Source organism: Nocardia kruczakiae NBRC 101016 (assembly GCF_001612965.1).
Classification (GTDB): Bacteria; Actinomycetota; Actinomycetes; order Mycobacteriales; family Mycobacteriaceae; genus Nocardia; species Nocardia kruczakiae.
In genome coordinates this window covers 1-56,336 of the sequence record NZ_BDBL01000032.1, presented here as the reverse complement: position 1 = coordinate 56,336, position 56,336 = coordinate 1, and the positions used below count along the sequence as shown (strand labels likewise).

Annotated in this window: 57 protein-coding genes and 1 pseudogene (1 of these 58 running past the window's edge); 31 read left to right on the top strand and 27 right to left on the bottom strand. The window is 69.0% G+C overall.

Annotated elements, in window-relative coordinates; genetic code table 11:
* The 3 genes in view from hpnE to hpnC are tightly spaced (at most 5 nt apart) and all read right to left on the bottom strand, a layout consistent with a single transcriptional unit that may run on beyond the window.
* A protein-coding gene (gene hpnE, locus NK1_RS22810) for a hydroxysqualene dehydroxylase HpnE (protein ID WP_063011812.1) crosses the window boundary here: on the bottom strand, window positions 1–767 show its 5' portion. 745 nt of this gene lie to the left of the window's left edge; 767 of the gene's 1,512 nt are visible here — the first part of the coding sequence; it begins with the start codon at window positions 765–767; its stop codon lies off the left edge, out of view.
* On the bottom strand, window positions 764–1,663 hold the full coding sequence (gene hpnD / locus NK1_RS22805; protein ID WP_063011810.1) for a presqualene diphosphate synthase HpnD: 900 nt from the start codon (window positions 1,661–1,663) through the stop codon (window positions 764–766). The genes hpnE and hpnD overlap by 4 nt, the downstream gene beginning before the upstream one ends.
* A 5-nt stretch (window positions 1,664–1,668) precedes the next feature.
* Window positions 1,669–2,523, bottom strand: coding sequence for a squalene synthase HpnC (hpnC, locus tag NK1_RS22800; protein WP_063011725.1), 855 nt, complete (start codon window positions 2,521–2,523; stop codon window positions 1,669–1,671).
* Window positions 2,524–2,627: 104 nt separating this feature from the next.
* Here hpnC and NK1_RS22795 point away from each other — a divergent pair, with 104 nt between their 5' ends.
* Window positions 2,628–3,845 (top strand): helix-turn-helix domain-containing protein, encoded by a 1,218-nt coding sequence (locus NK1_RS22795; protein WP_063906082.1) that lies wholly within the window; start codon window positions 2,628–2,630, stop codon window positions 3,843–3,845.
* Window positions 3,846–3,857: 12 nt separating this feature from the next.
* Here the strand turns inward: NK1_RS22795 and crcB (NK1_RS22790) are convergent, their stop codons facing one another.
* From crcB (NK1_RS22790) to NK1_RS22780, 3 genes are all read right to left on the bottom strand, one after another.
* Window positions 3,858–4,220 carry a fluoride efflux transporter CrcB gene (gene crcB, locus NK1_RS22790; RefSeq protein WP_063011723.1) on the bottom strand — a complete coding sequence of 121 codons (363 nt, stop codon included), beginning with the start codon at window positions 4,218–4,220 and terminating at the stop codon, window positions 3,858–3,860.
* Window positions 4,217–4,735 carry a fluoride efflux transporter CrcB gene (gene crcB, locus NK1_RS22785; protein WP_063011721.1) on the bottom strand — a complete coding sequence of 173 codons (519 nt, stop codon included), beginning with the start codon at window positions 4,733–4,735 and terminating at the stop codon, window positions 4,217–4,219. The genes crcB (NK1_RS22790) and crcB (NK1_RS22785) overlap by 4 nt, the downstream gene beginning before the upstream one ends.
* A 147-nt stretch (window positions 4,736–4,882) precedes the next feature.
* A complete protein-coding gene (locus tag NK1_RS22780; protein WP_063011719.1) occupies window positions 4,883–5,530 on the bottom strand; it encodes a phosphatase PAP2 family protein in 648 nt (215 codons plus the stop codon).
* 194 nt (window positions 5,531–5,724) lie between these two features.
* Here NK1_RS22780 and NK1_RS22775 point away from each other — a divergent pair, with 194 nt between their 5' ends.
* Window positions 5,725–6,459, top strand: a complete 735-nt coding sequence (locus NK1_RS22775) for a LysR substrate-binding domain-containing protein (protein ID WP_063906080.1) — start codon at window positions 5,725–5,727, stop codon at window positions 6,457–6,459.
* Window positions 6,460–6,506: 47 nt separating this feature from the next.
* Here the strand turns inward: NK1_RS22775 and NK1_RS22770 are convergent, their stop codons facing one another.
* Window positions 6,507–6,791, bottom strand: coding sequence for a DUF2631 domain-containing protein (locus NK1_RS22770; protein WP_086007267.1), 285 nt, complete (start codon window positions 6,789–6,791; stop codon window positions 6,507–6,509).
* Between the two features lie 162 nt (window positions 6,792–6,953).
* Here NK1_RS22770 and dxr point away from each other — a divergent pair, with 162 nt between their 5' ends.
* Window positions 6,954–8,093 carry a 1-deoxy-D-xylulose-5-phosphate reductoisomerase gene (dxr, locus tag NK1_RS22765; protein WP_063011808.1) on the top strand — a complete coding sequence of 380 codons (1,140 nt, stop codon included), beginning with the start codon at window positions 6,954–6,956 and terminating at the stop codon, window positions 8,091–8,093.
* A gap of 21 nt (window positions 8,094–8,114) precedes the next feature.
* A complete protein-coding gene (locus tag NK1_RS22760; RefSeq protein WP_063011717.1) occupies window positions 8,115–9,338 on the top strand; it encodes a M50 family metallopeptidase in 1,224 nt (407 codons plus the stop codon).
* Here NK1_RS22760 and NK1_RS36345 read toward each other — a convergent pair.
* The 4 genes and pseudogenes from NK1_RS36345 to nfi all read right to left on the bottom strand — a co-directional run.
* Window positions 9,336–9,509, bottom strand: a pseudogene (locus NK1_RS36345) (sodium-independent anion transporter); the annotation flags it as partial. The gene NK1_RS22760 and the pseudogene NK1_RS36345 overlap by 3 nt on opposite strands.
* Window positions 9,493–12,282: a cation-translocating P-type ATPase gene (locus NK1_RS22755; RefSeq protein WP_063011715.1), complete on the bottom strand. Its 2,790-nt coding sequence runs from the start codon at window positions 12,280–12,282 to the stop codon at window positions 9,493–9,495. The pseudogene NK1_RS36345 and the gene NK1_RS22755, both read right to left, overlap by 17 nt.
* Window positions 12,283–12,295: 13 nt before the next feature.
* The gene (locus NK1_RS22750) at window positions 12,296–12,556 is read right to left on the bottom strand and encodes a three-helix bundle dimerization domain-containing protein (protein WP_063011713.1); all 261 of its coding nucleotides are present in this window, start codon (window positions 12,554–12,556) and stop codon (window positions 12,296–12,298) included.
* 500 nt (window positions 12,557–13,056) lie between these two features.
* Window positions 13,057–13,830, bottom strand: a complete 774-nt coding sequence (gene nfi, locus NK1_RS22745) for a deoxyribonuclease V (RefSeq protein WP_245660748.1) — start codon at window positions 13,828–13,830, stop codon at window positions 13,057–13,059.
* A gap of 264 nt (window positions 13,831–14,094) precedes the next feature.
* Between nfi and ispG the strand changes: the two genes are divergently transcribed.
* The 3 genes from ispG (at window position 14,095) to NK1_RS22730 (ending at window position 18,098) form a co-directional block, all read left to right on the top strand.
* A complete protein-coding gene (gene ispG, locus NK1_RS22740; protein WP_439955959.1) occupies window positions 14,095–15,228 on the top strand; it encodes a flavodoxin-dependent (E)-4-hydroxy-3-methylbut-2-enyl-diphosphate synthase in 1,134 nt (377 codons plus the stop codon).
* A gap of 108 nt (window positions 15,229–15,336) precedes the next feature.
* Window positions 15,337–16,197 carry a GNAT family N-acetyltransferase gene (locus NK1_RS22735; protein ID WP_084461406.1) on the top strand — a complete coding sequence of 287 codons (861 nt, stop codon included), beginning with the start codon at window positions 15,337–15,339 and terminating at the stop codon, window positions 16,195–16,197.
* Between the two features lie 80 nt (window positions 16,198–16,277).
* Entirely contained in the window at window positions 16,278–18,098 is a 1,821-nt protein-coding gene (locus tag NK1_RS22730) for a penicillin-binding transpeptidase domain-containing protein (protein WP_084461404.1), read from the top strand.
* Window positions 18,099–18,165: 67 nt separating this feature from the next.
* On the opposite strand, the gene NK1_RS34670 is transcribed toward NK1_RS22730, so the two are convergent.
* Both NK1_RS34670 and NK1_RS22725 read right to left on the bottom strand, forming a co-directional pair.
* Window positions 18,166–18,321 carry a hypothetical protein gene (locus tag NK1_RS34670; protein ID WP_157104394.1) on the bottom strand — a complete coding sequence of 52 codons (156 nt, stop codon included), beginning with the start codon at window positions 18,319–18,321 and terminating at the stop codon, window positions 18,166–18,168.
* Between the two features lie 168 nt (window positions 18,322–18,489).
* Window positions 18,490–19,005 carry a peroxynitrite isomerase gene (locus tag NK1_RS22725; protein ID WP_439955958.1) on the bottom strand — a complete coding sequence of 172 codons (516 nt, stop codon included), beginning with the start codon at window positions 19,003–19,005 and terminating at the stop codon, window positions 18,490–18,492.
* 183 nt (window positions 19,006–19,188) lie between these two features.
* Between NK1_RS22725 and NK1_RS22720 the strand changes: the two genes are divergently transcribed.
* Window positions 19,189–20,022, top strand: coding sequence for an ABC transporter permease (locus NK1_RS22720; protein WP_084461400.1), 834 nt, complete (start codon window positions 19,189–19,191; stop codon window positions 20,020–20,022).
* A complete protein-coding gene (locus NK1_RS22715) occupies window positions 20,019–20,840 on the top strand; it encodes an ABC transporter permease (RefSeq protein WP_084461396.1) in 822 nt (273 codons plus the stop codon). Before NK1_RS22720 ends, NK1_RS22715 begins: the two co-directional genes overlap by 4 nt.
* Window positions 20,841–20,853: 13 nt before the next feature.
* Here NK1_RS22715 and NK1_RS22710 read toward each other — a convergent pair whose 3' ends face one another.
* Window positions 20,854–21,717: a helix-turn-helix domain-containing protein gene (locus NK1_RS22710; RefSeq protein WP_036503530.1), complete on the bottom strand. Its 864-nt coding sequence runs from the start codon at window positions 21,715–21,717 to the stop codon at window positions 20,854–20,856.
* A gap of 354 nt (window positions 21,718–22,071) precedes the next feature.
* Window positions 22,072–22,623: a peroxiredoxin-like family protein gene (locus NK1_RS22700; protein WP_063011709.1), complete on the bottom strand. Its 552-nt coding sequence runs from the start codon at window positions 22,621–22,623 to the stop codon at window positions 22,072–22,074.
* 76 nt (window positions 22,624–22,699) lie between these two features.
* Here NK1_RS22700 and NK1_RS22695 point away from each other — a divergent pair, with 76 nt between their 5' ends.
* The 5 genes from NK1_RS22695 to NK1_RS22675 all read left to right on the top strand — a co-directional run bounded on the left by NK1_RS22695 (window position 22,700) and on the right by NK1_RS22675 (window position 27,228).
* Complete coding sequence (locus tag NK1_RS22695) at window positions 22,700–23,314, top strand: TetR/AcrR family transcriptional regulator C-terminal domain-containing protein (RefSeq protein WP_063011706.1); 615 nt, start codon at window positions 22,700–22,702, stop codon at window positions 23,312–23,314.
* A 281-nt stretch (window positions 23,315–23,595) separates the two neighbouring features.
* Complete coding sequence (locus tag NK1_RS22690; RefSeq protein WP_084461418.1) at window positions 23,596–24,027, top strand: hypothetical protein; 432 nt, start codon at window positions 23,596–23,598, stop codon at window positions 24,025–24,027.
* 59 nt (window positions 24,028–24,086) lie between these two features.
* Window positions 24,087–24,950 carry a type I methionyl aminopeptidase gene (gene map / locus NK1_RS22685; RefSeq protein WP_063011704.1) on the top strand — a complete coding sequence of 288 codons (864 nt, stop codon included), beginning with the start codon at window positions 24,087–24,089 and terminating at the stop codon, window positions 24,948–24,950.
* A complete protein-coding gene (locus tag NK1_RS22680) occupies window positions 24,947–26,536 on the top strand; it encodes a cobyric acid synthase (RefSeq protein WP_063011702.1) in 1,590 nt (529 codons plus the stop codon). Before map ends, NK1_RS22680 begins: the two co-directional genes overlap by 4 nt.
* A 131-nt stretch (window positions 26,537–26,667) precedes the next feature.
* Window positions 26,668–27,228 (top strand): hypothetical protein, encoded by a 561-nt coding sequence (locus NK1_RS22675; RefSeq protein ID WP_063011700.1) that lies wholly within the window; start codon window positions 26,668–26,670, stop codon window positions 27,226–27,228.
* Between the two features lie 50 nt (window positions 27,229–27,278).
* On the opposite strand, the gene NK1_RS22670 is transcribed toward NK1_RS22675, so the two are convergent.
* Complete coding sequence (locus NK1_RS22670; RefSeq protein ID WP_063011698.1) at window positions 27,279–28,286, bottom strand: alpha/beta hydrolase; 1,008 nt, start codon at window positions 28,284–28,286, stop codon at window positions 27,279–27,281.
* 191 nt (window positions 28,287–28,477) lie between these two features.
* Here NK1_RS22670 and mqo point away from each other — a divergent pair, with 191 nt between their 5' ends.
* Both mqo and NK1_RS22660 read left to right on the top strand, forming a co-directional pair.
* On the top strand, window positions 28,478–29,995 hold the full coding sequence (mqo, locus tag NK1_RS22665) for a malate dehydrogenase (quinone) (protein ID WP_063011796.1): 1,518 nt from the start codon (window positions 28,478–28,480) through the stop codon (window positions 29,993–29,995).
* A 21-nt stretch (window positions 29,996–30,016) separates the two neighbouring features.
* Window positions 30,017–30,466, top strand: coding sequence for a GNAT family N-acetyltransferase (locus NK1_RS22660; RefSeq protein WP_063011696.1), 450 nt, complete (start codon window positions 30,017–30,019; stop codon window positions 30,464–30,466).
* 75 nt (window positions 30,467–30,541) lie between these two features.
* Here NK1_RS22660 and NK1_RS22655 read toward each other — a convergent pair whose 3' ends face one another.
* Entirely contained in the window at window positions 30,542–31,318 is a 777-nt protein-coding gene (locus tag NK1_RS22655; protein ID WP_063011694.1) for an EI24 domain-containing protein, read from the bottom strand.
* Window positions 31,319–31,386: 68 nt separating this feature from the next.
* Here NK1_RS22655 and purN point away from each other — a divergent pair, with 68 nt between their 5' ends.
* From purN to NK1_RS22630, 5 genes are all read left to right on the top strand, one after another.
* Window positions 31,387–31,983, top strand: coding sequence for a phosphoribosylglycinamide formyltransferase (gene purN, locus NK1_RS22650; RefSeq protein ID WP_063011692.1), 597 nt, complete (start codon window positions 31,387–31,389; stop codon window positions 31,981–31,983).
* A gap of 53 nt (window positions 31,984–32,036) precedes the next feature.
* Entirely contained in the window at window positions 32,037–34,094 is a 2,058-nt protein-coding gene (locus tag NK1_RS22645) for a magnesium chelatase subunit D family protein (RefSeq protein WP_084461389.1), read from the top strand.
* A 109-nt stretch (window positions 34,095–34,203) separates the two neighbouring features.
* Complete coding sequence (gene cobO / locus NK1_RS22640; protein ID WP_063011794.1) at window positions 34,204–34,818, top strand: cob(I)yrinic acid a,c-diamide adenosyltransferase; 615 nt, start codon at window positions 34,204–34,206, stop codon at window positions 34,816–34,818.
* Window positions 34,819–34,831: 13 nt separating this feature from the next.
* Window positions 34,832–36,430 (top strand): cobyrinic acid a,c-diamide synthase CobB, encoded by a 1,599-nt coding sequence (locus tag NK1_RS22635; protein WP_063011688.1) that lies wholly within the window; start codon window positions 34,832–34,834, stop codon window positions 36,428–36,430.
* A gap of 11 nt (window positions 36,431–36,441) precedes the next feature.
* On the top strand, window positions 36,442–36,816 hold the full coding sequence (locus tag NK1_RS22630; protein WP_063906088.1) for a cobalamin biosynthesis protein: 375 nt from the start codon (window positions 36,442–36,444) through the stop codon (window positions 36,814–36,816).
* A gap of 185 nt (window positions 36,817–37,001) precedes the next feature.
* Here NK1_RS22630 and NK1_RS22625 read toward each other — a convergent pair whose 3' ends face one another.
* From NK1_RS22625 to NK1_RS22615, 3 genes are all read right to left on the bottom strand, one after another.
* Window positions 37,002–37,511 carry a hypothetical protein gene (locus NK1_RS22625; RefSeq protein WP_063011686.1) on the bottom strand — a complete coding sequence of 170 codons (510 nt, stop codon included), beginning with the start codon at window positions 37,509–37,511 and terminating at the stop codon, window positions 37,002–37,004.
* 186 nt (window positions 37,512–37,697) lie between these two features.
* On the bottom strand, window positions 37,698–38,828 hold the full coding sequence (locus NK1_RS22620; protein WP_063011684.1) for an Rv3169 family protein: 1,131 nt from the start codon (window positions 38,826–38,828) through the stop codon (window positions 37,698–37,700).
* An 8-nt stretch (window positions 38,829–38,836) separates the two neighbouring features.
* Window positions 38,837–39,973 carry a phosphotransferase family protein gene (locus NK1_RS22615; RefSeq protein ID WP_063011683.1) on the bottom strand — a complete coding sequence of 379 codons (1,137 nt, stop codon included), beginning with the start codon at window positions 39,971–39,973 and terminating at the stop codon, window positions 38,837–38,839.
* Between the two features lie 389 nt (window positions 39,974–40,362).
* Between NK1_RS22615 and NK1_RS22610 the strand changes: the two genes are divergently transcribed.
* The gene (locus tag NK1_RS22610) at window positions 40,363–41,703 is read left to right on the top strand and encodes a DoxX family protein (protein ID WP_245660750.1); all 1,341 of its coding nucleotides are present in this window, start codon (window positions 40,363–40,365) and stop codon (window positions 41,701–41,703) included.
* Window positions 41,704–41,705: 2 nt separating this feature from the next.
* Here NK1_RS22610 and NK1_RS22605 read toward each other — a convergent pair whose 3' ends face one another.
* A complete protein-coding gene (locus NK1_RS22605) occupies window positions 41,706–42,674 on the bottom strand; it encodes a poly(ethylene terephthalate) hydrolase family protein (protein WP_063906079.1) in 969 nt (322 codons plus the stop codon).
* Window positions 42,675–42,761: 87 nt separating this feature from the next.
* Between NK1_RS22605 and NK1_RS22600 the strand changes: the two genes are divergently transcribed.
* The 4 genes from NK1_RS22600 (at window position 42,762) to NK1_RS22585 (ending at window position 46,853) form a co-directional block, all read left to right on the top strand.
* The gene (locus tag NK1_RS22600) at window positions 42,762–43,169 is read left to right on the top strand and encodes a PPOX class F420-dependent oxidoreductase (protein WP_063011788.1); all 408 of its coding nucleotides are present in this window, start codon (window positions 42,762–42,764) and stop codon (window positions 43,167–43,169) included.
* Window positions 43,170–43,324: 155 nt separating this feature from the next.
* Window positions 43,325–43,930 (top strand): LGFP repeat-containing protein, encoded by a 606-nt coding sequence (locus NK1_RS22595; protein WP_245660746.1) that lies wholly within the window; start codon window positions 43,325–43,327, stop codon window positions 43,928–43,930.
* A 70-nt stretch (window positions 43,931–44,000) separates the two neighbouring features.
* Window positions 44,001–45,260 (top strand): uroporphyrinogen-III C-methyltransferase, encoded by a 1,260-nt coding sequence (gene cobA / locus NK1_RS22590; protein ID WP_063011679.1) that lies wholly within the window; start codon window positions 44,001–44,003, stop codon window positions 45,258–45,260.
* Window positions 45,261–45,392: 132 nt separating this feature from the next.
* On the top strand, window positions 45,393–46,853 hold the full coding sequence (locus tag NK1_RS22585; protein ID WP_063011678.1) for an MFS transporter: 1,461 nt from the start codon (window positions 45,393–45,395) through the stop codon (window positions 46,851–46,853).
* Window positions 46,854–46,875: 22 nt separating this feature from the next.
* Here NK1_RS22585 and NK1_RS22580 read toward each other — a convergent pair whose 3' ends face one another.
* From NK1_RS22580 to yaaA, 3 genes are all read right to left on the bottom strand, one after another.
* Window positions 46,876–47,271, bottom strand: a complete 396-nt coding sequence (locus tag NK1_RS22580) for an ankyrin repeat domain-containing protein (protein ID WP_036503495.1) — start codon at window positions 47,269–47,271, stop codon at window positions 46,876–46,878.
* 67 nt (window positions 47,272–47,338) lie between these two features.
* A complete protein-coding gene (locus NK1_RS35415) occupies window positions 47,339–49,081 on the bottom strand; it encodes a three-helix bundle dimerization domain-containing protein (protein WP_218023157.1) in 1,743 nt (580 codons plus the stop codon).
* A 212-nt stretch (window positions 49,082–49,293) separates the two neighbouring features.
* Window positions 49,294–50,058, bottom strand: coding sequence for a peroxide stress protein YaaA (gene yaaA, locus NK1_RS22570; RefSeq protein ID WP_063011677.1), 765 nt, complete (start codon window positions 50,056–50,058; stop codon window positions 49,294–49,296).
* A 58-nt stretch (window positions 50,059–50,116) separates the two neighbouring features.
* Here yaaA and NK1_RS22565 point away from each other — a divergent pair, with 58 nt between their 5' ends.
* Window positions 50,117–51,874 carry a proline--tRNA ligase gene (locus NK1_RS22565; RefSeq protein ID WP_063011676.1) on the top strand — a complete coding sequence of 586 codons (1,758 nt, stop codon included), beginning with the start codon at window positions 50,117–50,119 and terminating at the stop codon, window positions 51,872–51,874.
* A gap of 67 nt (window positions 51,875–51,941) precedes the next feature.
* Here the strand turns inward: NK1_RS22565 and NK1_RS22560 are convergent, their stop codons facing one another.
* The 3 genes from NK1_RS22560 to NK1_RS22550 form a co-directional block, all read right to left on the bottom strand.
* Window positions 51,942–52,370, bottom strand: a complete 429-nt coding sequence (locus tag NK1_RS22560) for a hypothetical protein (RefSeq protein WP_063011675.1) — start codon at window positions 52,368–52,370, stop codon at window positions 51,942–51,944.
* Window positions 52,371–52,495: 125 nt separating this feature from the next.
* Complete coding sequence (locus NK1_RS22555; protein ID WP_063011673.1) at window positions 52,496–52,927, bottom strand: ferritin-like domain-containing protein; 432 nt, start codon at window positions 52,925–52,927, stop codon at window positions 52,496–52,498.
* On the bottom strand, window positions 52,924–53,463 hold the full coding sequence (locus NK1_RS22550) for a hypothetical protein (RefSeq protein ID WP_245660742.1): 540 nt from the start codon (window positions 53,461–53,463) through the stop codon (window positions 52,924–52,926). The genes NK1_RS22555 and NK1_RS22550 overlap by 4 nt, the downstream gene beginning before the upstream one ends.
* Window positions 53,464–53,853: 390 nt before the next feature.
* Between NK1_RS22550 and rimP the strand changes: the two genes are divergently transcribed.
* The 4 genes from rimP to NK1_RS22535 all read left to right on the top strand — a co-directional run.
* Entirely contained in the window at window positions 53,854–54,489 is a 636-nt protein-coding gene (gene rimP, locus NK1_RS22545; RefSeq protein WP_063011669.1) for a ribosome maturation factor RimP, read from the top strand.
* A complete protein-coding gene (nusA, locus tag NK1_RS22540; protein WP_036503481.1) occupies window positions 54,486–55,514 on the top strand; it encodes a transcription termination factor NusA in 1,029 nt (342 codons plus the stop codon). Before rimP ends, nusA begins: the two co-directional genes overlap by 4 nt.
* 63 nt (window positions 55,515–55,577) lie before the next feature.
* The gene (locus NK1_RS33945) at window positions 55,578–55,958 is read left to right on the top strand and encodes a YlxR family protein (protein WP_081879203.1); all 381 of its coding nucleotides are present in this window, start codon (window positions 55,578–55,580) and stop codon (window positions 55,956–55,958) included.
* Between the two features lie 120 nt (window positions 55,959–56,078).
* The coding region (locus NK1_RS22535; protein WP_245660741.1) for a translation initiation factor IF-2 N-terminal domain-containing protein at window positions 56,079–56,336 on the top strand (258 nt) is incomplete at its 3' end.

The window sequence follows — 56,336 nt, the reverse complement described above, 5'->3', positions numbered from 1 at the left end:
TCGGCGGCGTAGTCGCTCTCGCCGGTGCGCACCGACCACCCCGCCTCGGCCCGCCGGACGGCCGTGACCTTCTCGTGGATCACCGTCGCGCCCGCCGCGGTGAGTGCCGCCTGTCCGGCGTCGCCGTGCAACCGGCGCAACGGAATACGTGACCAGCCGATATCCGCCGCGTCCGAGTCGGTGAGCAGCCCGACCTGGAATACGGTGGCGGCCAATGCCAGCGATACGTCGTCGGCACGGGCATTGAGGGTGGCGATGCCGACCAGATCCCACAGACTGTCGACGGCGTCGCGATCCTGACCGTGCGCCCGCAACCAGTCGCCGAAACTCGTTGCGTCCGTGCGGGGATCGGTGGTGTCGACGGCTCGCAGCGCCAGCGCGGCCCGGACGAACCGCAGCCGCGCGCCCGGCGACAACCAGGGGTAACGCAGCAGCGCCCAACTCAGATGCAGCGGCGCCGGCAGCGGTAACCGCCGCAACCTGCCCACCCGGCCGGCGCCGGATACCGGGATGTCGAGTCGTGGTTGCAGCCGGACCGCATCGCGCATGCCGAGCCGATCCAGCAGCGCGAGATAGCGGTCGCAGCAGCGCAGGAAGACGTGCTGGCCGTTGTCGATCCACAGCTCACCACGGGGAAACGAATGCGTCAGCCCGCCCAGCCAGGGCCGGGATTCGAACAGCCGCACCGCGTATCCGGCGTCCGCGCAGCGCAGGGCCGCGGTGATCCCCGCGAGCCCGCCGCCCACCACGGCCACCCGCGCCGTCATCGCGGGCCCCACCCGAATGCCGTCATCGAATACTGCAGCAGCGCGCCGGAAGCGACGCGCGTCTTCTCTCGTCCGCTCAACGACAGCCGCCGGTCGTAGACGGCCACCGGATTGGCGCGGATGCGCTCGTTGAGCCGCCGGTAGATACCCGCCATCGCCGCACAGCAGGCGGCACTGCGGCCGTCCAGATGCGGAATCAGGCGCAACCCCAGGCAGTACCAGTTCTCGGCGCGCTCGGCGCCGGTGCGGATCAGCGCGGCCAGTCCGCCGTTGGGATCGGCGAGCGCTCCACCGGCGTCGAGTTCCAGTTGGACGCCGAAGCGCCGCAGTTCGTCCCGGGGCAGATAGACGCGGCCGTTGCCGAGATCCTCGCGGATATCGCGCAGAATGTTGGTCTGCTGCAACGCGATTCCGAGCTGATCGGCGTACAGCGGCGCGCACGGATCGCCGCCCGAGCCGAAGATCGACAGGCACAAGCGCCCCACCGCCCCGGCCACGCAGCGGCAGTAGTGGGTCAGCTCGTCGAAATCGGTGTAGGTGACGCCGTCGACATCGGCCTGCACGCCGTCGATCAGCTCGCCGAACGCGCCCAGTGGCACCGGATAGCGCCGAGCGGTGTCGGCGACGGCGAACAGCACCGGATCGTCGGTTCCGGCGCCGCCGGTGACCTTGTCCAATTCCTTGCGCAACAGGGTCAGCGCCTCGGTTTTGGCGGCCGGTTCGCCCTGCTCGTCGCCGATATCGTCGATGCGCCGTGCCAGCGCGTAGAGCGCGCACAGCGCCGAGCGCTTCTCCGGGGGCAGCAGCCGAATGCCGTAGTAGAAGTTCTTGGCCTCCGTGCGGGTGATCCGTTCGCAGGTGTCGTAGGCAGCCGCCGTGGTCGGCCCGGTCGCGATACTGGTCACTGCGGCACCACCGTGGCCTTGCCGAGCAGTGTGACCATCGAGGCCACGGTGTCGACGTGCCGGGGCCGCACCGGTTGGCTCCACACGTCGCCCTCGGCCACGCGCAGCGCGCGCGCCGTGGCGCAGCCGCCCGCGAGATATCCCGAGACCGCGAGCCGGGCCCATCCGGTGAGCCGGGCGACCAGCGGAGCGCCTTCGGCGAGCATCGATTCGCAGCGTTCGACCTGGGTGAGCACCACCGCCCGGCATGCCGGATCACCCGGACCGCCGGTGGCGAGCGCCGCTTCCGCCACCCCGGCCGCGGCCAGATCGTCCTGCGGCAGATAGATGCGCCCGGCCGCGTAGTCCTCGACCACGTCCTGGCAGTGCTCGAGCACCTGCAGGGCCGAACACACCCGGTCCGACAGCGCCACCGTGTCCGGGCTGGACTGGTCGAAGACCGCCAGCACCAAGCGGCCCACGGGATTCGCCGACAGCCGGCAGTAGCCGAGCAGATCCTCGAAGGTGGCGTAGCGGCCGACGCGCTGATCGAGCAGATTCGCCTCGATCAGTTCCTGGAACGCCTCCTGCGGCAGCTCGCACGCCGCCACGGTGGGAGCCAGCATCTGCAGCACCGGATTCTCGGGTGTGCGACCCTGGTAGAGGCCGGCGAGGTCGGCGCGCAGCGTCAGCAGGTGCGACACACGATCGCCGGGGGCCGCGTCGCCGACCTGGTCGATTAACCTGGTGGCTGCGTAGACCGCGTGCAGGTGCCGGCGTGGTTCGCGCGGCAACCACCGCAGCGCGACGGGAAAGTTCTCTTCCTTTTCACGGGCCCGCAGCCAGCGGGCCGGGGCTGTCGCTGCGTCCATGATTCGATGGTGAACGCAACACAGGGCTCAAATCTTCAACCGTTGAAGTGATTCCGGTTGGTGTTTTTTGTATCCGGAAGATAATCGAGTCGGAGAGGACTCGAATGAGCGATTCCCATAATGAAATTCCGATAACACCGGAGGCATTGGAGCAGCTTTCGGAGGAACTCGACGCTAGGATGCCCGATCTCCTGGACGAGGTCCGCGATCTGCTCGCCGCCGAGTGGCCCGACTACGCGCGCTATCTCGACGACCATCGCCCCGAGGTGGCCGAGGTCGGCGTCCTGTTCGTTCATCGGCTGCTGGACCTGGCCGAACACGGTCCGCGCACAGGCGATTCCGCTGGTGAGGGCGTTCCGCCACCGACGCAGCTGGTTTTCGAACAGGTCGGCCGCCAGCAGCTTCAGGACGGCGCGGACCTGTCGGATCTGCTCGGCGCGTACCAGGTCGGCGCCCGCGCGGCCTGGCATCACGTCGCGGAAACGGCGCTGAAACTCGACCTGGGGCCGGAGGTGCTCGCGGTGCTGGCGGAGGCCGTTTTCGCCTTCGTCGACGAATTCTCCGCGGCCTCCGCGCACGGTTATGTGCTCGAACAATCCGCATCCAGCGCGGCCCGGGAACGCCATCGCGAGGAATTGGCGGAAATGTTGCTTTCCGGGCGCTCCGACACCATCGGAATCCGGCTGGCCGCCGAGCGCGCGGGCTGGCAACTGCCTCCCGAGGTCGCCGTGGTGCTCGCCGATCCGGCCGATGCCCGCTCCTGCGGGGTGGTGGAACATCTCGGCGGTCACTGCCTGCCGATCCGGCGCGACGACGCGGTCGGGGCGATCGTGCCCAGTCCGATGCTCGGCGGGCGGATCACCCGGCTCGTCGCCGCGCTGCGGGGCTGCGACGCGGTGATCGGTCATCCGCTCACGCTGGACCTGCTGCCGACCGGTATGCGGATCGCCCGCACCGCGCTGCGGTTGCGCAAGGCCGGGGTGCTGTCCGGATCGCCGGTGGTGGTCGCCGACGAACTCGACACCATCATCGCCAATCGCGACGAATGGCTGCTGGAAACGCTGCGAGCCCAAGTGCTGCAACCACTTCGGGAGTTGCCCGACGGTAAGCGCGACCGGCTGGTCGAAACGCTGCGCAGCTGGCTGTGGCACATGGGCGACCGGCACGCGGTCGCCGACGATCTGCACATCCACCCGCAGACCGTGCGCTACCGCATGGACCGGCTGCACGATCTGCTCGGCGAGCGCCTGGATTCGCCGCGCGAGCGGGCCCGCATGTATCTGGCGCTGGTCTGGGACCAGCCGCACGGACGAGCCGGTTGAGTACGCGAGTTGTCAGCCGACGAGCGCGTGCGCGACGGCATAGCCGAGCAGTGCGGCGCCCAGTCCGGCGATCACGCTGATCACCACGTTCATCGCGGCGTAGAACACGGCGCGCTGTTCGAGCAGCCGGACCGTCTCGTAGCCGAAGGTGCTGTAGGTGGTGAGCGCCCCGCAGAATCCGGTGCCGGCGAACGCCAGCACCGCACTGCCGGCCGCGCCACCGGTGAGCGCGCCCAGAATGAGGCAGCCGACGATGTTGACCGTCAGCGTGCCCCACGGAAACAGGCTGTCGTGGCGTGCCTGCACGAACCGATCGGTGAGATAGCGGGCCGGAGCGCCGAGCACCGCGCCGGCGAAGACCAGGACGACGGTCATCGTGCCTCCCCTCGGATCACCTTGCGGAGCACCGTCATTCGCGTCACCGTCACCCCGGCGAGCACCGCGAGCAACGCGCTGAGCAGGGTCGCGGCCAGATAGACGAAGGCCGTCACGGCCGAACCGGGTTGCAGGAGATTGCGGATCTCGACGGCGTAGGTGGAGAAGGTGGTGAACCCGCCCAGAAATCCGACCCCGAGGAACGGCCGCACCAGTCGATGCGCCGACCACACCTCGGTGATCAGCACCATGAGCACGCCGATGGCCAGGCAGCCGAGCACATTCTCGGTGAAGGTGCCCCACGGGAACTGCCCGGGGCGGGTGGGCAGCAGCTGGGTCAGGCCGTAGCGGGCCAGACCGCCCAATCCGCCACCCAGCCCGATCACCGCCAGCACGGTGCCGTGTTCGCGCAGCAGTTCGCGGCGCCGGGACGGGACGTGCAGATCGATATCGGGATCGACCGGCCGGCCGGCGGATGCGCCGGGCCGGGGCTCCTCGCGGCGTAGTTCGGTCAACGACGGACTCCTACTCGAACACGAACATGGTGGTACCTCGAGTAGGGACTGTTGGCGATCGTCCGATCACGGTTGCTCCGGCCGCTGCGCCGAAGTGGCGAGCCCCACCGCCACGTCGGACAGGATAGCGAATCCGGCCGGCCTCGCTCACACCCGCGATACCGGCGTACTTCCGGCATCGGCGACCAGCGGCGCCAGCACGGAGGACCGCATACGCGTCACCACCGCGGTGGCTGGGCGGGCCAGCAGCAGACTGACGGCCGTGGCGACCGGAATGGCCAGGATCGCCGAGGCCACGACGTCGTGCGGGTAATGGCCGCCGACGTATACCCGGCTGAAGGCCAGGACGACCGCGAAGACCGCCGTGATCCAGCCCAGCCGCCGATTCAGCAGATACAGCGCCGCGACGGTCGCCGCGGCGGTGGTGGTGTGGCCGCTGGGGAACGAATAGTCGCTCGGCACCGGGCACGCCTCGATGATGTAGGCGGTGGGCACGCCCCGGCACGGGCGCGGTTCGGCGACGATCACCTTCACCACCTCGGCGACCAGATAGGCGATCACCACGCTCACCGGAGCCAGCAGCGCCAGCGCCATCGACCGGTCGTCGCGGCGGCGGGCCTGCCACCAGCCGATCACCATCAGCACCGCGAACACCGCCAGGCCGGCATCGGTCAACCACAGCATCGTGTCGTTGAGCCACCGGGTGTGGTCGGCGAAATCGGTGATGGTGGTGAACAGCGGCCGATCGAATCCGGGGCCGCCGGATGCCATCGGGGCCGGGGAGGGGGTCGTCAACGCATATCCGATCTGGTCTGCCCGGGACGCCGGGGGAGGATGGGAAACGTACCGCGATCATTTCTACCGTGTTCGCCCGGTGGGCACGGTTTCGACCACTGCCGTCGACCTCAGCGTCACCTCGATCAGGTATCCGGTCGCTGTGGTTCGCGGCGGATGCCGGACCGCCCCGCCCGGTGCCATACGCTGGCCGCATGACCGAGTCTGCTCCCACCGCGCTGCGCATCGGCTACGTCCCGGGCGTCACCGTCGCCAAGTGGGCGCGGGTGTGGGCCGAACGCTTCCCCGACGTCCCGCTCGACGTGATCGCGGTGCCGCAGGCCCAGCAGCGCGAGGCCCTGGCGCGCGGACGGGTCGACATGTGCTTCGTCCGGTTGCCGATCGAACGCGAAGGGCTGCACGCGATTCCGCTCTACCACGAGGTCGCCGTGGCGGTGGTGCCCAAGGATCATCCGATCGGGCTGTTCGACGAGGTGAGCCTGGCCGATCTGGACGGCGAGCGGATGCAGGACGCGAGTGATCTCGACGCCGTGGGCGATACCGTCGAGTTGGTGGCCGCGGTCGGCGGGGCGGCGGTGGTGCCGCAGTCGCTGGCGCGGCTGCATCATCGTCGTGACCTGATCTATCGTCCGCTCACCGATGTCGATCCGACGCAGATCGCGCTGTCCTGGCCGATCGAGGACGCGGTCGAACTCGCCGAGGAATTCATCGGTGTCGTGCGGGGCCGCACGGCACGCAGTTCCCGGACCACCGGTGAACGGGATCGGCGCGGTCGGCAGGAGTCCGGCACGCGCGCCGAAGGCGGTGCGGCACAGCGTGGTAGGGGCCGAAGTGAGGGTGGTGCGAAGCCGGCCGCGCGCCGGGGCGGCGCGGCGAAACCGGGGCGGGCGGGTAAGCCCGGCGGCCCCCGGAAACGACGCGGCCGCTGAGGCAGAACCTCAGCGGCCGGTCGAATCAGGCTGTGCGCGAAGCGGATTCAGCGCGGCTTGCGCTGGATGATCGAGTCGCGGATCAGCACGGCCGCCAGCGCGACGGCGAAGCCGATCAGGAAGATGTATCCGGTGTAACCGGTGCCGGAGGTGTGGCCCTGCTGGTTCTCGAACAGCATGGCCAGCAGGATCACGACGACGACCCATCCGGCGATACGGAAGGTGCGCCGCGATTCACCACTCCAGCCCCAGGCGGCGGAGGGAACCTCGGCGGGATCGACCTTGGTGACGACGCCGGCGCTCTTGGCGGGTTCCAGTTCCGTGGCGGCCACGTTCGCTCCCATCATTTCCGTGTGCGCTGCGGCTCGCGTGCGCAGGGTACGCCGTGAGGTCCGCAGGTCGTGAAGGTGTCTGTCGAGAATATGTTTGCATACGACCGGCCGTCGTAGCCAGCGGGGTGACGTCCGCGGCGATTCACCGTGGACAATGAGTGCGTGTCCGACATCGTGAAAGTTCTGCTGCTGGGCAGCACCGGCTCCATCGGCACCCAGGCATTGGAGGTCGTCGCCGCCAATCCGGACCGATTCCAGGTGGTCGGACTGGCCGCGCGCGGCGGCAATACCGAGCTGCTGGCCGAGCAGATCCGCGCCACCGGCACCGACAACGTGGCCGTCGCCGATCCGGCCGCGGCCGCGAAACTCGGTGTGGCCCTGGCCGGTCCGGACGCGGTGACCGAACTCGTGCGCCGCACCGACGCCGACGTGGTGCTCAACGCCCTGGTCGGCGCGCTGGGGCTGCGGCCGACGCTCGCGACCCTGGAATCGGGGCGGCGCCTGGCACTGGCCAACAAGGAATCGCTGGTCGCGGGTGGCAGTCTGGTCACGCGGGCCGCCACTCCCGGCCAGATCGTCCCGGTCGACTCCGAACACTCGGCGATGGCGCAATGCCTGCGCGGCGGCCGCGCCGACGAGGTCGCACGGCTGGTGCTCACCGCCTCCGGCGGCCCGTTCCGGGGCTGGACCGCGGAAATGCTGGAATCGGTACGCCCCGAGGAGGCCAAAGCTCATCCCACCTGGTCGATGGGTCTGATGAACACCCTCAATTCGGCCACGCTGGTGAACAAGGGCCTCGAACTGATCGAGGCGCACATGCTGTTCGGCATCGACTACGACAAGATCGACGTCACGGTGCATCCGCAGTCGATCGTGCACTCGATGGCGACCTTCACCGACGGCTCCACCCTCGCCCAGGCCAGCCCGCCGGATATGAAACTGCCGATCGCCCTGGCGCTGGGCTGGCCGGACCGGGTCCCCGGCACCCTCGCCCCGATCGACTTCGGCACGGCGTTCACCTGGGAATTCGAACCGGTCGACACCGAGGTCTTTCCCGCGGTCGAACTGGCTCGCGCGGCGGGTAAGGCCGGCGGCAGCGTGACCGCGGTCTACAACGCCGCCAACGAGATCGCGGTGCAGGCGTTCCTCGACGGTGCGCTCCGATTCCCGGATATCGTGCGCACGGTCGCGCGGGTGGTCGAGTCGGCCGACCGCTGGGCCGCGGAACCCAGTACCTTGGACGAGGTGCTCGCGGCGGATGCGTGGGCGCGACAGCGTGCGCGCACGCTCGTGAGCAACTGATTCAGGAGGGTTCCATACCGCATGGGCTTCGCGATCGGATTCGTGCTGTTCGCCCTCGGCATCACGGTATCGGTGGCGCTACACGAATGTGGCCACATGTGGGCGGCGCAGGCCACCGGCATGCAGGTGCGCCGCTATTTCGTCGGCTTCGGGCCGAAGGTGTTCTCGTTCCGCCGCGGTGAGACCGAATACGGTCTCAAGGCGCTGCCGCTGGGCGGTTTCTGCGATATCGCGGGCATGACCGCGCTGGACGAGGTACCACCCGAGGACCTGCATCGCGCGATGTACCGGCAGGCGACGTGGAAGCGGCTGGTGGTGATGTTCGGCGGCATCGCGATGAACTTCATTCTGGGCTTCCTGCTGATCATGCTGCTCGCGGTGGCCTGGGGGCTGCCGCGGCTGGATTCGCCGCCGGCCACCCAGATCTACCCGGCCGGTTGTGTGCCCGCGCAGAACCCCGACGGGTCGACGCAGAAGTGCACCGGTCCCGGCCCGGCCGAACGCGCCGGACTGCGGCGCGGCGACCTCGTGACCGCGATCGACGGCAAGCCCGTCAAGACCTGGGACGACTTCCGCTCGATCACCGAGAAGGCGAACGGCCCGGTCGTCTACACGGTGAAGCGCGGCGATCAGACGCTGCAGATTCCGGTGACCCCCGAGCGCGTGGCGACCTATCCGCTGAAGTCCACGGACAGTTCCGAGCGGGTCACCACGCCGGTGTACGTCAGCAAAGTCGGTGTGGCACAGGACTTCTACCTGCCCGTCAAACACAACGTCGTCTCCGCGGTGCCAGCCTCGGTGGCCTTCACCGGGGACATGTTCGGCCGCACCTTCGCCTCGCTGGCGCAGATGCCGAGCAAGGTGGTCAGCCTGTGGCACGCGGTCACCGGCGGTCAGCGCGATGCCGACACTCCGGTCAGCGTGTACGGTGCCAGCAAGATCGGCGGCGAAACCGCCGAACACGGGCTGTGGGGTGCGTTCGTGCTGGTGCTGGCCAGCCTGAACTTCTTCCTCGGCGCCTTCAACCTGCTGCCGCTGCTCCCGCTGGACGGCGGCCATATCGCGGTGGTGATCTTCGAGAAGCTGCGCAACCTGTGGCGCAACCGCAAGGGCCTGCCCAACGGCGCTCCGGTCGACTACATGAAACTGCTGCCCGCCACCTACATCGTGGTGGTGATCGGCGGTGCGTACATGATCCTCACGCTGGTCGCCGATATCGTGAACCCGATCAAGCTGTTCCCGTAGCGCGATCGCCGACGGCGGCGCCGCCGCGATCAACGGCGCCGGCGAGGAGTCCGGGCCGAGCACCAGAATTCGCGAGGGACCGACGAGGGCGTAGGCGAGCAGCACGACGATCGTGGCGCAGAGTGCGGCGTAGGTGGTAGCGCACGCCCGGGCCTCAGTGGGCCCGGGCCCGCAGCGGCGCCACCGCGACCGCGGCGTTCAACGGCTCCGGCGGTGTGCTGCGGCGAATGTGCCTGCGCCGCAACGCCTTCTCCGCCTCGACGGCGATCGGGATCAGCAGCGACCAGCCCAGACAGGCCAGCCACTGCCCACCCGTCAGTGACGTCGTCATCAGCAGGTCCTGCAGAAATCCCAGCTGCACGGCCAGGACGGTGACCACGACCGGTATCGACAGAATCTTCAGGGCACCGAGAATCGGTGCGGTGAAACCGGATTCTGGATCGCGGCGCATAGCCAGCCCGGCCAGGACCGACCCCAGCGACAACACCACGAAGGTCGTCGTCATCGGCACCGAGGCGGTGTCGGTGCTCATTCGGCCGGGAGCCACCAGCATGGCGGCGAGGGCGACCGCGAACTGCAGTACTCCGTAGATCAGCCACTGTGTGAACGCGGTCCGGTTGGCGACCGGCATCGCCGGGTCGCGGGGCGGTTTGTTCATCAGATTCGGTGGCGGGGGGTCGGTCATGATGACCGCGACCGGGAACAGCGTGATGAAGAAGTGCTGGAACAGCACCATCAGCGGGGTCAGCGCGACGCCGTGGTTGATGTCGAAGATACTGGCCACCAGGAACAGCAGTACCAGCGAGAACAGTTTCGACATCTGGTACCGGATATAGGACACGATCTTGTCGTAGATGCTGCGGCCCAGGCGAATCGCGGTGATCAGGGTCCCGAAGTTGTCGTCGGTGAGCACCATCTTGCCCGCCTGCTTGGTGACCTCGCTGCCCGAACCCATCGCGACGCCGATATCGGCCTTCTTCAGGGCGGCGGCATCGTTGACCGCGTCACCGGTCATCGCCACCACCGCGCCGCCACGTTGCATCACGTCGGCCAGTCGCAGTTTGTCCTGCGGGGTCACCCGGCCGAACACATGCAGCCTGGGCAGCGCTTCGGCCAGTTGCTCGTCGGTCATGGCTTGCAGTTCCGCGCCGCCGACCGCCCCCGGCCCCAGCCCGAGTTCGGCTCCGATCGCGGCGGCGGTGATCGCGTGGTCGCCGGTGATCATGCGGACGTCGATCCCTGCCTCGTGCGCGATGCGCACCGATTCGACCGCTTCGGGGCGCAACGGGTCGATGATGCCCGCCATGCCGACGAAGGTGAGATTCTCGACCATCGACATCGGGTCGGCCTGTGCGGCGTCCTCCTGGCCGTCGAGGATCCGGGCAGCGAAGGCCAGTACGCGAAGTCCCTTCTCCGACATGGTGCGCATCGCGTCGGTGATCTCGGCGCGCGCCTCGTCGACCGGCACCTCGGTGCGGCCCGGGCGGTAGGCCTCGGCGCAGCGGGCCAGAACCATGTCGGGTGCGCCCTTGACCAATTCGACGAAGCGAGTTCGATCGTCGACGCGCAGGTGGTGAAAGGTCGCCATGAATTTGTAGGCCGAGTCGAAGGGCACCGCGGCGACGCGCGGGTAGTCGCGGCGAGTGAGCGGAGCGTCGATGCCCAGTTTGGCTGCCAGTACCACCAGCGCCGCCTCGGTCGGATCGCCGACCACCTCACCGGTGTCGGACACGGTGGCGTCGCTGTCCAGGCACAGCCCGTAGGCGAGCAGGCTGAAATCCGGGGTGCCCGCACCGGCGGCCTCGGTGACGGTTCCGTTCTTGCTGTAGCCCTCTCCGGTCACGCCGTACCACCGGCAGTGGAAGAACAACGAGCGCACCGTCATCTGGTTCATGGTCAGGGTGCCGGTCTTGTCGGAGTTGATCGCGCTGGTCGCGCCCAGTGTCTCGACATCGGTGAGGTTCTTGACCACCGCTTTGGCGTCGGCGAGGCGGCGGGCGCCGTAGGCCAGCATCGCCTGGACGAACGTCGGCAGCCCGGTGGGAATCGCGGAGACGCCCATCGAAATGCCCAGCAGCAGTACCGCTGTCACATCCTGGCCGCGCAACGCGCCGATCAGCACGATGATCGCCACCGCCGTCCACGCGATCACGCCGAGCAGTTTCGTCAGCGAATCCAGCTCCCGCTGCAGCGGTGACCTCGACGGGGCGACCGCGGACAGCATGGACGCGATCCGGCCCATCTCGGTGTTCATTCCGGTTTCGGTGACCACCATAGTGGCGGTTCCCCGGGTGATCGACGTGTTCTGATAGACCATGTCGATGCGGTCGCCGAGCGGCACGTCCGCGGCGGCGAGGGTGCCGGGATCCTTGGCGACGGGGGCGCTTTCACCGGTGAGCGCCGCCTCCTGGGTTTCCAGGGTCGCGGAGGCGACGAGCCGGCCGTCGGCGGGGACGATATCGCCGGCTTCGAGCTGGACGATATCGCCGGGGACCAGCTCGAGCGCGTCGAGCTGGATCAGCGCGCCGTCGCGCAGCACCCGCGCCTGCGGCGACTGCATCTTGGCCAGTGCGTCCACGCTCGCGCGCGCCACGAGTTCCTGCCGTGTGCCGAGCACGACGTTGAGCACGACCAGCGCCGCCACCACGACGGCGGTCGGGATCTCGCCGATGACGACGCTGACCGCCACCACCGCGATCAACATCAGGTTCATCGGATCCCGGAGCTGTCGCAGCGCGACGGTCCACGGGGCCGGTGCGGGCTCGGCGGCTATTTCGTTGGGGCCGTAGCGTTTACGTCGTTCCTCGGCCGAGCCGGTGGTGAGTCCGGCGTGCCGGTCCGAGGACAGCGCGGCCACCACGGTGTCGGCGTCGCGGGCGTGCCAATCGGCCGGTTCGGAAGCCGGCGGACCCGGGCTCTGTGGCACCGCGCGTGTGGCCGCCATAACGCTCGTCTCCTCAGATGACCGTCACTGAGCGGGCGCCGCGCGCACGGGTGCGAGACGAGGGCGCCGCTGTTCCCGCCGGCCGGATGCTGATCGCTTGCCGCGCCGCCTTCTCGACGAGCAGAGGGACGAAGTCGTGTACTCGCGCTTCGGAGAAGCGCTTGTGGATGCCGCGCACGATGAGTTCTATGTCCCCGGGCGGGACGGACGGGTGGCTGGCGATCAGCCGCTCGATGACTTGTTCGACCTGAATCAATTCCTCATCGCCGGTCATCGGTCTATCGTCTGCCCGACGGAGATGGTCGTCAAGGCACGAATCGGGCGCGAAATTCGGCCGCGGCTTGCGTTTTCGTGGTTCGTCATATCCGTGGCCCGTGCCCATCCCGCAGTATGCCTTCTGAGCTGCGGTATTCGGCGCCGGAACGGAGTTCGTCGCGATCGGCTGCCGCCGAAGTGGATCGGAGTAAAGGGCTCGCATCCTGCCGCGATCGGCGAATCGTGATCGGATTCCGGCTCCTTCGATTGTGGGCGAAGAAACGGAAATTCAATCGCCCGCATCGGGTGCGATGGTAATCCGAGAGCGAATATTCGAAAAGGAGGTGACATTCTCCTCTGGCGCCCCCGGAGGTGATGGTACGGCGCGTCGGGTGGCGGTGGTGTTCGGCGAATCTCGCCGGTGCGCGCGGCGCGAATCGTCAATTAGCGATCGAGTTGCCGATGGCTGCATCGGCAGGCTGGTTCGATGCCGCCGCCGGGCGGTGCGCGGACGGTTCCCTAGCCGCGAGCGAGGGTGTCGCGCAACACGGTTCGGCACAGATGGTCGGCGCGGCGGGTGGTCTCCGGCTGCCGGTACTTCGGCGCGAGCGCGAGGACCTGTGCGCATGCGGTGTCGAGGGAGATGCGATGGCCCACCGACACGTACACCGGTTTGATCCCGGGCTGGGTGCGCAGCGCCCGCCCGACCACCTCGCCGTCCGCGGTGATGTCGGTGACCGAACCCCGCGCGGCATCGGGAACGTCGCATTCACCCCACACCGTCTTGGCGACGCCGATCGACGGCAGGCCGGTCAGCACCCCCAGGTGACACGCCAGCCCGAAGCGCCGCGGGTGGGCGATGCCCTGGCCGTCGCAGACCAGCAGGTCGGGCGTGGTCTCGAGGCGTTCCAGCGCGGCCAGGGTGGTCGGCAGTTCCCGGAACGCGAGCAGGCCCGGCACGTACGGAAACCGCGTCGTGCCGTGGGCGACGGCGGTGTCGACGGTCTCCATCGTGTCGATATCGAGGACCACGACGGCGGCGACGACCGCGCCGGACTCGTCGTAGGCCGAATCCAGGCCCGCGACGGTGCGAAATCGCGGCGGCCGCGGGTCTTGGGTGAGCACCGAATCGCGCAATCGTTGCTGCAGTGCCGCAGCCGCTTCCGGGTCGGCGGGCAGTTCCGGAGTCATCGCCAGGCGCACGGTCAGCGCCGCCCGACACGTGGTCGTGGGATGTACATCCGGTGAATCCTCCTGAACGCGACGGTGGGTGCCGGCCTTCGGCCGGTCCACGGTAACTACATCGTCATCCGAGCGAAAAGCCCCGGCTGACGGGCAATATCAGGGAGCTGGGGGCACCCCGGCCGGGCAGCGGTGCGGTCCTGGTCACAGTCGTTTCCGGCGGCCGAAGACCGTGAGCGCGCCGGCCATCGGCCGGGGTGTCGGTGCTCTCACAGGTCGCTCCCATACCGCCCGCACTAGACTCGGCAGCGAACGGGTGCACCAGACGCAGACGAAAGTAGGCAGCCGAACGTGAGCACAGCCATCACCCTGGGGATGCCGGCCGCACCGGCGGCGGTCCTGGCACCGCGGCGTAAGACGCGACAGCTGATGGTGGGCACGGTGGGAGTGGGCAGTGATCACCCCATCTCCGTCCAGTCGATGACCACGACCAAGACCCACGACGTGAACGCCACGCTGCAGCAGATCGCGGAGTTGACCGCATCGGGCTGTGACATCGTGCGAGTGGCCTGCCCGCGGCAGGAGGATGCCGACGCGCTGCCGATGATCGCGAAGAAGTCGCAGATCCCGGTGATCGCGGACATCCACTTCCAGCCGCGCTACATCTTCGCCGCGATCGATGCCGGCTGTGCCGCCGTGCGCGTCAATCCGGGCAACATCAAGGAGTTCGACGGCCGGGTCAAGGAGGTCGCCAAGGCCGCCGGTGCGGCCGGGATCCCGATCCGGATCGGGGTGAACGCCGGCTCCCTGGACAAGCGCATGCTCGAGAAGTACGGCAAGGCCACCCCCGAGGCGCTGGTGGAGTCGGCGCTGTGGGAGGCGAGCCTGTTCGAGGAGCACGGCTTCGGCGATATCAAGATCTCGGTCAAGCACAACGATCCGGTGGTGATGGTCGAGGCCTACCGGCAGCTGGCCGCGCAGTGCGACTACCCGCTGCACCTGGGCGTCACCGAGGCCGGACCGGCCTTCCAGGGCACGATCAAATCGGCGGTGGCTTTCGGCGCCCTGCTCAGCGAGGGCATCGGCGACACCATCCGGGTGTCGCTGTCCGCGCCGCCTGCCGAGGAGGTCAAGGTCGGTGGGCAGATCCTGCAGTCGCTGAATCTGCGGCCGCGCAAACTCGAGATCGTGTCCTGCCCCTCCTGCGGACGTGCGCAGGTCGATGTCTACACCCTCGCCAACGAGGTGACCGCGGGTCTGGAAGGTCTCGCGGTGCCGCTGCGGGTGGCGGTGATGGGTTGTGTGGTCAACGGTCCGGGTGAGGCGCGCGAGGCCGATCTGGGTGTCGCCTCCGGCAACGGCAAGGGCCAGATCTTCGTGAAGGGCGAGGTCGTCAAGACCGTGCCCGAACATCAGATCGTGGAGACGCTGATCGAAGAGGCCATGCGCATCGCCGACGAGATGGGTACCGACGCCGAAACCGGCGAGCCCGTCGTCACCGTCGGATGATCGCCGGACACGGATAGGGGAGTGGGCGTGTCGCGCGCCGGCCGCATTCTGTCCCTGGAGCCGAGCAAAGCCCCCGCACGCAGGCGACGTTCATGGCAGGCTGGGAGCGTGCGGAGTGTGCTGGAACCGTCGCGCCGGTCACGGATTTCCGGTGCTCGTCAGCTCGCGGATCGCGATCTGGCGCAGGTGCTGGAAGTGCTGGACACCGATCCGGTGGCCGGGTGCATGGTGGCCGCGCGCCTGCAGGAATACGGTCTGGACAATCGCGGCGGCGGAGAACTGTGGACGCGGGGCACCCCGGCGGATTCGCTGTGTTTCTCCGGCGCCAATCTGGTGCCGCTGCGCGGGACGACCGACGATATGCGGGCCTTCGCCGACCGCGCGGCCCGCTGGCCGCGCGTGTGCTCCTCGGTGGTGGGCCGCCAGGAATTGGCGTTGCCGCTGTGGGAGACGCTGGAGCAGCGATGGGGTCCGCCGCGCGAGATCCGCGCCGATCAGCCGCTGCTGGCCCTCGACGGCCGCGCCCAGGCCGTCCCCGATCCGAAGGTGCGCCGCGTGCGCGGTGACGAGCTGGAACGGTACCTGGTCGCCGCGGTCGCCATGTTCACCGAGGAGATCGGCGTCGATCCGCGGGCCGGTGACGGCGGTCGCGGATACCGGCGCCGCGTCGCGAGCCTCATCGAAGCCGGCCGCGCGTGGGCGCGCTTCGAGGACGGTGAGGTCGTCTACAAGGCCGAGGTGGGGGCCATGTCGCGGCGGACCGGCCAGATCCAGGGTGTCTGGGTGCATCCGCAGTGGCGCGGGCGCGGCCTGGGCACCGCCGGGACGGCCGCGGTCGCCGATGCGGTGGTCGCGGCGGGGCGGACCGCGAGCCTGTACGTGAACTCCTACAACGAGGCCGCTCGCCGCGCCTACGCCAAGGTCGGCTTCCATCAGGTCGCGACATTCGCGACGATCCTCGTGGACTGAACGCCCGGTTCCGTCGCGCACCGGGCAAAACCAGTGTGTCGCAACGTTTACCAGCGACCGGCTGGCTACCATCGGTGGCGATGTCGAAGTCGAGATGTGCGCCGCGCGCGTGGGCGCCCCGCGCGCTGGTGCTGAGTGCGGCCGCCGCCGTGGTGATGACGGCGGGCGCGTGTTCGTCCGGACCGCAGGGGCCGGTCGCCGCCGCCGACTCCTTCCTGGCGGCCTTCGCCCGGCAGGATCCGGCGGACGCCGCCGATCTGACCACGCAGCCCGAGAAGGCCTCGGCGGCACTGGCTTCGGCATGGCAGAACCTGCAGGCCCAGCACCTGACCGCGCACACCGGATCCGCGCGCGTCACCGGCGATACCGCCACCGTCGACTACACCTACGAGTGGACACTGCCGAAGGACCGCGTCTGGACCTACTCCGGGCAGTTGCAGATGGGCCGCAGCGGCGGGCAGTGGAAGGTGCGCTGGAGCGCGTCCGACATCCACCCGAAATTGGGTGACACCCAGAGTCTGCACCTGCGCACCACCCCGGCGCCGCGCGCCCGGGTCAACGAACGATCCGGCAGCGACGTCCTGGTTCCGGGTGTAGTGCACCGGATCTCGTTCACGGTGTCCGACGCCCCGGACCCGGGCTATGTCGCCGGTGCGCTGTCGGCCGCACTGAAGCAGTTCGACGACACCCTGACCACCGACGCGATCCTGGCCGCCGCCCGCAAACAGCACGGCCCCGCACTCGTCTTGGGCCTGAGCGACTGGGAATTCGATCAGGTCAGCGGACAGCTGCTGGGCCTGCCCGGGGTGACCACGGACCGGCAGTGGGACCTCATCCCGACCGACCGGCATTTCGCGCCCGATCTGATGACCCAGATCCGCAAGACCGTCATCGACGAGGTCGACGGCAAGGCCGGCTGGAGTGTGGTCACCGTGAATGCCGACGGTGTCGACACCGATGTGCTGAAAGAGGTTGCGCCGCAACCGGCGCCGTCGTTCTCGCTGAGTATCGACCGCACCGTGCAGAACGCCGCGCAGCGAGCCGTCGACCCGCGTCGCGAGCAGACCATGATGGTGGTGATCCAGCCCTCCACCGGAGCGATCCTCGCGGTGGCGCAGAACGAGGCCGCCGACACCGACGGCCCGGTCGCGACGACCGGGCTGTATCCGCCCGGCTCCACCTTCAAAACCGTCACCGCCGCCGCCGTGATGACCGCCGACATCGCGAACCCGGATACCGTCGTCCCGTGCCCGAGCCGAATCGTGGTGGGGGAGCGCACGATTCCGAACTACGACGAGTTCTCCCTCGGCGACGTGCCGATGTCGACGGCGTACGAGCGTTCCTGCAATACCGCCTTCGCGAAATTGGCCAGCGAACTGCCGGGGACGGCACTGACCGACGCGGCGGCGCGGATGGGCGTGGGCCCGGACTACACCGTGGCCGGGTTGCCGACCGTATCGGGTTCGGTGCCGCGCGCCGACGACGAGGTGGTCCGCACCGAGGACGGCATCGGCCAGGGAAAGGTGGTGGTCAGCCCGTTCGGCATGGCGCTGGTGGCGGCGACGGTCGCGCACGGGGCGGCGCCGACGCCGTATCTGATCTCCGGGCACGAGACGGCCGTGCACGGCGATCGGCCGGGCCTGTCGCCGCAGGTGGTGGAGGGGCTGCAGGCGATGATGCGCAAGGTGGTCACCGGCGGTACGGCGGAGCGGATCGCCGACCAGGGCGAAGTGTTCGGCAAGACCGGTGAGGCGGAGGTCGACGGCGGATCGCATTCGTGGTTCATCGGCTATCGCGGCGATCTCGCCTGGGCCACGCTGCTGGTGCGCGGCGGGAGTTCCGATAATGCGGTCGCGGTGACCAGGGATATGCTGGCGGCTCTGCCGCCGGGGAGTGCCTGAAACAATCGTGACCGGACGCTCGGTGCGTCCGGTCACGGGGGTGAAGGCTGGGTAGTTCGGGTGCCGTTTATTGTCCCTGCACCTCCGTTCCACCGACGGGTGCCGAGGTCGCGTGCTCGGTCGGGGGTGACGCCCCGGCCGAACCGTCTCCCAGAATCTCCACGGCCCCGGTCCCGGCGAGGATCATCCCCGCGGTGATCAGCGTGAGCGTCGAACGCTTCATGGTCTTCTCCCTTGTCGGTGAGTGAGAGCCACTGGCATCGAACCATCGGGTTCGCCGACTATTAGCCGACCTGGAAAACCGTAAACCGGCGAACCGCGCGCCGACAACCCCCTGCACCGGAACGCGCAGCGGAAAAGGCCATGAAAAGCCTGGTTACCCCGTTAATTTTCAATTCTGTTCAGCGCGGTGCAAGCTGGCCGACAGATGGTGTTGCTTCGGTTGCCCGACGGCCGCCATCCGCAGCTTGTAGTCGATCGTGTCCCCGGACAGATGGATCGAGCGGCCCAGCGCGGTGACCGATTTCGCCGTACTGGAGTTGCCGATATGAGTGGAATCGAGTTCGAGCCGCAGCCCGTCCTCGGCGACGGCGATCCGTCCCTCGCAGATCTCGGTGATCCCGGTGGGGTGAGCGAGGATCAGCTCGACCCGGTCCGCGCCGATCGAGCGCAGATAGCCGGTCTCGGCGTGCAGCGAGCGGCCGTCGCCGGCGTGGCGGGTGCGCTGCCGGTAGGTGAGGAACGGCCGGCCGACGTGGCCGAACCGGATTTCCTCGTGATAGTCGAACGGTTCGATGGTCGGGTACTCCCCGTGACCGGAGCCCCGCCAGGTGCCCAGCAGCGGAGCCAGATGGGCGATATCCGGATGGGGGGCGACGGCAGGCTGGGGTTCGAGCACGGCGCACAGCTTAGTTGCCCGCGCCGCAGACGGTGGGAGGACCACGCGGCCTGGTCCGGTTCGTCCGGGACGAGAGCCGGTAGGTCGCGACATACATCGCGAATCGGACCCCGCTTGCGCGGAGATAGCGCCGCGGCGGCCCCGGGTCTGGTGTGATGGACGGATGCCGACCGGGTGCGAACGGAGCAGGCGATGACTGTGCGAATCCAGGCGATGCCGCGGCGGGGCGCGCACGCCGTGCTGCGCGGCTGGTGGCTACCGTGCTGGGTGCTCACCCGGCGCCAGATCCGGCCGTCGCTGCGCAACGGCGAGGTGCTCACGGCGGTGCTGGCGCCGACGGTGTTCACCCTGGGGTTCTACGTCCCGCTGAATCGGGTGATGAGTTTCGCCGGGCACGGGGCGAGCAGCTACGCCCAGTTCCTGATGCCGATGATCGTCATGCAGGCGGTGTCGTTCTGCGCGACCGCGGCCGCGCTCCGCGCGGCGGTCGATGCCCGCGACGGTCTCGATGCCCGGCTGGCGACCATGCCGATTCCGCCGATCGCGCCGCTCATGGCCCGCACCGCCGCCACCGGATACCGCATCGTGATCGCCTTGGCGGCGGCGCTGCTGGCCGCACACGTGATCGGTTTCCGATTCGGCGGAAGTCCCTGGGAGACAGTGGGTTTCGTCTTGTTCTCGGTGTCGGTCGGGGTGATGCTGGGACTGTTCGGTGATCTGCTGGGTGCGCTGTCGAAATCGCCGGAGGCCACCACCCAGGTGCTGATGCTGCCGCAGTTGATCCTCGGCATGGTGTCCACCGGATTCGCGCCGGCCTCCCAATTCCCGCCGTGGATTCAGGGTTTCGCGCGGAATCAGCCGGTGTCGCAGTTCGTCGACGCGATGCGGGCGCTCGCCGGTGACAAGCCGGGTTTCGCGACGGCGGTGGATCGGTCGACGATCGGGCCGGGGGTGGTGTGGACGGTGGCCGGGCTGCTGGTCTTCGGCGGCGGTTCGGTGGTACTGGCCGTGCGGCGGCAGCGATGACGGGGGCCGACACCGCCGTGCGCGAAATGGCGACCGTGCACGTGGATACCGAGCGCTGGCGATATCTGCTGCCGCAGACCCTGGTGCAGACCGGCCGCTTGTTGCGGCGCTGGCGCCGCGATCCGCTCACGACGGCGCAGATCCTGGTGTTCCCGGCGCTGCTGCTGGTGATGCTGAATACGGTGCTCGGCCGGCAGATCTCGTCGTTCTCCGGGGTCGACGCGCTCTACGGTTCGGTCCCGATGGTGACCGTGGTGTCGGTGATGTCGGGATCGCTGGCCGGGGCGGTGACGCTGGGCCGCGAACGCGACGCGGGTCTGCTGGGCCGCTTCTGGGCGCTGCCGGTACACCGCGCCTCGGGGTTGCTGTCGCGGCTGCTCGCCGAGGTCGCCCGGATCGTGCTCTGCACGGTGGTGCTGTTCGCGGTGGGCATGGCGCTCGGTTTCCGGTTCCACCGTCCCGCCGCCGCGCTCGCGGTCCTCGGCGTGCCGCTGCTCTACGGAATCGGATTCGCCACCATGGTGACGGCGGTGGCGGTGTATTCGGCCAAAACGTTCGTGGTGGAGGCCATTTCGCTCGGGTCCTCGCTGCTGATGTTCTTCAGCACCGGATTCGTCCCGCTGCCCGCCTATCCCGGCTGGGCGCAGCCGATCGTGGCCCATCAGCCGCTGTCCACGGCGATCGACTCGATGAGCGCGCTGGCGCTCGGCGAGCCGGCGCGCGGGCCGCTGTGGGCGACGGTGGGATGGTCGGTGGGTGCGATGGTCGTGTTCGCGGTGCCGGCGGCGGTCGGCTTCCGGCGTGCCAGCCGGGAGTGAGCGGTGCCGTCGCTCAGCGCAGGCCGTCGGCGATCTCGTTGATCATCTCCGCGGAATCGCGCGGGCTCAACGCCATCGCGCGCAGTTGGTCGAACATCACCCCGAAGCGCCGAATCTCGTTGTGGCCCTCGACGATATCGTCGCCGGCGATCCCTTCGACGTAAACCAGCTCGGGGTCGGCCGGATCCGGGAAGTCGAGGACGACGAAGGAGCCGACCATCGCCGGATGCGCACCCGCGCCGAACGGCAGCACCTGCAGGATGACATTGCGCTTGTCGGTGTCCTCGGTGAGGCGCAGCAACTGTTCGCGCATCACCTCGGGCCCGCCGACCACCCGGCGGATCGCGGCCTCGTCGAGGACCACCCACAACTCCAGCGGATTCCCGTCGCGGGTCAGCACCTTGGAGCGCTCGACCCGGGCCCGCAGGCGCTGTTCGATCACCGAGGTCTCGACCTTCGGCATCGCGGTGTCCAGCACGGCCCACGCGTAGCGCTCGGTCTGCAGCAGGCCGGGGATGAACGAGGTCTGGAACAGGCGCGCCGACAGCGCCTCGGTCTCGAAGTTGATGTAGGCGGCGTAGACCTCCGAGACGGCCGCCTCGAACGGGCGCGACATGCCCGGCTTCTGCGCCTCCATCAGCAACTGCACCGCGTCGGAGCGTTGTGGTTCGCCGATGCCGTACAGGTCGAGCATCGCGGTGAGGGTGCGTCGCTGCGGGCGCGCCTGCGCGGTTTCGATCCGGTAGAGCGTGGTGACGTTGATACCGGTGCGGGCGCTGACCACCTCCTTGCTGATCCCCGCCTGCTCACGCATCTCCGACAGCAGTGCGGCGAGCCGCCGCAGCTGAACCGTCAGCACCGTGCGTTTACCTGCCATCGCGCGCGTACTCCTTGTGAGATTCGGGACGCTCGAGCACGTTCCACGGATATGGGAACGGTCGGGCGAGCATACCGCCCGCCGCGCAGGTCCCGGCGCGATGTGCCCGCCCGGGAACCCTCGGCAACCGCTACGCGGCCTTCCCTGTCGCACGGCTGGATCCGGGCCGTTCGGTCCTGGTACCGGAGGCGCCGTTCGGCCACATCTTCCTCGCCCGCGGATCCGCCGTCTTCGAGGGCGCGCCCGACGGGCAGGCGACCTTGTCCGCCGGTGACGCGGTCCGCATCACGGCCACCGGCGAGGTGCTGATCTGGGAGATGCGCGCGAGCACGAGCTGATCCGGCCGGACCGTCCTCAGCTGTTTTCCCTTGCGTGGGAGAGCACTTCGTCGACCGTCCACTGGTCGTCGGCGTGTGTGCCGTAGTGGGAGGCGGCAAGGGAACCGTCGGAGGCGATGAGGAAATCGGCGGGCAGGCCGAGGCGGCCGCCCTGTGGGGTGCCGCGAGGGGTGGGTTGTTCGCCGCGTGCCATCGGGCCGACGGCGCTGCCGATCGCCAGTGCGATACCGGGCCACGCCCGCGGATGCAGCAGTGCGTGAGGTGCGGATTCCACGCCGAATTCGCGATACAGCGTCTTGTCCGGATCGGCGATCAGGTCGAACGGAATATCGGCGGCATAGTCGGTCAATTCGGCTGCCGCGGAATGGAAGACGGCGACCTCGCGGATTCCGGCGGCCTCGATCTCGGCATGCCGGGTGACGAAGGTGCGCAGATGGCGATGACAGATCGGACATCCGGCGAACCGGCGGAATTGCAGATGAATGAGGCGATCGGGATCCGGGACGGGAATGGGTTCGCCGGTGACCGCGGTCAGGGTCCGGCTCGCGACGGTGGTGGGTGCCGACATGCATGCTCCTCGGTTAGGTAGGTGTACCACGTACGCCTACGGACCAGTATGCGCGTATCTTGTACGCTGTCAATCCGTGCCCCGCCCTCGCTCGCTGACCACCGCGGATCTGTCGACGGCGGCCCTCGCCGTGATCGACCGCGCGGGCCTGCCCGGTCTCACCATGCGCGCGGTGGCCACCGAACTGGGCATGGCCACCATGGCGCTGTATCGCTACGTGGCCGACCGGGAGGCTCTCGAAGTGCTGATCGTCGACCGGCTGCTCGGCGACGTCGACGTGTCCACCCCCGTCGACGCCGAGTGGCGGGCGAGGATCGCGGTACTGCTCGAGCGCATGCGGGCGGCGGTCGCGGCCCATCCGGCGGCGGCTCCGCTGGTGCCGCGGCATCGGCATGCGAGTCCGGCCGCACTGCGATGGATGGATGCCACCCTCGCCGCACTCACCGCGGGCGGTTTCACGGGGCGGGAGCGAGTGATAGCTCAGCGGACGCTGGTGGCCTTCCTGCTCGGCTGTCTGGAGAACGAACACCATGCCGCGATCGGCGGTGCGGGCACCGTGGCGATCACTACGCTGCCGCCGGACGACTATCCGTACCTCATCGAAACCGCCGCGCAGGCCCGCGACATCTCCGCCGAGGACGAGTTCCGCGGCGGTATGGAGATCGTTTTGCGTGGCTTGTCGCCACGCTGAGCGCGTCGCGTGATCACCGCCGACGCGCCGTCGCGGGTTCCGGCCATGAATGGACGGCCCGTGAAATGATTACCAGCGCAGTCGTTCTCGAGGCATCAGCGCACGTCGCAGGCCTATCCCGGCACCGGGAACACTGTGACCACACCGTGATTCCAGCAATGCGGACGCAATCTTGCGTTCTTGCATATGCAAGAGCAGAATCCGATCTACCCTTGAATTCGCCACATTCGATCCGAACGACGGACGAGCGAAATCCGGAGATCAGTGATGACGGTGCGACGATGACGACTTCGATTGCCAGTGCGTTACCCGCAGCCCCGCAATTGTTGTGCGCCTTCCAAGGTCGGCGATTCCAGGACCGTGAACTGTTGCGGTCCGCCCGGGCGCTGGCCGAACTGCACACCCGGCGCGCGCAGATCGCCGATCCGATTCTCATCGCGGAAATCGACTGCCGCCGTGGGGAACTCATCGACGACATCAACGAATGGGTCGAACGCGAATTGCCGGGTTATCGCACCGGCGTCGCGCTGCGCACCGATGTCCTCGGGCCGATGGTGGACCGCATGGCCGGCAGCTGGGTCGCCGCCAACCGCGCCATCGACCGCGACGGCGCCCGCAGCGACACCACCCACAAGCACTGGTATCACCTCGCCGAACTGGTCGACGGCTATACCGACCTCGTCAGCGGCGTCACCGCGCCGCCCGCCCGGTAACCCCAGCGCACAGCGGCGTCGCCGCCGTGGCCGCGCCCCGGGCCGGATAGTCTGAATACATGTCTGTGCGCACCCGCAAGCCGCTCGCCCCCGGAACACTCTCTCCCGTGCGCGAGGTGCCGCGCTCGATCGAGCGGCCGGAGTACGCGTGGAAGAAGACCGTGAACGAGGGCCGCGAACCGTGGGTGCAGACGCCGGAGACCATCGAGAAGATGCGGCTGGCGAGCAAACTGGCCGCCCAGGCGCTGCAGGAGGCCGGTAAAGCCGTCGCCCCGGGCGTCACCACCGACCACCTCGACGCGGTCGTGCACGACTATCTGTGCGATCACGGGGCCTACCCGTCGACCCTGGGTTACAAGGGTTTCCCCAAATCCTGCTGCACCTCGCTGAACGAGGTGATCTGCCACGGCATTCCGGACTCCACGGTGATCGAGGACGGTGACATCGTCAATATCGACGTCACGGCCTACATCAACGGCGTGCACGGCGATACCAACGCCACCTTCCTCGCCGGAGACGTCGACGAGGAGGCCCGGCTGCTGGTGGAGCGCACCCACGAGGCCACCATGCGGGCCATCAAGGCGGTGCGACCCGGGCGCGCGCTGAACGTGATCGGGCGCGTCATCGAGTCGTATGCGAACCGTTTCGGCTACGGCGTGGTCCGCGACTTCACCGGTCACGGTGTCGGCCCGACCTTCCACAGCGGCCTGGTGATCCTGCACTACGACCAGCCCGCCATCGAATCGGTCATCGAGCCGGGCATGACCTTCACCATCGAGCCGATGATCAACCTCGGCGGCATCGATTACGACATCTGGGACGACGGCTGGACCGTGGTCACCAAGGACCGCAAGTGGACCGCGCAATTCGAGCACACGCTGGTCGTGACCGAGGAAGGCGCCGAAATCCTCACGCTCCCATGAGGTTCGCCGCTGCGGTCGGGCGCGGTGACGCGGTGAACGGCGCGCTGTTGATCGCCGGCACCACCTCCGATGCCGGTAAGAGCGTGGTGGTGGCCGGCCTTTGCCGGATGCTGGCACGGCGCGGCGTGCGGGTGGCGCCGTTCAAGGCGCAGAACATGTCCAACAATTCGGTCGTCACCCTGGACGGGGGTGAGATCGGCCGGGCACAGGCGTTGCAGGCGCGCGCCTGCGGGCTCGAACCCAGCGTGCGGTTCAATCCGGTACTGCTCAAACCCGGCAGCGATCGCCGCTCCCAGCTGGTGGTGCGCGGTATCGCCGTCGACACCGTGGGCGCCCGTGACTATTTCCGGCACCGGCGGCGGTTGCGCGAGGTGGTGGCCGGTGAACTCGCCGCCCTGCGTGCCGAATTCGACGTGGTGATCTGCGAGGGCGCCGGCTCACCCGCCGAGATCAACCTGCGCGCGACCGATCTGGCGAATATGGGCCTCGCGCAGGCGGCGCGGTTGCCGGTCCTGCTGGTCGGCGATATCGATCGCGGCGGGGTGCTGGCGCACCTGTTCGGCACCGTGGCGATTCTCGATCCCGAGGATCAGCGGCTGATCTCGGGTTACATCGTCAACAAGTTCCGCGGCGACGTGGAATTGCTGCGACCGGGGCTGGACCAGCTGACCGAGCTCACCGGCCGCCCGACGCTCGGGGTCCTGCCCTACAGCGACGAGCTGTGGATCGACGCGGAGGATTCCCTGGGCACCGTCGCCGACGCCCCGGTCGGCAGGCCGCGCCCGCCGGTGGGCACCGAATGGCTGAGCGTCGCCGCGATCCGGCTGCCGCGCATCTCCAACTCCACCGATATCGAGGCGCTGGCGTGCGAACCGGGAGTCTCGGTGCGCTGGGTGAGCGACCCGTCGCGGCTGGCAGGCGCCGATGTGGTCGTCGTTCCGGGTAGCAAATCCACCGTCTCGGACCTGAACTGGTTGCGCCGCAACGGAATCGCGGACGCGATCGTGGCGCACGCCGGCGCCGGGAAGCCGGTGCTGGGTATCTGCGGTGGCTATCAGATGCTCGGTCGCCGCATCCACGACGACGTCGAATCCGGGGCGGGCGAGGTCGCCGGTCTCGGCCTGCTGGACCTCGAGATCGAATTCGCCGATCCGAAGGTACTGCGGCGCAGTGCCGGCCACGGCGCGGCGAGCGGGGGAGCGGTCGCCGGAATCCCGTTGTCCGGCTATGAGATTCACCACGGCCGGGTGCGGCGCAGCGGGGATCCCGCCTGGGTCGAGACCAGCGGTGCCGAGACGGATCCGGACAGGGGCGAAGGCAGCGTGCGTGGGGCCGTTCGCGGCACACATCTGCACGGGCTGCTGGAATCCGACGAGTTCCGCCGCGCCTGGCTGCGGGAGGCCGCGCGGCAGGCGGGTCGCACCGGCTTCGCGGTCGCCGCCGATACCTGTGTGGAGGCGGTGCGCACCGCTCAACTGGATCTGCTCGCCGACCTGATCGAGAAACACCTCGACATCGCGGCGCTCGAGCGCCTGATCAGCGACGGCGCACCCGCGGGGCTGCCCACTCTCACCGTCGGCCGCTGAGTGCCCGGGTCCGGCGGGGCAGGTGCCGAGGCCGCCCACCTCACAGCGGTGCGATCCGCGTCATCACCGGGCGATGAACGTGGCCGAGGACATGGGGTGCGCCCGTCCGCTCCCGTGTAGCGTTGATCGGCATGGAGACCCGGCGAATCGCGGTCGGTGACCGCGCCTGGACCGTACGAGTCGGCGGGCCGGAGTCCAGGCATACGGTGCTGCTGCTACCCGACGCCGGAGCTCCGGCCGACATCTACGACCAGGTGTGCGAGCGACTGCACAATTCCGATCTGCGCACCATCACGGTGGAGTCGATCGACGGCCTGGACAAGGCCGCGGTCTACGCCATCCTCGACGATCTCGGCGTGGCCTGGGCCAACCTGGCCGGTTACGGCGCGGGCGCGGAACTGGCCTGGCAGCTGGGCGCGCGCGGCTTCGGCCGGTTCGTCGGACTGGTGGTGGCCGGGCGTCCGCATCCGGCCGTGGCCGTGGACGGAACCGCCGCCGATGCCACCTGCCCGGCGGTGGAGTTACCCACCACAGTCATCGCCACCGAGGACCTGCCGCGCGCGGTCGCCGATTCCTGCGGTCGCCACGTCTTCGGCGAATTCCGCGTCACCCAGGTCGACACCGCCGAGGTGCCGATCAAGGCCGATCACGAATTCGCCACCGAGATCGTGCTGCGCTCGGGTCTGTGGTGAGCCCGGGCTCCCGATAGGTCCCCGGCGAACACCCTGCGCGGCAACGTGATTCAGGCGCGGAAGTCGCGCAACCAGCTCAGCCACGCGTCGAGTTCGGTGAACGCGTGGGAGCGCACCTCCGGCGCCGACAGGAACACGTCGTGGCGAGCGCCCTCGATCGGCACGATGTTGGTGCGCCCGCCCAGACATCCCGACCAGCGCTGAATCTGGCGCACGTCGAGCACCACATCCGACACATCGGCGGCCGGGCCGTACTTGCGCATGAACTTGGTCACCTTGGAGCGCAGGATCAGCGCCGGAACGCCGACGTCGAGGCCGCGATGCAGTTCCGCATGGCCGCGGCGGATGGCGCGCAACCAGCCCAGGTGGACCGGGAACCCGCCCAGCGGCTTCCAGTCCAGGTCGTAGTCCCATTCGCCGGAGACGCTGGTGTGCAGGCTGTCGCCGTAGGTGCTCAGCTCGCCGCCGGGCAGGCGCGTCATCGCGCGCAACCGGCCCACTCCGTCGATCACGGCGGTGCCGATGTGGCGGTAGTAGGCCGGACCCTGCAGATCGAACCAGGGGCTGTTCAGAACGAGTCCGGTGATGCCCTCGGCGGCGGCGTCGCGGCGGTTGAGCCACAGCGGCAACACCAGGCCGCCGGTGGAGTGCGCCATCAGCAGCACCGGCAATCCGGTCTCCTCGCGCACGATCTGCAGCGCGCGATCCAGTTCCGCGTCGTAGAGCCGCAGGTCGCTGACATAGTGCGCGGTCTGGCCGGGGCGCCGGGAGCGTCCGCACTTGCGCAGGTCCAGGGCGTAGAAGCGGTAGCCGCGCGCACTCATGTGCTCGGCGAGATGCTTCTGGAAGAAGTAGTCGGTGAAGCCGTGCACGTACAGCACCGCACCGGTGGCCGGCTCGGTGATATCGGGCTCGTGGCGGACCAGGGTGGCGTCGACGATGCCCTCACCGTCGGGATCGGGCCCGAGCGGAATGGTCAGCTGCCGATATTCCTCCCCGAGGACGTCGGGCTGCCAGGCGTGGGTGGTCGACGGGGCCAGGGGCGTCTCGTTCGTCACAGCTTCACGATATTCGACCCGCTCAGGGGCGTGCACGGCGAGCCGTGCCGAACCTGCATGTGTGACGGTTTCGGAAACGGGCATGGTGAGGGGCAGAATCAAGTTGAAGTGAACGGCGGGTAACCTCATTACCCGCTCACCAAGTGCCCGCGCTGGACAAGGAAGTCGATCACCCCGTGCCGAACGCTGCGATGACTGAAAAGACCGATGTAGTCCTCATCGGTGCCGGCATCATGAGTGCCACCCTGGGCGCACTGCTTCGCCAGTTGCAGCCCGACTGGTCGATCACCATGTTCGAGCGGCTGGACGCGGCTGCGCCCGAGAGCAGCGACCCGTGGAACAACGCGGGCACCGGCCACTCGGCGCTGTGCGAGCTGAACTACACGCCGCAGGCCGCCGACGGTTCGGTCGACATCACCAAGGCGATCGATATCAACGAGCGCTTCCAGGTGTCGCGCCAGTTCTGGGCCTACGGTGCCGAGAACGGCGTGCTCGCCGACCCGTCGGGCTTCATCAATCCCATTCCGCACGTGAGCTTCTGCCACGGCGCCGACGGTGTGGACTATCTGCGCAAGCGCCACGCGGCGCTGTCGCGGCACCCGCTGTTCGAGGGCATGGAGTTCATCGACAGCCCGGACGAGTTCACCCGCCGCCTGCCGCTGATGGCCCGGGGCCGCGACTTCTCCGAGCCGGTCGCGCTGAACTGGACCCAGACCGGCACCGATATCGACTTCGGAGCGCTGACCAAGCAGCTGCTGGCCTACCTCGGTTCCTCGGGCGTGGAGATCGCGTTCGGCAACGAGGTGCGCAACCTGTCCAAGAAGTCCGACGGCAGCTGGACGGTCAAGGTCCGCAACACCCGCACCCGCACCTCGCGCACGATCGACGCCAAATTCGTCTTCGTCGGCGCGGGCGGCTACGCGCTGCCGCTGCTGCAGAAGGCCGGCATCAAGGAGATCCAGGGCTTCGCCGGATTCCCGGTCAGCGGCCAGTTCCTGCGCTGCACCAACCCCGAGCTGATCGCCAAGCACGACGCCAAGGTCTACGGCAAGGCCGCGGTCGGCGCGCCGCCGATGTCGGTGCCGCACTTGGACACTCGTGTCATCAACGGCAAGCCGGGCCTGCTGTTCGGCCCCTACGCCGGCTGGACCCCGAAGTTCCTGAAGGACGGTAAGTTCAGCGACCTGCTCAAGTCGGTGCGGGCCGGCAACGTCACCCCGATGCTGGGTGTCGGCGTCACCGAACTCGGCCTGGTCAAGTACCTCGTCAGCGAGCTGCTGAAGTCGCCGGCGGGCAAGGTGAACACCATGGAGGAGTTCATCCCGCGCGCCGACGGTCACGACTGGGAGCTGATCACCGCCGGTCAGCGCGTGCAGATCATCCGGCGCAAGGGTGCGGGCGGCGTCCTGGAACTCGGCACCGCGGTGATCGCCGCCGGCGACGGTTCCATCGCGGGACTGCTCGGCGCCTCGCCCGGCGCCTCCACCTGCGTCAGCGCGATGATCGACGTGCTGCAGCGTTGCTTCCCGAACGAATACGCCGACTGGACGCCGAAACTCAAGGAAATGGTGCCGTCGCTGGGTGTGAAGCTCTCGGAGAACCAGGCGCTGTTCCACGAGGTGTGGGACTGGTCGACCAAGGCCCTCAATCTCAACGGCAGCGGCCGTGCGGACAACACGCCGATCGCCGCAGGGGTCGCGCACAGCTGAATCATGTGATAGCAAGACGCGATGATGTCAACGGTTGCGCTCAAACGGTCGTGGGCCGCGGATCTCGATACCGCGACGCTGTACAAGCTGTTGAAACTGCGCGTCGAAGTGTTCGTCGTGGAGCAGAAATGCGCTTATCCGGAACTGGACGGGCTCGATCTGCTCCCCGAGACACGCCACTTCTGGCTCGACGACGAGGGTGAGATCATCTGCACCCTGCGGCTGCTCGAGGAGCACGACAACGGGGTGAAGTCGTTCCGCATCGGGCGGTTGTGCACCACACCCGAGGCGCGCGGTCACGGCTACACCACCCGCGTGCTGCAGGCGGCCATCGCCGAAGCCGGTTCGGCGACAGTGCGTTTGAACGCCCAGACCTATCTGGTCGACCTCTACACCAAGCACGGGTTCAAACCCGACGGTGAGGAGTACGAGGAAGACGGGATCGCGCACATCCCCATGCGCAGGGGCTGAGTGGCGGATCCACCACGGAGATTTCGGCCCCGTACCCCTTCGTCGGGTGCGGGGCCCTCTCGTGTCGCGGGAAACTCAGTCCCGCAACGGATTCGGTGCCGGATCGCTGTCCGCACCGCACAGTTCGCGGGCGAGCATCGTGGCGCCTGCGACCGCACCCGGCATCAGGACGATCGCCACGAACGGCACGAGGAATGCGGCGGCCAGCGGGATGCCGAAGCCCCACACCAGCATTCGATGCGAACGCAGCATCGTCAGATGTTCGCGCACCTCGATTCCACGGCGCAGCATCGCGACCGCGGTCAATTCCTGCGCCAGGAAGAACCCGGCCACGCAGACCCCGAGCACCGGGATGACGGTCTGCCCGACCAGCGGCAGGAATCCGGCGCAGAACAGCGCCACACCCCACACCGCCGCCCGGATCAGGATGCGCACCCCGTCGCGAACGCCGATCCACACCTCCCGCCACAGCGGCAGGCCCGATTCCGGCGCACGCCCGTCAGCCGACAGCGACCGATCCACCCGTTCCGACAGGGCCTCGTAGAACGGCTGGCCGATCACCAGCGTCACCGTGGTGAACGTGATGACCGCCAGGAACAGCCCCAGCAGGACCAGCAGCACGGCCAGGCCGCCGCGCAGCAGCCCCGGCCACGGCGACGACCAGTCCGCCGCGAACGGCGTCGCCCACGCCACCAGATCCCCCGCGAACCACACCAGCGCCACCAGCAGCCCCAGATACAGCACCATCGAGACCAGGCCCGGCAGCAACCCCAGCCCCAGCTCCCGGCGGTGCGCCGCGGCCCACCGCTGCCCCCGCATCAGATACCCGAAGCCCCGCACCACATCCCGCACCGGCCCAGCGTATTCGGCGGATGAGAAGCGCGCCGAATCCCTCGTACGGCTGTGGGAAACTGCGAGGTGTGCGCAATCTCCGAGTCGGCGTGCTCGTCTCACACCACGGCTCGAATCTTCGCGCCCTCCACCGGTCCTCGCTCGAACCCGGTGCACGCTTCGAGATCGCGGTTGTCATCGGCAACAACAGCGATGCCGCGGGTCTGGCCTACGCCCGCGAGAATCGCATTCCCACACGTCATCTCTCGGGCGCGACACATCCGGACCCCGACGCCTTGGACGAGGCGATCCGCGCCGCTCTGGCCGAGCACACGACCGACTGGGTGGTGACGGCGGGCTATATGAAGAAACTCGGACCACGAACGCGCCGGCATTTCGATTCCCGGATCCTGAACATCCACCCGGCGCCCCTGCCGCGATTCGGCGGCGCCGGCATGTTCGGCCAGCGCGTGCACGACGCGGTGCTGGCGTCCGGCGTCGCGGTCACCGGGCCCACGGTGCATCTGGTCGACGCCGACTACGACACCGGACGGGTGCTCGCCCATCGCGAGGTTCCGGTGCTCGCGGACGACACCGTGGAAACCCTGGCCGCGCGCGTGCTCGAGGTCGAACATGTGGTGTTGCCACTGGTGGTGCGGCGGATCGCTGCGGGGGAGCGGATCTAGCGGACAGGGCAGCCCGGTGCGGGGGCGGAACGGGGCGCGCATACAGTGGGGGCGTGTCCGATTTCCGAGGTGAATCCGCATCGGCTGTGTCCGCGCATCACGACGGTGAGGCGGGGTTTCCGTTCTCGGCGGTGGTGGGGCAGGAGCAGCTGCAGCTGGCACTGATTCTGTGTGCGGTGCATCCGGGGATCGGCGGGGTGCTGGTGCGCGGGGAGAAGGGGACCGCGAAATCGACCGTGGTGCGGGCGCTTGCGCAGTTGTTGCCGCCGGTGGCCGACGAGAGTGGGCAGCGGCCCGCCCGGCTGGTGGAGCTGCCGGTCGGTGCCACCGAGGACCGGGTCGTGGGATCGCTGGATCTGGAGCGGGTGCTGCGCGACGGAGAACAGGCGTTCCGGCCCGGGCTGCTGGCGGCCGCCCATCACGGCGTGCTGTACGTCGACGAAGTGAATCTGCTGCACGACCATCTGGTCGATGTCCTGCTCGACGCGGCGGCCATGGGGCGGGTGCATATCGAACGCGACGGGGTGTCGCATTCGCATCCGGCTCGGTTCGTCCTGGTCGGCACCATGAACCCGGAGGAGGGTGAACTCCGCCCGCAGCTGCTGGACCGCTTCGGCCTCACCGTCGACGTCGCGGCCTCCCGCGATGTGGACGTGCGGATGGCCGTGGTGCGCCGCCGCCTCGACTACGAGGCCGATCCGGCCGGCTTCGCCGCCGCCTACGCCGCGGCCGATCGCGACGTCGCCGAGCGCATTCTCACCGCGCGCGAACGCCTCGCCGAGGTGGCGCTCGACGATATCGAACTGCGCCGGATCGCGGCGCTGTGCGCATCCTTCGACGTCGACGGCATGCGCGCGGATCTGGTGGTGGCGCGGACCGCGACGGCCCACGCGGCGTGGCGCGGAAGTGACTGCGTCACTGCCGACGACGTGCGTATCGCCGCGGAACTGGCACTGCCGCACCGCCGTCGGCGCGATCCGTTCGACGAACCGGGTATCACCGACGAACAACTCGACGATGCGATGCGCGATGCCGAACAGGAGGCCGAGCGGGCCCGTACCGAGCAGAGCCGAGCCGCAGAAGACGAAACACCAAGCGACGACGCACCGGAATCGGAGCCCGATTCGCAGCGCGACTTCGAGCATGACCAGCGGGAGCCGGATACGGACGCCGGCGCTCCCGAGAACAACGGCCCCGACGACAACGGGCCCGGCGACGAGGGCCCCGACGACGACGGCCCCGGCTCACCGGGAGGCGGTCCGCGCGGCGGCACCCGCGAGGGCAGTGCGGCGGCACCGGCGAATTCCGTTGCCCGCCCGCCCCACTGGGAGATCCCGGGAGTCGGGGAGGGCGCTCCCGGACGCCGATCCCGCGCCCACACCCGGCACGGCCGGGTGGTGCGGTCGGTCACCGATACCTCCACTGGCCTGCATCTGCTGGGCACCCTCTTCGCCGCCGCGCCCCATCAGCATTCGCGCGGCCGCGTCGACGGCCCGCTGGCACTGGAGGCGGCTGATCTGCGGGGCGCGTATCGCGAAGGGCGCGAAGGCAATCTGGTGGTGTTCGTGGTCGACGCCTCCGGGTCGATGGCCGCCCGCGATCGTCTGTCGGCGGTCACCGGGGCGGTGGTGGCCCTGCTGCGCGACGCCTATCAGCGCCGCGACAAGGTCGCCGTGATCACCGTGCGCGGCAGCGAGGCCGAACTGGTGCTGCCGCCGACCTCCTCGGTGGATATCGCCGTGCGCCGCCTCGCCGATCTGCGCACCGGCGGCAAAACCCCCCTGGCACAAGGTTTGCTGAAGGCACGCGAGGTGGTGGCTCGCGAACATGTCCGCGATCCGCAGCGTCGCGCGATGGTCGTACTGCTCACCGACGGCCGCGCCACCGGCGGTGTCGACCCGATCCCGCGTGCCCGCGCCGCCGCCCGCCTGCTCGCCCGTGACGGTGTGGCCGGTGTGGTCGTCGACTGCGAGCGCGGTATGGTCCGCCTGGGGCTGGCCGCCGAATTCGCCCGGGAGCTGCGCGCGACCTACCTGCGCCTCGGCGAGCTCACCGGCGATTCGGTCGCCGCCGCCGTCAAGTCCGGGCTGCCGCATCACCTGGCGGCGTGAGCGTTCGCTCGATACCGGTCGGACCGCAGGACCGCCGGACCCACGCGGCGGGCACGGGGTACGGATGTGGGAATGTGATGCGTAGGTGCTCGACCAGGAGGATGCAGCGATGCCGAAGGGCGTTCCGGAGACGATTCCCGACGACGGGCTGACCACTCGTCAGCGGCGTAATCAGCCGGTGCTGGCGGTGCACACCGGTCCCGGCAAGGGTAAGTCGACCGCGGCGTTCGGGATGGCGTTGCGGGCCTGGAATCAGGGCTTCGATATCGCGGTCTTCCAGTTCGTGAAGAGCGCGAAATGGAAGGTCGGTGAGGAAGCCGCCTTCCGCACCCTGGGCCGGCTGCACGAGGAGACCGGCACCGGCGGCCCGGTGGAGTGGCACAAGATGGGTGAGGGCTGGTCGTGGACCCGCAAACAGGGCAGCGAGGACGACCACGCCGCCGCGGCCCTGGCCGGATGGCGGGAGATCGCGCGCCGGCTGACCGCCGAACAGCACCGCTTCTACGTCCTCGACGAGTTCACCTACCCGTTGAAATGGGGCTGGGTGGACTCCGACGAGGTGGTCGAGACGCTGCGGAACCGGCCCGGCAACCAGCATGTGGTGATCACCGGACGCGACGCCCCGCAGGCGCTGGTCGACGCGGCGGATCTGGTCACCGAGATGAGCAAGGTGAAACATCCGATGGACGCCGGGCGCAAGGGCCAGCGGGGTATCGAGTGGTGACGGCGGCCGGCCGATGACCACTCCGGCCGTGGTGATCGCCGCGCCCGCCTCGGGCAGCGGAAAGACCACGCTGGCAACCGGTTTGATCGGAGCGCTGCGCCGTGCCGGACATCGGGTCGCGCCGTTCAAGGTGGGACCCGACTACATCGATCCCGGGTATCACGGTCTGGCCGCCGGGCGGCCGGGACGCAATCTGGATCCGGTGCTGGTCGGTGCCGAGCGGGTGGTGCCGCTGTACCGGCACGGCAGCGCGGGCTGCGATGTGGCCGTGGTCGAGGGCGTGATGGGCCTGTTCGACGGCCGGATCGACGCCTCGAATCCCGCCCCGATCGCCGAGGGGTCGACCGCCCAGGTCGCCGCGCTGCTCGGCGCCCCGGTGCTGCTGGTCGTCGACGCGCGCGGCCACAGTCAGAGCCTGGCCGCCCTGCTGCACGGCTTCGCGACCTTCGACAGCGGGATCCGGCTCGGCGGCGTGATCCTCAACCGCGTCGGCAGCCCGCGCCACGAACAGGTACTGCGCGCCGCCTGCGCCCGGGTCGGCCTGCCGGTGCTCGGCGCGCTGCCACGCATGGACGAATTATCGGTTCCCGCACGGCATCTCGGCCTCGTTCCGGCCGTCGAGCACGGATCCGCGGCGCATGCGGCGGTCGAGGCCATGACCGAACTCGTCGGCGCGCACATCGATGTGGGTGCGGTCGCGCGACTGGCCGCCGCCGACGTGGACGGGCCCGCGTGGGATCCGATCGGAGAGGTCGCGGCATCGGCCCCACACCTCCGGTGGCGGGATCCCGGCGAGAGCGGGACCGCCCTCGACGCCTCGGAGCTGGGGGAGGGCACCGCAACGGCGACGGCGTTGCCGTCCGATGACCCGGCACCCGCGACCGGAACGCCGCAGCTCTCGGCGGAGACGGCGAGTCCGCGGCACACCAGCGGTGGGCCGGAGATACCCGTGCCGGCGTCGGCGCTGGAAAGTGTGGTGCGAGAGCCGGCGCCCGTCGTCGCGATGGCGGGCGGGCCGGCGTTCACCTTCGGTTACGCCGAACATCGTGAACTGCTGCTGGCGGCCGGGGCGCAGGTGGCGGTGTTCGATCCGCTGCACGAGCAATTGCCCTCGGGCACAGCCGGTCTGGTGCTGCCCGGCGGCTTCCCGGAGGAACATGCCGCCGATCTGGCCGCGAATGCGACACTGCTGACCGCGGTCGCCGAGTCCGCGGCCCGGGGGATGCCGATACATGCCGAATGCGCGGGCCTGCTCTATCTGACCCGCTCGCTGGACGGGCACCGCATGGCCGGAGTCCTCGATGCCACCGCCGAATTCGGACCGCGCCTGACTCTCGGCTACCGCGATGCCGTAGCGCTGACCGACTCGGTGCTGTGGCGGACCGGAGAACGCGTGCGCGGCCACGAATTCCACCGCACCCGCCTGGTCGCCACGGGATCGAACCCGCCCGCCTGGGGATGGCGCACCGACGAGGCCGCGGTCCGGGAAGGCGCGGTGGCCCACCGGGTGCATGCGTCCTATCTGCATACCCATCCCGCCGGAAATCCCACGGCCACAGTACGTTTCGTCGCGGCGTGTGGACAGTTCGCCGCGGCGCACGCCGGCGTGTGACGGCGGGACCGATGAGCGGGGCGGTGATCGTGGGTATCGGGTCACGGCCCGATCCGGCGGCCGAAGCCATCGTTGCTGCCGTGCGGACAGTGGTGGGGAACACCGCGATCCGGTGTCTTGCCACGATCGATCGACGGGCGCAGGAGCCGGGAGTGGTGGCGGCCGCCGCCGCGTTCGATGTACCGGTGATCGGATTCGGTGCGGACGAACTGGCTCACGTCGACGTTCCTCATCCGGGCGACCGTGCGGCCGTCGCGGTCGGCACGCCGAGTGTCGCCGAAGCGGCCGCGCTGCTCGCCTGGGTGCGCTGGGGACGGCGCGGGCGGCTGATCGTGCCGAAGACGGCGTTCGGCACGATCACGGTCGCCGTCGCGGAGGAGGAATGAACGCAGGACGCCCGCCGTACTCGCCGGCTCTGCTTCGCAGGCGGTACCACGAGTGCCCGGCTCTGATCGGATCGTGGTCCGGGCTCGACGAACCCGCCGGATAGACGGCTCGAGCGACAACCGGCCGAATCCGCGACTGTGCGGATCCGGCCGGGTGGATGCGAAAGTTGCTGTACCGCAACGCCTTATACGCAGGCGCCGCCGATGCTGGCGGTCGTCACGATGGTGTATCCGGCGACCGGTGAGAGTTCCGGGAGTCCGTCGTAGTACACCGCGCTGACGACGTGTTCGCCTGCCCGGTCGGGCATCCAGCCGATGCTGGCGACCCCGTTCACCACAGGCGCGGTGCCGACGATATTGCCGCTGATCCCCGAGAGGTGACTGAAGAAGTCGACCGTGCCGTGGGTGACGGGGCTGCCGTCCGGGTTGCGCACCGTCGCCACCGCGTTCTGGGCGCAGCCGACCAGCGCCCCGCTGACCGGGCTCAGTGCCGAACCGGACATCGAGACCGCGATCGTGGGCGCCACCGTCGCTTCGGCCGGGGCCGCCCCCACGATCGGGAGTAGTGCGCCCGCCAGCGTCCCGGCCGCCAGGACGAACCCGGCCCGGGTGCGGGCGCGCCGAGCCCGCCCGGACGACAGTGCCGGGCCGGGGAGAACCTGGGAGGTACCACGCGAAACACGGAAACCGCTCATCGTGCCTGCCTCTCGCTGTGCCGTCCCGGGCCGGCGGCCCGGCGTCGATCCGTCGCAGGGTACCTGAGATCCAGCTCACATCGGGCACGGCTCGCGGAGCGGCCCCGACAACACGGCTCGCGGAGCGGCCTCGACAACACGGCTCGCGGAGCGGCCCGGCAATGCCGCTCGCGGAGCGGGCTCGGGTTACGGTGCGACCGAGGTCCAATCGGCGAAGCCGGTCGGGTCGTGACGACCGAGGCTGCCGTGTTCGAACAGTCCCCAGCCTTCGGCGTCGCCGCACCGCGCCTGTCCGACGTGGTCGATCACACCCCACGGAATGCGCCCGGCCACCGCCGGATCGGTCAGGTCGTAGCTGCTGCTCGACGACCAGTCGCGTCCCTTCCACTGCCCGTGCAGCCAATCCGGATCGCCGCCGTAACCGCAGCCGATATGCAGCGGAATGCAGGTGTGCGCCCGTACCTCGACGGTCAGCGGCGAGCCGTCACCGGCGGTCATGTCCAGCCGCGCGGAGACGGGAATCCGCGTGCCGGAACGATAGTCGAGGTGAATGCGCGGCCAGCCCAACTGTTCGACGCGCCCGTCCGGCCACACCCGCACGGCGTCGTTGAGGGTGCGGAAGCCGTCCGGGTTCTCCTGCACGATGACCACGATCGCGAAGTCGTCGAACCGCAGCGGCACGTAGAGCCACCAGAATCCGGCCGCCGGTTCGCTCGCGTCGCGGCCGGGTGGTTCGGTCTCGCCGACCGGGCGGATACCCCAGGACCGGTCTCGCGTCCCCATCCAGATCTCCGGATCGACGGCGATGTCGTCACCGTCGACGTGCAGGGTCCCCGACCAGGAGCCGACCTGGGCGAACCGGGAGGCGTCGATGATCGGCCGGCTGCCGGTGTGGATGAGATGCGGCTGTTCCTGGACGGCGGGGAACGACCCGTCATAGGTGAGGTCGAACGACAGATCGTCGTGCTCGCAGATCACCCGGACGCGCCGCAGCGGTTCGATCACCTCGATGCGATAGCCGCCGACGCTCATGTTCAGATCGCGCGGTGGCAGTGCGTCCGAGAATCGGACCGTGCGCTGGATATCGCCGCGGCGGACCGCGGCGTAGGCGTCGATCACGCCGAGATTCGGATAGACGCCGAAGCCGGTGACCAGCATCGTGCCGCCGCTGCGATCGTGCGCGTTGAAGTAGCTGCGGTCGTAGAAGTTTCGGTCGGTGGTGGCCGCGCGCGCCAGCGACAGCGGCGTCTGGTGCACCGGATATTCGTCCAGCGGAACCGGCGCCTGGTGGGCCGGATGTCCGTCGATGCCTGCCATCAATCTCCTCAATCCCACTGGTAGGTGCCGTCGAGCAGGGCCTCGAGGGCCGCCCGGTGCATCACGTAGTCGTCGCGGTCGTCGGTGTCGGTGTCCTCGCCGAAGTGGATCATCCGCCGTTTGATGCGCGCCATCACGATGCCGTGGCGCAGCGCGGCGTAGACGAGATACCACTCCAGATCGCGCGGCCGGTAGCCGGTGAGCTCTTCGTAGTGCGCGACCACGTCGTCGCGGCGCAGATAGTCCGGCAGGCCGGGCTGGTCGAAGCGGGTGGCGATGTCCTGGAAGAAGCGGTGGATGAAGATCAGCCAGGCCACGTCGAGTTCACGCGGGCCGAGGGTGGCCATCTCCCAGTCCAGGACCGCGACCGGGTCGAATTCGTCGAAGATGATGTTGCCGGGCCGGGCGTCGCCCCAGTTCAGTACGTCGGGTCCCGGATCGGCGGGCCAGTGCTGTTCGAGCCAGTCGAAACCGCGCTCCAGCAACGGGATTCGGTAACCGTCGTCGGCGAGCGCCCACCGGTACCAGTGGCGCTGGGCGTCGAAGTGGCGGCGCAGCGACGATCCTTCGCCGGCCAGAGCGGGGAATTTCGCCGCCGGGTCGGCGATGGCGTGGACTCTCGCGATGATGTCGACCGTGGCGCGGGTGATCCGCATGCGCTGCTGCGGTGTGGCGTCGAAGACCCAGCCGACGAAGACGTAGGGCGGATTGTCCTCCGGGATCCGGCCGTGGATCCGTTCCATCACGAAAAACGGTGTGCCGAGCACGGTTTCGTCCGGCTCGAACCAGCACAGCCGCGGCACCGGCACATCGCTGTGCGCGCCGACGCCGGCCATCACCGCGTACTGGGTGTCGAGGTCGTAGTTCTCGAAGACGGGGAACGAGCCCTCCTCGGGAGGCATACGTGCCACATACGAGCCGCCCTCCGTGCGGCCGTCGCGCTCCCAGCTCGCCTCGAACATCACCGAGGAACTGGACATACCACCTGCCTGTGGCCGCGACAGCCCCGTGATCACCGGCGCGGTGGTGCCGGTGAGCTTGCCGGCCAGCCATCCGGTGAGTCGCTCGGCGAGTTCGTCGAGATCGCGAGCGCTGGTGGTCAGTTGCCGCCGCTGCCCGGGGTCGGTATCGGATTCGCCCGACATGTCGGACCTCCTGACGGGATGAAAACGTTTGTGCGCCAACTGATTACGTTCGGGCACGGCGGTATCCGGCCCGGCGCGGGTGGCGTGTGGATGAAATGTAACGCGTTCTAGTGCGCGGTGGCACGGAATCGGCGGCGAATTTTCCGCCGTTCCGCTCACCGGGACCCGGTTTGCCCGCGGTGCACGCGATCGGGGGCAGGGGCCACCCCTGAGATTCGTGCTGCCACGTACGCCGCGCGGAGTAGCGCGGAATCGGGGTCCGGCCCTGAGGACTTTCGCCGCGGGCCCTCGTAACGTCGTGCACCGATCCGCGCACCCCGTTCGCCTCGGCGTTCAGCGACGCAGCCGTGCGCCGGGTCCGCCGGGGAGAGGAGTGGGTAGTGAGTGTCATGGTGGTGCAGGCCGAAACGCCGCAGCCGGAACCCGAATCCGAGACGGCGGTGGGCTGGAAGCCCCTCACCCGCGTGGCCTTCCGGTTCACGGTCCTGTATTTCGGGTTGTTCTGTCTGATCTATCCGCAGATCGTCTTCGCCTTCACCGGCTGGTTCGGCCGCTGGCTCGACGCCGACGCGGTGCTGTGGCAACCGCGGTTGCTGCGCCCGGTACTGGAGTGGGTCGGGCGCACGGTCTTCGGCGTACATCCGGTGCTGAGTCCCAACGGCAGCGGCGATCAGACGATCCTGTGGGTGCTGGTGTTCTGCATCCTGGTCGTCGCCATCGCCGGCACGCTGATCTGGACACTGCTGGACCGCCGTCGCGCCGATTACCGGCGGGCGGCCGGGTGGTTTCTGCTGGTGCTCCGGTTGTGTGTGGCCGGTCAGATGCTCAACTACGGTTTCGCCAAGGTCATCCCCACCCAGATGCCCGAACCGATGCTGTCGACGCTGTTGGAGCCGTACGGCAACCTGACGCCGATGGGGGTGCTGTGGAATCAGGTCGGGATGAGCCCGACCTACGAGATCCTGCTCGGCGCCGCGGAACTGCTGGCCGGGATTCTGCTGTTCATACCGCGTACGGCGACGGTGGGCGCAATGCTGACGCTGGTGAGCATGGCGCAGGTCTTCGTGCTGAACATGACCTTCGACGTGCCGGTCAAGATCCTGTCCGGACATCTGATGCTGATGTCGATGGTGCTGCTCGCTCCGCAGGCGCGGCGGCTGCTGGACGTGCTGGTGCTCGATCGCCCGGTCGGACGCTCGACGGCGCCGTACCCGTTCCGCACCCGCCGGGCTCGCTGGTTCGCGGCGCTCGTGCAGATCGGAATCGGGATCTGGGTGGCGGTGGCTCTGACCCACGTGAGCCTGCAGTTGTGGGACGAGGGCCCGGGCCGGACGAAACCGCCGCTGTACGGGATCTGGCAGGTCGAGGACTTCAGCCGCGACGGGCAGCCGGTTGCGCCGCTGCTCACCGACCGGGACCGGTGGCAGCGTGCGGTATTCGACTTCGACGGGGTCATGCAGTATCAGCGGATGGACGGGACGTTCGTGCCGCTGCAGGTGCGGGTCGACACCGGCGCCCATCGTCTGGACCTGCACGCCGTACCCGGTGCCGAGCGGCACTCCGTGACCGCCGGCGGCTTCGCCTACGAACAGCAGGGACCGGACCGGCTGCGGTTCACCGGCGACCTGGACGGGCATCCGGTGACGGTGACCTTCCGGCGCCAGGACCCGGACGCCTTCCCGCAACGCAGCCGCGGCTTCCACTGGATCCAGGACGCACCCGAGGGGTGAGATCAGCCGGCCGTCGCACCGATCTGGTTGCCCCAGTGCGGGTTCGGAGCATAGAACTCCCCGGTGCCGGGGGCGAAGGCGGCCGCCGCCGCGGCGCATCTCCACAGCCGGGCCGCCAGCCACGCGGTCGGATAGCCGAGGTAGCCGTACACGCCGTCGGTGCACGGGGACGAGGCTCGGGCGCAGCCTGGTTGACCTTGGACGTCGTTGTGGTTGGGGCCGACCAGTGTGCCCCACGCCTTTGTCACCGAACCCGGTGTGGCCTCGTAGTAGTCCTGGTTGGACTGCAGGCCCGGAAGTGCCCACAACTTCTGCGAGGGGGAGATGAGCGCGTCGTCGGAGCCGTTGACGAAGAACACCGAACCACCCGCTAGGCGCCGAGTGTCGGTGCAGCTCAACCGGTTCGAGCAGAACGACTGGGCGGGCAATTCGATCGGCACGGCGGTGCGGATCAGTCCGCCGGACTCGATCATGGCGTTGAGCGCCCCGGTGGCGCCCTGGGAATGTCCGATGGCGCCGATCGCCGAGGTGTCGAGCCGATCGTGGAAGACGCTCGCCGGATCGGCCGCCCGATCGATGAGATACCGTGCCGCCCCGGCGATGTCGACACCGGAGCCGGTACTGCGATTCTCGGTCGCGATCACCACGAAGCCCCAGGACGCCAGATGCCGCAGCAGATAGGCGTATTGCCGGGGTTGCGCGTTCGTGCCGTCGCCCCAGGTGATGATCGGATGACGAGGACCGCGCGCGGCCACATCGGACGGATACCAGATGTCGTAGGCGGCGCCGGTGCTGTCGCAGCAGCCGAATCCGTAGTGCTCGGTGACCTGCCACGGCCCCGGCTCCGAGTAGCGGGCCTCGGTCGGGCCGCTCGCGCGATAAGGGTCCTGCGCATACGCGGTGGCGGCCACCGCGGCGGCCACCGCCACCGTCACCAGCACGGTCAGAACCTGCAACACCGCTCGTCGCATGTTCGCAGCATAGAACGCGCCGAACGCACCGTGACGGACCGGCGGCGAGCGGGAATGAGTGTGCGCGGCACCCGGTTGTGTCGTGGCATGGGTGCTGAACTCTCCGACGACCTGAAGAAGATCCTCGATAACACAAAGGTTTTCGCCACGCTGGCGACGATCGGCCGCGACGGGCAGCCGCATCTGACCGTCACCTGGCTCCTGCGCGACGGCGAGGAGTTGGTGTACTCCACCACCGTCTCGCGTCAGCAATACAAGAATGTGGTGCGCGACCCGCGGGTGACGATCATGATCAACCCGCCGGACAATCCGTACGTCTACGCGGAGATCCGCGGCACCGCCACCGTCACGCCCGACCCCGACAAGGCCCTGCCCGACCGGCTGTCGGCGAAATACACCGGCCTGCCGTATGTGGAATTCAATCCCGCCTCCGTCGACGACGCCGAGCGAGTGATCGTGCGGGTGACCCCGGAACGGGTCAACGGCCGCCTCTGAGGCGCCGTCCGATGCGACCGAATTCACCCCGTGTAATTCTGTGAGATGAGTCTCGACTGTGATACGGCGAGCGTTGCAGAGCCGGTCCAACCCCTGCAGGATGACGGGAGCGGCAGCTTCCGTCGCACCAACTTCGCAGGTAGAGGGAGTTTCACTTGGCTTCGTCAGGTCGCAGACAGAGTAGACGCAGCACGCGCCGGGCCGGGCTGCGCACGGCAGCCGTGGCCGCCGCCGCACTGGCGGCCCTCACCGGCACGGGCGCCGGTCTCGCCGCCGCCCGGCCGGTCGGCGCGTTCGACGTGGGCGGGGCGATCGAGAAGGAATACGACCGCGCCGGTGGTGCCGCGGTCCTCGGCAACCCCACCGGCCCGGAGTCCGACGCGAACGGCGGCAAATTCCAGGTCTTCGACCGTGGCTGCTCGATCTACTGGTCCGTGGGCACCGACGCCCACGCGATCTGCGGCCTGATCCGCGACAAGTGGGGCTCGATGGGCTGGGAGAACAGCCCGCTGGGCTTCCCGCTCACCGACGAGGCCAAGGCCGGCAAGGACGGCAAGGGCCGCTTCACCCGCTTCCCCGGGGGCGTCATCGTGTGGTCGGCGAACACCGGCGCGCACCCGGTGTGGGGATCGATTCTCGGCATGTGGGAAGGCAGCAACGCCGACGGCGGCCGCTACGGTCTGCCCACCAGCGACGAATACGACTACAACGGCGGCAAGGCCCAGGATTTCCAGGGCGGCCGGATCACCTGGAAGCCCTGATGACCCCTGCCTGCGGCGCCGCGACGGGTGATTGCAGAGTTCGCCCGCCCACGCCGTAGGCTGAAACCTTGTGCCGAATACGACAGACGACCAGCAATCCGGTGACCCGAACTATGTCGTCGGGCTCGATCTGGCCGGCCGCCGCGTCGTCGTCGTGGGTGGCGGCTCGGTAGCCCAGCGCCGACTCGGACTGCTCATCGCGAGCGGAGCCGATATCGAAGTGATCAGCCGGACCGTCACCCCCGCGGTGGAGGGTATGGCCGCCTCCGGTCAACTGCGCATCTCCCAGCGGGCCTACGCCGACGGTGATCTCGAGGGTGCCTGGTACGCGATCGCTTGCACCGATGAGCCCGAGACCAATGCCGCCGTGGTCGAGGAGGCCACCCGCCGCCGCATCTTCTGCGTGCGCGCCGACAACGCCCGCCTCGGCACCGCCGTCACCCCCGCCAGCGCCCGCTACGACGGACTGACGCTCGCGGTGCTGGCCAGTGGACGGCACCGCCGATCGGCCGCGGTGCGCACCGCGCTGCTGGAGGCGCTGCAATCGGGTGTGATCACCGACGACTCCGAACCAGTGGCACCCGGTGTCGCGCTGGTCGGCGGCGGGCCGGGCGACCCCGATCTGATCACCGTGCGGGGCCGCCGCCTGCTCGCCCGCGCCGATCTGGTCGTCGCCGACCGGCTGGCGCCGCCGGAACTGCTCGCCGAACTCGGACCGCATGTGGAGGTCGTCGACGCGGCGAAGATTCCGTACGGCCGCGCGATGGCGCAGGAAGCGATCAACACCGCCCTGGTCGAGGGTGCCAAGGCCGGTAAATTCGTGGTCCGGCTCAAGGGCGGCGACCCGTACGTCTTCGGCCGCGGCTACGAGGAACTCGAGGCGTGCGTGGACGCCGGCGTACCGGTGACCGTGGTTCCGGGCGTCACCTCCGCGATCTCGGTGCCCGCCCTGGCCGGTATTCCGGTGACCCACCGCGGCGTCACCCACGAATTCGTGGTGGTGAGTGGGCACATCCCGCCCGATCACCCGGATTCGCTGGTGGACTGGCCCGCACTGGCCCGGCTGCGCGGCACCCTCGTGCTGCTGATGGGGGTGGAACGCATCGAGAAGTTCGCCGCCGCGCTCGTCGACGGTGGCCGCGCCACGGACACGCCCGTCACCGTCGTGCAGGAAGGCAGTCTGCGCACCCAGCGGATCGTGCGCGCGGATCTGTCCACGGTCGCCGAACGTGTGCGCACCGAGGGCATCCGGCCACCGGCGATCATCGTCATCGGCCCGACCGCCGGTTTCACCGCGGGCGCGCCGGATGCCGACGAGCAGGCCGGTTAGGTCCGCGGTGCGTGCCCGGGACAGGGGCACAGCCGTGTCGAGTGTCGCGTGGACAGCGCGAGTACGCATTCGGCTGGCGGGTGCCGATATCCGTTACAGTGAGTCACTGTGCTCGATAACCCCGCTGCGACGATGCAATATCCGGTGACGAAGCGGGCCTTCGGGTTGCCGATCCTGGTCCTGTCCGGCCTGCAGTTGATGGTCGTGCTGGACGGCACGGTCGTGATCCTGGCGCTGCCCGCCCTGCAACGTCATCTGGGCCTGACCAGTTCGGGCAGCGCGTGGACGGTGACCGCCTACGGCCTCACCTACGGCGGGCTGATGCTGCTGGGTGGCCGCCTCGGCGACTCGTTCGGGCGCAAGAAGATGCTGCTGCTGGGTGTTTCGTTCTTCACCCTGGCCTCACTGCTGTGTGGGCTGGCGCAGAACGAGGCCATGTTGATCGGCGCGCGGGCCCTGCAGGGCACCGGCGCCGCGATCGCCGCACCCGTGGCGATGGCGCTGGTGGTCAGTACCTTCGCCCCCGGACCGCCGCGCAACCAGGCGATCGCCATCTTCGGTTCGATGATGGGTGTGGGCTCCGTCGGCGGTCTCGTCGTCGGCGGCGCCCTGGCCGAATGGAACTGGCGGCTGATCTTCCTGATCAACGTCCCGATCGGGCTCCTGATCCTCCTCGGCGCGGCCTTCCAGCTGCACGATTCCACCCACCACCGGCTACCACTGGACGTGCGCGGCGCCTTCCTCGGCACCTTCGGCTGTGTCGGGGTGGTGTTCGGTGCGACCGAAGGCCCCGATCTCGGCTGGACCAGCCCGTACGTCATCGGCGCGCTGATCGCCGGTCTGCTGCTGCTGGTGGCGTTCGTGCTGGCCGAACGGTCCGCCGTCAATCCGCTGCTGCCGCTCACGCTCTTCCGTGATCGCGACCGCTCGATCACGTTCATCGCGCTGCTGCTGGGCTCCGGCGTCCTCGGTGCGATGACCTACTTCGTCGCGCAGTTCCTGCAGAACGTCGTCGGCTACAGCCCGCTCGTCGCCGGTCTGGCCTCGATCCCGTTCACGATCGGCGCCGGCATCGGTACCGGTGTGGCGTCCAAGGCCGCGCTGATGATCCGGCCGCGCTGGCTCCTCGCGGGTGCCGCGGCCGTCCTGGCGGGGGCGCTGTTCTTCGGCTCCACCCTGGACCGCTACGTCGAATACCTGCCGACCCTGCTGGTGCTGCTGGCGGTGGTCGGTATGGCGATCGGTTTCGTGATCGTGGTCGGGCCGCTGTGCCTGCTGGTGGGCGTACCGGTGAACGAGGTCGGCCCGCTGTCGGCGATCGGCCAGATGATCCTCACTCTCGGTACCCCCTTCGCGGTCGGCTTGCTGACCCCGCTGGCGGCCTCGCGCACGCTCTCGCTCGGCGGCCGGACCGACCGGACGTCGAATCTGACGCCCACCGAGATCGCGGCGCTGTCCAGCGGGTACACCTTCGTCCTGCTCATCTGCGCGATCGGCGCCGTGATCATCGGACTGCTGGTGCTCATGCTGCGCTACACGCCGCAGCAGCTCGCCCAGGCCCAGCACGCGCAGGAGGAAGCGCAGCAGGTGTAACGCCTCCGGGCGACCGATCGACTCAGCGGCGATCGAACAGTTCCAGCAGTTCGGTTCTGCCGAAGACGGTCGCCGATTCGCGAGCCGACGGGGTGCCGGCGTCCGGGTCGGCCCCGGCCGCCAGCAGGGCCTTCAGAATGTCGTCCTCACCCTTGAATACCGCTCCCGCGGCCGGTGTCTGGCCGCGGTCGTTGGCGCGATCGGGATCGGCGCCACGCTCGAGCAGTGCGGTCACGGCCGCCCGATGGCCGTGGTAGGCGGCCAGCATCAGCAGGGTGTCGCCGTTGTCGTTGGTCAGATTCACCGGGACGCCCGCGTCGATATACGCCGCGAGCGTCGCGGCCTCGCCCGTGCGGGCCAGCTCGAAGACCTTGGTCGCCAGTTCGACCAGGTCCGGATCCACGCCGTCGGTAGCCACGGGCCATTACTACCACGGCGCGGCGACGGGCCGGGGAACCGGCGACTGTCCGTCGAGCGGCGCTCGATCAGTTGTAGGAACGCGCGACTCCGTCGAGAAGGTGTTCCAGGGTGTCGTAGGCCGGCGGGTCGACGATGTCGACCACATCCGGAGCGACCGGAATGTGGTGTTCGGCGGTCACCGCGGTGAACTGGGCCGGATCGGCGGTGCGGAAGCCGTGTTCGGCGGCCAGGCGCTGCAATTCGGGATCGGTGCTCAGCAACTGTCCTACCCGGTCGCCGGTGGCGGTCAGCGGGACCAGCGTGTGCCGGGACAGCACCGTCGGGGACGGGTACAGCATCACCGCGTCGGCGGGCAGCTTGCCGGCGACGGCGGCCTCCACGAACTGCGATTCGTATCCCCACACCATGGGCGTGGGACCCATTCCGGCGGCGAGGTATTCGCCGAACGGTCCCGCGCTGGAGTTCTCGGTGTATCCCTGTTTGGTGAACAGTCGCGACACCTTCGAGAGGACGAAATTCTCGGCGGCCGGGCCCTGCACGATCGCATCGTCGTTGGCGACGTAGGCGGCCACCGCCAGATACATCGCCGCCGAATTGGAGGTCCGCGGGTCGGTGGTCGAGATCAACACGTTCTTGCGCACCGGATATGCGGTGTTGCCCGCCAGCTGATCCCATTGCGTGCCCTGCTGCGTGAGATCGAGATACCGCCGCATATCGAACGCCGGCACCGGCCCCTGCCGGACGATGCCCGCGCGGGTGAGCAGATCCACGATCGGCCGGAAACTCGCGACCACCATCGGTGAGGAGAACGGCGTGTATTTCGCGGTGATCCCGCGTTCGCGCTGAATCCGTTCGGCGGCGAGGCTGCTCGATGGAAAGGCGAAGTCGTCACCGTCCAGCTTCACCGACGTCGCGATCTGCCGCGATCCGGCAGGATCGACTTCCAGCCGAATTCCCTTGCGCGCCAAGGCGTCAACCACCCGCTGGTCGGTGAAGAAGCCCATCTTCTCCGACCCCACCACGCCGTGCGCGACGGTCAGCGCGGGAGCCGGAGCGGGGGCGGTGCTGTCGCCACCGCGGAAGCCGAAGGCCACCACAAGAGCGACGACCACGACGACCACCGCGGCCGCTACGGCCAGGATCCGCGGCCGTCGCAGCGCGCTCACGAGGCTCGATGTGGACGTAGTCGCGGAGGCCGGGCTTGTCGCGGTCTCGCGATCCGGTTCCGGCGCAGCGTCACTCGCGGGAGATGTGGCCGCCACGGTCTCCGGGTTCGTCGGTTCGACGGGGGAGTGGCCGGATGTGACCGCGACGGCGGGTGTCGCGGAAACCACCGGCGATTCGAGGTGTTTGCGCTCGTCCGCCGTGGTGTCGACCGGAGCCTCAGCCGCGGCGTGGGAAATCGAATTGCGTTGTGGTGTAGTGCTTTCGGTGGCGTCGGCATCGGTCGCGGGTTCCGCGGCGGCTCCCGGCGCTTGATCGGCGGATTCGGGCGCGGCGTCGGCGGTGTCCACCTCGATCGAGGGCGCCGAGACCCGTTCCGGAACAACCGGCGCGGCAGCGTAGTCGAGCTCGAGCGAGGGGTCCTCGGCCTTGGGCTGCGGTGGGGTGTGCTGCAATTCGCGGCGCACGATGCGTTCCACCAGAATCGGCACGAAATCGCGCACCGTGTGGCCGTCGAAGCGCCGGCGCACCTGGCCGACCAATTCCTGTACCAATTCCGGGGAATGGCTGCTGCCGTAATGGCCGACCAGTCGATCGGTCAACTGACGCAGTGCCTTTTCTTCACGGTCGGTGGCGTCACCCACGCCGAACTCCTCGCCCAATCGCATCCCAACGGCAGCGGTCGGCCGGCCGCGCCGAAGTTACGATAGCGAGCCGCAATACCCGTTCCGTGCGGCCACATTTCGGCCTGGATACCTTGAAATACGCTGGTGGCGGGGCGTTTTTCGGCGAATGTTCCCGTGGTTGGGCAGGTCGCATTCGGCTCGAATTACGTCGGCGGTCACCGAGAATTCACTCACGTGAGGACCAGCAGTTCGCTCGACGAGGCGATTTCCACACGCAGCCCGGCCTTTTCGGCTATCCGTGCCAGCGCCCGGATATCGCCGGGTTCGGCGCGGGTCGACACCAGGGCCCGCGCCAGCAGACCCTTGTGATGTTTGTTGAAATGGCTCACCACCGTGCGGCTGCCGTCCGGGCGTTCGGTCAGTACGGTCGCGGTCACCGCGCCGGGCAACCGCCCCAATTGCTGATAGGTCCCCGAACGCAGGTCGACGACCAGCTGCCCGGCCGTCGCTTCCCGCAATGCCGGGGCCAGCACCGGTTTCCACAGCGAAGCCAGCGTCGGCAGGCCTGGCAATTTCGAACCGCCCGAGAGCCGATATCCCGGAATCGCGTCCCCCGCGCGGACCACCCCGAACAGGGCCGAGCCGATCGCCAGCCGCTCCTCGGCGCGAGCGCGCTGCGTCTTGGTCAGCGAACCGGCGTCGAGTGCGTCGTAGAGCACACCGGTGTAGCGCCGCAGCGCGGGTGCGGTCGCGGCGGTCCGCAGCGAGGCGTTGCGGGTGAGCGCGGTCTGCAAACCTTCCGCGCCCGCGCCGGTCGCCTTCCCCAGCCCCAATGCCACCCGCGCCGCCTCCGGATCCGCGGACAATTCGATCAGCTCGGTGATCAGCTTGTCCCGCACGGCGGTGAGCTGCGGTAACCACAGGGAATCCAGATCGAGCGGACCGAGAGTTCCGCCGTCGGACTTGGTTTCGGAAGGAGGCAGAATCACCAGCACGAGCCGATACGGTAATGCCCTGCAGGCATCCACGCAGCAGCGGCTAGTCTGTGCATCCGTGATCACCCGTCTCTCGCACCTGTTCCTGCGCACCCTGCGCGACGATCCCGCCGACGCCGAGGTGCCCAGCCACAAACTTCTGGTCCGCGCCGGATATGTGCGCCGGATCGCGCCGGGCGTCTATTCGTGGTTGCCGCTGGGTTTGAAGGTGCTGCGCAAGGTCGAGGACGTGGTGCGCCAGGAGATGGACGCGATCGGCGGCCAGGAGATTTCGCTGCCGGCACTGCTGCCGCGCGAGCCGTACGAAACCACCAATCGCTGGACCGAATACGGCGACAGCCTTTTCCGCCTGCAGGACCGCAAGGGCGCCGACATGCTGCTCGGACCCACCCACGAGGAATTGTTCGCCCTGACGGTCAAGGGTGAATACAACTCCTACAAGGATCTGCCGGTCACGCTCTACCAGATTCAGACCAAGTACCGCGACGAGGAACGCCCGCGCGCCGGAATTCTGCGCGGGCGCGAATTCGTCATGAAGGACTCCTATTCCTTCGATCTCGACGAGGACGGCCTGAAGGCCAGCTATGCCGCCCACCGACAGGCATATCAGCGCATCTTCGCCCGGCTCGGGGTCGAATACGTGATCGTCGCCGCCACCTCCGGCGCGATGGGCGGCAGCGCCTCCGAGGAATTCCTGGCCAGCAGCCCGATCGGCGAGGACACCTACGTGACCTGCCGCGAATCGGGGTACGCGGCCAATGTGGAGGCCGTGGTCACGCCCGCGCCGCCGGAGATCCCGATCGAGGGGCAGCCGGCCGCCGTCGTGCACGACACCCCGGGCACACCGACCATCGCGTCGCTCGTCGACTGGGCCAACGACGCCGGAATCGCCGAACAGTTCGGCCGCCCGGTGACCGCCGCCGACACGTTGAAGAACGTCATGGTGAAGTTGCGCCACCCCGACGGCAAGTCCGAGATCGTCGGCATCGGCGTGCCCGGTGATCGCGAGGTCGACGCCAAGCGGCTCGGCGCGAGCCTCGAGCCCGCGGAGGTGGAGTTGCTCACCGACGAGGACTTCGCCGCCAACCCGTTCCTGGTGAAGGGGTACATCGGTCCGAAGGCGCTGCTGGACAACGGCGTTCGCTATCTGGTCGACCCGCGCGTGGTGACCGGCACGTCGTGGATCACCGGCGCCGACGCCTCCGGCAAGCATGTCGTGGGACTCGTCGCGGGCCGCGATTTCACCCCCGACGGCACGATCGAGGCCGCCGAGGTCCGCGACGGCGACCCCTCGCCCGACGGCCGCGGTGTGCTGCACTCGGCGCGCGGTATCGAGATCGCCCACATCTTCCAGCTCGGCTACAAGTACACCGATGCGTTCGAGGTGGACGTGCTCGGTGAGAACGGCAAACCGGTCCGGCTCGTCCAGGGTTCCTACGGGGTCGGCGTCTCCCGGATGGTCGCGGTGATCGCGGAGCAGATGCACGATGACAAGGGCCTGCGCTGGCCGGCCGAGGTCGCGCCCTTCGATGTGCACGTCGTCATCGCCAACAAGGACGAGGCGGCGCGCGCCGGAGCCGAGGAGGTCGTCGCCGGTCTGGACGCCCAGGGCTTGGAGGTGCTGTTCGACGACCGCACCGCCTCACCCGGCGTCAAGTTCAAGGATGCCGAATTGCTCGGCATGCCCTGGGTTCTCGTCATCGGCCGGGGCTGGGCCGACGGCAAGGTGGAACTGCGCAACCGCTTCACCGGTGAGTCCGAGGACATTGCGGCGGCCGCGGCCGTCGACACCGTGCTCGCGAAGATTCGCGGCTGATCGCTCGCGTGCACCCGGTCGTCCGGACCGGGTGCACCCCGCGCCGTCCCGATGCCGGTGACGCGCGCTACGGCAGCGGAAGGCAGGAGCTGCCGGTGTTCAGGCCGCTGCCCACGACATCGACGGTGATATAGCTGCTCGACGTGTAACTTCCGGGCTTGAACTGCTGTGCCGTGATGTTCTGCCGCCCGGCGTATTTCGGCGTCCACGCCATGGTCACCGTGCCGTTCTCGGGGTGGTAGACCGGCGTGCCCGCGATGGGTTCGCCGTTACCCGGAACCGACCCGCCACTGTTGACGAACGTCACCGTGCCGCCGTCCGGCACCGGGGTGTCGACCGTCGCGGTCAGCGTGGCGGAACATCCGGTGCGCAGCCCGTCCGCCCCGGCGTCGACACGCACGCCCGTGACGTCGGCGCCGGCCACGCTCACGGCGAGCAGCGATCCGAGCGCCCCCGCGGCCGCCGCCGCACCGATGCGTCGCATCCCCACGGCCATTCCCGTTCTCCCTTCGACGTATCCGGGCGGCATCCGCCGCATACCGGAGCACGCTACCGGTGTTTCGGGTCCACGAGTGGTGCGCGAATGTGTGGCCGGCCAGCCGCCGCGAGGCCGCCCCGGGCTCAGGGCTGGCCCGGGAACGGCGTGGTCGCGGGATTCACGCCGAGGATCGACTGCCAGGTGGCCAGGCGGATGGCGCATTCGGTGAGGGCCTCGGTGCCGGTGCAGCGGCGATCCGCGGTGGTGGAGTGTTCCACGACCGCACGCCAGGCGACCGCGGTGTCGGTTTCCACGGTGACCGCGAGTTTGGCTGCGGGGATGGGATCGTCGACCGGGAAGGGCGGGGTGTAGGCCGCGGCGGGCGCCGGGACGCTCGCACCGGCCGCCTTCAGCGCGTCGGCGGTGGCATCGCGGCGGGCGCGGTGGGTCGCGGTGAATTCGGCGACGATCTTCGCCCGCTCCGGGGACGCGTAGGCCGCGATGAGGCCGTAGGCGTAGACCGCGGTGTATTCGGCGTTCAGCGCGTCGAGCAGCGCCTGCTGATCGGTACTCACGAGAGCACCACCGCCACGTGGGCGCCGCAGCAGGCGCTGATCGAGGCGAGCAGGCCGGCGCGGTATCCGGTCTGGGTCGCGGCCAGCTCGGCCGCGGAGTGCTGGGAGTCGGTGAGCCGGGCCCGCAGCGCGGCGACGGTCGGCGGCGGGGTGGGAGCGGGCGGCTCGGCGACGGGTGGGGTCGCGGATTTCGGTTTCGTGCCGTCGCCGTACACGCCTACCGCGCGCTCGATTTCGGTGCGCAGCGCATCGGCGTGCTGGGTGCGCTGTGCGGCGACGACGGTCAGCGCGGCCGTGTGCTCCGGTGCGGTCGCGATGGCGGCCTTCGCCCACACGGCGTCGATGCGCGCCGATTCCTCCTGCGACACAAGCACATCCGGTGCGGACGGCTTGTCGTCCGAACAGGCCGCGACCGCGCTCACGGCGACGAGCGCGACCACGCCGCCGCCGGCCGAGCGCAACAGCGAGCGGCGGTCGAGGCGCGGGGGAACGGTCCGATCCGGCGGCACCGGAATCACATCGAGACGGCTGGGCACGCCTACATCGTGCCAGTGATCATCAGCGGCCCCTGCGCCCAGCCCGCCGGCATGCCTCGCTCGCGTCCGTTCGCGCCGGGGCCGCTTTCCGTCCGCCCAGCTGAGCCCGGGTGCCGCGGCCGGTGCGCGGCCCGGCCCCGGCCACCGGCCCGCGAAGGAATGCTCCCGTCCGGAAAGGGACGTGGTGGTTCGGCGAGCCCGGGGCGGTCCGGCGGACCGCGGGCGCGCAGCAGAACCCGACCCGGGCCGACTCGACCGGGTTGGCTGGTCCTTTACACTCTTGCAGCGCGTTACGCTAGACCTCCGGCGGAACAATCCGCGGGACATGCGCGCCGACCATGCCGGACCAGGACCAATACCGCGTCACAACTGAACCAGGAGCCGCCCCATATGCCGATGCCGACCGAGGAAAGGGTGAGCCAGCTCGTTGCTGGGCTCGTCGAACGCCGAGGGCTCGACCTCGAGGGCGTGCACATCACGGCCGCGGGCGGGCCGCAGGCGCGGGTGACGGTGACCATCGACGGTGACGAGACCGTCGATCTGGACACGATCGCGGAAGTGAGTTCCGAGATCTCCGAAGCGCTCGACGAGGCCGTCGATGTCGGCGAAACCCCCTATCTGCTGGAAGTCACCACCCCGGGTGTCGAACGCCCGCTGACGGCCCCGCGTCACTGGCGACGGGCCCGCGGTCGCAAGGTGCGGGTGCGGATGCGGCCGGGTGCGCAGACCCCCGACGGCCCGTCGAACTTCGACGCCCGGGTCGGCGCGAGCACCGACACCGAGGTGGCCCTGGTGCTCGGCGGTAAACGCGCGCCCCACCGGGTGAGCGTGCCGCTGGCCGATATCGAATCCGCGGTCGTCCAGGTGGAGTTCTCACCGCCCGGTGCGGCGGAGATGGAACTCGCCGGGGGCGTGGCCACGGGCCGCCCGGAACCGGGCGCCGCCGATCAGGCCGTCGATCCGGCCGCACCCGCCGCCCGGAAAGAACACTCAGTAGTTGCGCCGACCGAAGGGATCGTGGAATGAACATCGAAATCGAAGCCCTGCGTGCGATCGTCGCCGATAAGGGAATCTCGATGGAGACAGTGCTCTCCGCGATCGAGTCGGCTCTGCTGACCGCCTATCGGCACACCGAGGGCCACGAGCCCAACGCACGCATCGATATCAATCAGAAGACCGGCGTGGTGCGCGTGATGGCCACCGAGACCGACGCCGACGGCAACGTCGTCTCCGAATGGGACGACACTCCGGAGGGCTTCGGCCGCATCGCCGCCACCACCGCGCGCCAAGTGGTGCTGCAGCGGCTGCGCGACGCCGAGAACGAGAAATCCTTCGGTGAGTTCTCGACGCACGAGGGCGATATCGTCGGCGGCGTCGTCCAGCGTGACGCCCGGATGAACGCCCGCGGCACGGTGGTGGTGCGCATCGGCAGCGAGGCCAACGGCGCCGAGGGAGTGATCCCGCCGGCCGAGCAGGTCCCGGGCGAGACCTACGAGCACGGCGACCGCATCAAGTGCTACGTCTACGGCGTCTCCCGCGGCGCGCGCGGCCCGCAGATCACGCTGTCGCGCACGCACCCGAATCTGGTGCGCCGGCTGTTCGCGCTCGAGGTGCCCGAGATCGCCGACGGGTCGGTGGAGATCGTCGCCGTGGCCCGCGAGGCCGGCCACCGCTCCAAGATCGCGGTGCGCTCCACGGTGCCCGGTGTGAACGCCAAGGGCGCGTGTATCGGCCCTATGGGGCAGCGCGTGCGCAATGTGATGAGCGAGCTGGCGGGCGAGAAGATCGACATCATCGACTGGGCCGAGGATCCGGCCGCCTTCGTCGGGAATGCGCTGAGCCCGTCGAAGGTTGTCTCGGTCACGATCGTCGATCCGGAGGCCCGTGCCGCCCGGGTCGTGGTCCCCGATTTCCAGCTGTCGCTGGCGATCGGCAAGGAAGGTCAGAACGCCCGGTTGGCCGCGCGATTGACCGGTTGGCGCATCGATATCCGCTCCGACGCCGCCCCCGACGTGGCCGGATCGCCGCGACCGCACGCCCAGCACGGGTAGGCCGCGCCGGGACGGCGGCGCGAGTGCGGAAGTCAACCAGGGGCTGGATGCGGAGATCGGGACATGGCAGCGGTACAGTGGACACAGGCTCAGCGCGAGTCTTCGGTATCCGCACTTTCCGCCCAGGTCGGTGCTCGGGTGAGAACCCGAACTCCCGGCCCGGTCCGGACCTGTGTCGGATGCCGGAAACGCGAGCTGGCCGCCGATCTGTTGCGGGTCGTGGCGCAATCGCCCGGCAGCGCTCCCGACAGGGACGCCGTCGTCGCGATCGTTCCCGATCCGCGGCGCAGACTTCCCGGGAGGGGTGCCTGGTTGCACCCCGTTTCGGCTTGTCTGAGCATGGCAGAGCGGCGCCGAGCGTTCGGCAGAGCGCTACGAGTGTCCGGAAAACTGGATATCTCAGCCCTGGAGCACTACGTCGAGAACAGGCACGAGCACTCATGAGCACACCGTGAAGTACCAACGATGAACGGCCATCGAAGATAACCCGAGGTCGTGCGGGCGTCCTGACCCCTGAACGGGGAGCAAGAGACTGTCGCGCTCGACCTCTCAGTGAGGAGAGCAGTGGCAGGCAAGGCCCGCGTGCACGAGTTGGCTAAAGAACTCGGTGTCACGAGCAAAGAACTACTCGCAACGCTCAAGGAGCAGGGCGAGTTCGTGAAGTCGGCGTCGTCGACGGTGGAGGCACCCGTCGCGCGTCGGCTCCGGGAGTCGTTCGCGGCGAAGTCCGCCCCGTCCAACGGCTCCGCGAAATCCTCCGCGAAACCCGGTCCCGCCCAGGCGCGTCCGGCCGCCAAGCCGGCCGCCGGCGCGACCCCGGGT

Excerpts from the sequence above, each read along its gene's own strand:
- NK1_RS22795 (WP_063906082.1), top strand. The coding sequence starts at position 2,628 with ATGAGCGATTCCCATAATGAAATTCCGATAACACCGGAGGCATTGGAG.
- hpnC (WP_063011725.1), bottom strand. The coding sequence starts at position 2,523 with ATGGACGCAGCGACAGCCCCGGCCCGCTGGCTGCGGGCCCGTGAAAAG.
- NK1_RS22630 (WP_063906088.1), top strand. The coding sequence starts at position 36,442 with ATGAGCGGGGCGGTGATCGTGGGTATCGGGTCACGGCCCGATCCGGCG.
- NK1_RS22660 (WP_063011696.1), top strand. The coding sequence starts at position 30,017 with ATGATGTCAACGGTTGCGCTCAAACGGTCGTGGGCCGCGGATCTCGAT.
- NK1_RS22620 (WP_063011684.1), bottom strand. The coding sequence starts at position 38,828 with ATGGCAGGCATCGACGGACATCCGGCCCACCAGGCGCCGGTTCCGCTG.
- NK1_RS22675 (WP_063011700.1), top strand. The coding sequence starts at position 26,668 with ATGGAGACCCGGCGAATCGCGGTCGGTGACCGCGCCTGGACCGTACGA.
- NK1_RS22605 (WP_063906079.1), bottom strand. The coding sequence starts at position 42,674 with ATGCGACGAGCGGTGTTGCAGGTTCTGACCGTGCTGGTGACGGTGGCG.
- NK1_RS22690 (WP_084461418.1), top strand. The coding sequence starts at position 23,596 with ATGACGACTTCGATTGCCAGTGCGTTACCCGCAGCCCCGCAATTGTTG.
- NK1_RS33945 (WP_081879203.1), top strand. The coding sequence starts at position 55,578 with ATGGCAGCGGTACAGTGGACACAGGCTCAGCGCGAGTCTTCGGTATCC.
- NK1_RS22760 (WP_063011717.1), top strand. The coding sequence starts at position 8,115 with ATGGGCTTCGCGATCGGATTCGTGCTGTTCGCCCTCGGCATCACGGTA.
- NK1_RS22700 (WP_063011709.1), bottom strand. The coding sequence starts at position 22,623 with ATGTCGGCACCCACCACCGTCGCGAGCCGGACCCTGACCGCGGTCACC.
- NK1_RS22635 (WP_063011688.1), top strand. The coding sequence starts at position 34,832 with ATGACCACTCCGGCCGTGGTGATCGCCGCGCCCGCCTCGGGCAGCGGA.
- mqo (WP_063011796.1), top strand. The coding sequence starts at position 28,478 with ATGACTGAAAAGACCGATGTAGTCCTCATCGGTGCCGGCATCATGAGT.
- NK1_RS22755 (WP_063011715.1), bottom strand. The coding sequence starts at position 12,282 with ATGGCGGCCACACGCGCGGTGCCACAGAGCCCGGGTCCGCCGGCTTCC.
- NK1_RS34670 (WP_157104394.1), bottom strand. The coding sequence starts at position 18,321 with ATGAAGCGTTCGACGCTCACGCTGATCACCGCGGGGATGATCCTCGCC.
- NK1_RS22775 (WP_063906080.1), top strand. The coding sequence starts at position 5,725 with ATGACCGAGTCTGCTCCCACCGCGCTGCGCATCGGCTACGTCCCGGGC.
- ispG (WP_439955959.1), top strand. The coding sequence starts at position 14,095 with ATGCCGGCCGCACCGGCGGCGGTCCTGGCACCGCGGCGTAAGACGCGA.
- NK1_RS22560 (WP_063011675.1), bottom strand. The coding sequence starts at position 52,370 with ATGGCCGTGGGGATGCGACGCATCGGTGCGGCGGCGGCCGCGGGGGCG.
- rimP (WP_063011669.1), top strand. The coding sequence starts at position 53,854 with ATGCCGATGCCGACCGAGGAAAGGGTGAGCCAGCTCGTTGCTGGGCTC.
- NK1_RS22680 (WP_063011702.1), top strand. The coding sequence starts at position 24,947 with ATGAGGTTCGCCGCTGCGGTCGGGCGCGGTGACGCGGTGAACGGCGCG.
- NK1_RS22720 (WP_084461400.1), top strand. The coding sequence starts at position 19,189 with ATGACTGTGCGAATCCAGGCGATGCCGCGGCGGGGCGCGCACGCCGTG.
- cobO (WP_063011794.1), top strand. The coding sequence starts at position 34,204 with ATGCCGAAGGGCGTTCCGGAGACGATTCCCGACGACGGGCTGACCACT.
- NK1_RS22615 (WP_063011683.1), bottom strand. The coding sequence starts at position 39,973 with ATGTCGGGCGAATCCGATACCGACCCCGGGCAGCGGCGGCAACTGACC.
- NK1_RS22625 (WP_063011686.1), bottom strand. The coding sequence starts at position 37,511 with ATGAGCGGTTTCCGTGTTTCGCGTGGTACCTCCCAGGTTCTCCCCGGC.
- NK1_RS22600 (WP_063011788.1), top strand. The coding sequence starts at position 42,762 with ATGGGTGCTGAACTCTCCGACGACCTGAAGAAGATCCTCGATAACACA.
- NK1_RS22585 (WP_063011678.1), top strand. The coding sequence starts at position 45,393 with ATGCAATATCCGGTGACGAAGCGGGCCTTCGGGTTGCCGATCCTGGTC.
- crcB (WP_063011723.1), bottom strand. The coding sequence starts at position 4,220 with ATGACCGTCGTCCTGGTCTTCGCCGGCGCGGTGCTCGGCGCTCCGGCC.
- NK1_RS22610 (WP_245660750.1), top strand. The coding sequence starts at position 40,363 with ATGGTGGTGCAGGCCGAAACGCCGCAGCCGGAACCCGAATCCGAGACG.
- NK1_RS22715 (WP_084461396.1), top strand. The coding sequence starts at position 20,019 with ATGACGGGGGCCGACACCGCCGTGCGCGAAATGGCGACCGTGCACGTG.
- NK1_RS22710 (WP_036503530.1), bottom strand. The coding sequence starts at position 21,717 with ATGGCAGGTAAACGCACGGTGCTGACGGTTCAGCTGCGGCGGCTCGCC.
- map (WP_063011704.1), top strand. The coding sequence starts at position 24,087 with ATGTCTGTGCGCACCCGCAAGCCGCTCGCCCCCGGAACACTCTCTCCC.
- NK1_RS22730 (WP_084461404.1), top strand. The coding sequence starts at position 16,278 with ATGTCGAAGTCGAGATGTGCGCCGCGCGCGTGGGCGCCCCGCGCGCTG.
- nusA (WP_036503481.1), top strand. The coding sequence starts at position 54,486 with ATGAACATCGAAATCGAAGCCCTGCGTGCGATCGTCGCCGATAAGGGA.
- NK1_RS22750 (WP_063011713.1), bottom strand. The coding sequence starts at position 12,556 with ATGACCGGCGATGAGGAATTGATTCAGGTCGAACAAGTCATCGAGCGG.